The sequence below is a fragment of the Zhongshania antarctica genome (assembly GCF_014202945.1).
Lineage (GTDB): Bacteria > Pseudomonadota > Gammaproteobacteria > Pseudomonadales > Spongiibacteraceae > Spongiibacter > Spongiibacter antarcticus.
Map to the genome: position 1 here is coordinate 519042 of NZ_JACHHW010000001.1, position 57671 is coordinate 576712.

45 protein-coding genes (2 of these 45 cut by a window edge) are annotated in these 57671 nt (G+C 50.6%); 18 read left to right on the forward strand and 27 right to left on the reverse strand.

What is annotated here, in order from left to right:
* The 3 genes in view from HNQ57_RS02355 to HNQ57_RS02365 are tightly spaced (at most 51 nt apart) and all read right to left on the reverse strand, a layout consistent with a single transcriptional unit that may run on beyond the window.
* A protein-coding gene (locus HNQ57_RS02355) for an NAD-dependent epimerase/dehydratase family protein (protein ID WP_184461004.1) crosses the window boundary here: on the reverse strand, nucleotides 1-558 show its 5' portion. The gene continues 342 nt to the left of window position 1, outside the view; 558 of the gene's 900 nt are visible here — the first part of the coding sequence; the start codon lies at nucleotides 556-558; its stop codon lies off the left edge, out of view.
* Between the two features lie 51 nt (nucleotides 559-609).
* On the reverse strand, nucleotides 610-2004 hold the full coding sequence (locus tag HNQ57_RS02360) for a hypothetical protein (RefSeq protein WP_184461005.1): 1395 nt from the start codon (nucleotides 2002-2004) through the stop codon (nucleotides 610-612).
* A gap of 43 nt (nucleotides 2005-2047) precedes the next feature.
* Nucleotides 2048-3184, reverse strand: coding sequence for a sulfotransferase family protein (locus HNQ57_RS02365; RefSeq protein WP_184461006.1), 1137 nt, complete (start codon nucleotides 3182-3184; stop codon nucleotides 2048-2050).
* Nucleotides 3185-3440: 256 nt separating this feature from the next.
* On the opposite strand from HNQ57_RS02365, the gene HNQ57_RS02370 reads away from it, so the two are divergent.
* On the forward strand, nucleotides 3441-4100 hold the full coding sequence (locus tag HNQ57_RS02370; RefSeq protein WP_184461007.1) for a TetR/AcrR family transcriptional regulator: 660 nt from the start codon (nucleotides 3441-3443) through the stop codon (nucleotides 4098-4100).
* 64 nt (nucleotides 4101-4164) lie between these two features.
* Here the strand turns inward: HNQ57_RS02370 and HNQ57_RS02375 are convergent, their stop codons facing one another.
* From HNQ57_RS02375 to HNQ57_RS02415, 9 genes are all read right to left on the reverse strand, one after another.
* Nucleotides 4165-6636, reverse strand: coding sequence for a TonB-dependent receptor (locus tag HNQ57_RS02375; protein WP_184461008.1), 2472 nt, complete (start codon nucleotides 6634-6636; stop codon nucleotides 4165-4167).
* 203 nt (nucleotides 6637-6839) lie between these two features.
* Complete coding sequence (locus HNQ57_RS02380) at nucleotides 6840-7895, reverse strand: alkene reductase (RefSeq protein WP_184461009.1); 1056 nt, start codon at nucleotides 7893-7895, stop codon at nucleotides 6840-6842.
* The gene (locus HNQ57_RS02385) at nucleotides 7895-8515 is read right to left on the reverse strand and encodes a nuclear transport factor 2 family protein (RefSeq protein ID WP_184461010.1); all 621 of its coding nucleotides are present in this window, start codon (nucleotides 8513-8515) and stop codon (nucleotides 7895-7897) included. The genes HNQ57_RS02380 and HNQ57_RS02385 overlap by 1 nt, the downstream gene beginning before the upstream one ends.
* Nucleotides 8516-8517: 2 nt before the next feature.
* The gene (locus HNQ57_RS02390; RefSeq protein ID WP_184461011.1) at nucleotides 8518-9297 is read right to left on the reverse strand and encodes an SDR family NAD(P)-dependent oxidoreductase; all 780 of its coding nucleotides are present in this window, start codon (nucleotides 9295-9297) and stop codon (nucleotides 8518-8520) included.
* A gap of 19 nt (nucleotides 9298-9316) precedes the next feature.
* Nucleotides 9317-11080, reverse strand: a complete 1764-nt coding sequence (locus HNQ57_RS02395) for an amidohydrolase (protein WP_184461012.1) — start codon at nucleotides 11078-11080, stop codon at nucleotides 9317-9319.
* A gap of 1 nt (nucleotide 11081) precedes the next feature.
* Nucleotides 11082-13220, reverse strand: a complete 2139-nt coding sequence (locus tag HNQ57_RS02400; protein WP_184461013.1) for an FAD-dependent oxidoreductase — start codon at nucleotides 13218-13220, stop codon at nucleotides 11082-11084.
* Entirely contained in the window at nucleotides 13213-14253 is a 1041-nt protein-coding gene (locus tag HNQ57_RS02405) for a Rieske 2Fe-2S domain-containing protein (protein WP_184461014.1), read from the reverse strand. Before HNQ57_RS02405 ends, HNQ57_RS02400 begins: the two co-directional genes overlap by 8 nt.
* Nucleotides 14253-15008 carry an SDR family NAD(P)-dependent oxidoreductase gene (locus tag HNQ57_RS02410; RefSeq protein ID WP_184461015.1) on the reverse strand — a complete coding sequence of 252 codons (756 nt, stop codon included), beginning with the start codon at nucleotides 15006-15008 and terminating at the stop codon, nucleotides 14253-14255. The genes HNQ57_RS02405 and HNQ57_RS02410 overlap by 1 nt, the downstream gene beginning before the upstream one ends.
* Before the next feature lie 5 nt (nucleotides 15009-15013).
* Entirely contained in the window at nucleotides 15014-15532 is a 519-nt protein-coding gene (locus HNQ57_RS02415) for a hypothetical protein (RefSeq protein WP_184461016.1), read from the reverse strand.
* Between the two features lie 138 nt (nucleotides 15533-15670).
* Between HNQ57_RS02415 and HNQ57_RS02420 the strand changes: the two genes are divergently transcribed.
* The 4 genes from HNQ57_RS02420 (at nucleotide 15671) to HNQ57_RS18135 (ending at nucleotide 19787) form a co-directional block, all read left to right on the forward strand.
* Nucleotides 15671-16780 carry an AraC family transcriptional regulator gene (locus HNQ57_RS02420; protein ID WP_184461017.1) on the forward strand — a complete coding sequence of 370 codons (1110 nt, stop codon included), beginning with the start codon at nucleotides 15671-15673 and terminating at the stop codon, nucleotides 16778-16780.
* A 528-nt stretch (nucleotides 16781-17308) separates the two neighbouring features.
* A complete protein-coding gene (locus tag HNQ57_RS02425) occupies nucleotides 17309-17641 on the forward strand; it encodes a GreA/GreB family elongation factor (RefSeq protein ID WP_221301538.1) in 333 nt (110 codons plus the stop codon).
* Nucleotides 17642-17750: 109 nt separating this feature from the next.
* Nucleotides 17751-19100, forward strand: coding sequence for an NADP-specific glutamate dehydrogenase (gdhA, locus tag HNQ57_RS02430; RefSeq protein WP_184461019.1), 1350 nt, complete (start codon nucleotides 17751-17753; stop codon nucleotides 19098-19100).
* Nucleotides 19101-19388: 288 nt separating this feature from the next.
* Nucleotides 19389-19787, forward strand: coding sequence for a GreA/GreB family elongation factor (locus HNQ57_RS18135; protein WP_184461020.1), 399 nt, complete (start codon nucleotides 19389-19391; stop codon nucleotides 19785-19787).
* 305 nt (nucleotides 19788-20092) lie between these two features.
* Here the strand turns inward: HNQ57_RS18135 and HNQ57_RS02440 are convergent, their stop codons facing one another.
* The 3 genes from HNQ57_RS02440 to HNQ57_RS02450 form a co-directional block, all read right to left on the reverse strand.
* Nucleotides 20093-22606: a TonB-dependent receptor gene (locus HNQ57_RS02440; protein WP_184461021.1), complete on the reverse strand. Its 2514-nt coding sequence runs from the start codon at nucleotides 22604-22606 to the stop codon at nucleotides 20093-20095.
* A 187-nt stretch (nucleotides 22607-22793) separates the two neighbouring features.
* On the reverse strand, nucleotides 22794-23882 hold the full coding sequence (locus HNQ57_RS02445) for a Rieske 2Fe-2S domain-containing protein (RefSeq protein ID WP_184461022.1): 1089 nt from the start codon (nucleotides 23880-23882) through the stop codon (nucleotides 22794-22796).
* Between the two features lie 9 nt (nucleotides 23883-23891).
* On the reverse strand, nucleotides 23892-24653 hold the full coding sequence (locus tag HNQ57_RS02450; protein WP_184461023.1) for an SDR family oxidoreductase: 762 nt from the start codon (nucleotides 24651-24653) through the stop codon (nucleotides 23892-23894).
* Between the two features lie 358 nt (nucleotides 24654-25011).
* Between HNQ57_RS02450 and HNQ57_RS02455 the strand changes: the two genes are divergently transcribed.
* The gene (locus HNQ57_RS02455; RefSeq protein WP_184461024.1) at nucleotides 25012-25881 is read left to right on the forward strand and encodes a TIGR03619 family F420-dependent LLM class oxidoreductase; all 870 of its coding nucleotides are present in this window, start codon (nucleotides 25012-25014) and stop codon (nucleotides 25879-25881) included.
* 69 nt (nucleotides 25882-25950) lie between these two features.
* Nucleotides 25951-26706, forward strand: coding sequence for an SDR family NAD(P)-dependent oxidoreductase (locus HNQ57_RS02460; protein WP_184461025.1), 756 nt, complete (start codon nucleotides 25951-25953; stop codon nucleotides 26704-26706).
* 94 nt (nucleotides 26707-26800) lie between these two features.
* Here HNQ57_RS02460 and HNQ57_RS02465 read toward each other — a convergent pair whose 3' ends face one another.
* Nucleotides 26801-27052, reverse strand: coding sequence for a hypothetical protein (locus tag HNQ57_RS02465; RefSeq protein ID WP_184461026.1), 252 nt, complete (start codon nucleotides 27050-27052; stop codon nucleotides 26801-26803).
* A complete protein-coding gene (locus tag HNQ57_RS02470; RefSeq protein WP_184461027.1) occupies nucleotides 27045-27446 on the reverse strand; it encodes a GreA/GreB family elongation factor in 402 nt (133 codons plus the stop codon). Before HNQ57_RS02470 ends, HNQ57_RS02465 begins: the two co-directional genes overlap by 8 nt.
* 444 nt (nucleotides 27447-27890) lie before the next feature.
* Here HNQ57_RS02470 and HNQ57_RS02475 point away from each other — a divergent pair, with 444 nt between their 5' ends.
* A complete protein-coding gene (locus HNQ57_RS02475; RefSeq protein WP_184461028.1) occupies nucleotides 27891-28652 on the forward strand; it encodes an SDR family NAD(P)-dependent oxidoreductase in 762 nt (253 codons plus the stop codon).
* Nucleotides 28653-28687: 35 nt separating this feature from the next.
* Here the strand turns inward: HNQ57_RS02475 and HNQ57_RS02480 are convergent, their stop codons facing one another.
* The gene (locus tag HNQ57_RS02480; RefSeq protein ID WP_143829363.1) at nucleotides 28688-29341 is read right to left on the reverse strand and encodes a TetR/AcrR family transcriptional regulator; all 654 of its coding nucleotides are present in this window, start codon (nucleotides 29339-29341) and stop codon (nucleotides 28688-28690) included.
* 159 nt (nucleotides 29342-29500) lie between these two features.
* Between HNQ57_RS02480 and HNQ57_RS02485 the strand changes: the two genes are divergently transcribed.
* Genes HNQ57_RS02485 through HNQ57_RS02500 form a run of 4 tightly spaced genes read left to right on the forward strand, consistent with a single transcriptional unit; the run spans nucleotide 29501 to nucleotide 35090 of the window.
* Nucleotides 29501-30706: an NADH:flavin oxidoreductase gene (locus tag HNQ57_RS02485; RefSeq protein ID WP_184461029.1), complete on the forward strand. Its 1206-nt coding sequence runs from the start codon at nucleotides 29501-29503 to the stop codon at nucleotides 30704-30706.
* Nucleotides 30703-31650, forward strand: a complete 948-nt coding sequence (locus HNQ57_RS02490; RefSeq protein ID WP_184461030.1) for an NAD-dependent epimerase/dehydratase family protein — start codon at nucleotides 30703-30705, stop codon at nucleotides 31648-31650. Before HNQ57_RS02485 ends, HNQ57_RS02490 begins: the two co-directional genes overlap by 4 nt.
* A 28-nt stretch (nucleotides 31651-31678) precedes the next feature.
* Nucleotides 31679-34261: a TonB-dependent receptor gene (locus HNQ57_RS02495; protein ID WP_184461031.1), complete on the forward strand. Its 2583-nt coding sequence runs from the start codon at nucleotides 31679-31681 to the stop codon at nucleotides 34259-34261.
* A 1-nt stretch (nucleotide 34262) separates the two neighbouring features.
* The gene (locus HNQ57_RS02500; RefSeq protein WP_184461032.1) at nucleotides 34263-35090 is read left to right on the forward strand and encodes an SDR family NAD(P)-dependent oxidoreductase; all 828 of its coding nucleotides are present in this window, start codon (nucleotides 34263-34265) and stop codon (nucleotides 35088-35090) included.
* Nucleotides 35091-35210: 120 nt separating this feature from the next.
* Here HNQ57_RS02500 and HNQ57_RS02505 read toward each other — a convergent pair whose 3' ends face one another.
* The 9 genes from HNQ57_RS02505 to HNQ57_RS02545 all read right to left on the reverse strand — a co-directional run bounded on the left by HNQ57_RS02505 (nucleotide 35211) and on the right by HNQ57_RS02545 (nucleotide 44362).
* A complete protein-coding gene (locus tag HNQ57_RS02505) occupies nucleotides 35211-36020 on the reverse strand; it encodes a lipase family alpha/beta hydrolase (protein ID WP_184461033.1) in 810 nt (269 codons plus the stop codon).
* Nucleotides 36007-37524, reverse strand: coding sequence for a wax ester/triacylglycerol synthase family O-acyltransferase (locus HNQ57_RS02510; protein ID WP_184461034.1), 1518 nt, complete (start codon nucleotides 37522-37524; stop codon nucleotides 36007-36009). The genes HNQ57_RS02505 and HNQ57_RS02510 overlap by 14 nt, the downstream gene beginning before the upstream one ends.
* 237 nt (nucleotides 37525-37761) lie before the next feature.
* Nucleotides 37762-38469, reverse strand: coding sequence for a crotonase/enoyl-CoA hydratase family protein (locus HNQ57_RS02515; RefSeq protein WP_184461035.1), 708 nt, complete (start codon nucleotides 38467-38469; stop codon nucleotides 37762-37764).
* Nucleotides 38470-38573: 104 nt separating this feature from the next.
* Complete coding sequence (locus tag HNQ57_RS02520; RefSeq protein WP_184461036.1) at nucleotides 38574-39353, reverse strand: SDR family NAD(P)-dependent oxidoreductase; 780 nt, start codon at nucleotides 39351-39353, stop codon at nucleotides 38574-38576.
* A 64-nt stretch (nucleotides 39354-39417) separates the two neighbouring features.
* On the reverse strand, nucleotides 39418-40185 hold the full coding sequence (locus tag HNQ57_RS02525) for an SDR family oxidoreductase (RefSeq protein ID WP_184461037.1): 768 nt from the start codon (nucleotides 40183-40185) through the stop codon (nucleotides 39418-39420).
* A gap of 45 nt (nucleotides 40186-40230) precedes the next feature.
* Nucleotides 40231-41265, reverse strand: coding sequence for a phosphotransferase family protein (locus HNQ57_RS02530; protein ID WP_184461038.1), 1035 nt, complete (start codon nucleotides 41263-41265; stop codon nucleotides 40231-40233).
* Nucleotides 41266-41325: 60 nt separating this feature from the next.
* On the reverse strand, nucleotides 41326-42540 hold the full coding sequence (locus HNQ57_RS02535; RefSeq protein ID WP_184461039.1) for an acyl-CoA dehydrogenase family protein: 1215 nt from the start codon (nucleotides 42538-42540) through the stop codon (nucleotides 41326-41328).
* Between the two features lie 71 nt (nucleotides 42541-42611).
* Nucleotides 42612-43289: a histidine phosphatase family protein gene (locus HNQ57_RS02540; RefSeq protein WP_184461040.1), complete on the reverse strand. Its 678-nt coding sequence runs from the start codon at nucleotides 43287-43289 to the stop codon at nucleotides 42612-42614.
* 137 nt (nucleotides 43290-43426) lie between these two features.
* Nucleotides 43427-44362 carry a LysR family transcriptional regulator gene (locus tag HNQ57_RS02545; RefSeq protein ID WP_184461041.1) on the reverse strand — a complete coding sequence of 312 codons (936 nt, stop codon included), beginning with the start codon at nucleotides 44360-44362 and terminating at the stop codon, nucleotides 43427-43429.
* A 184-nt stretch (nucleotides 44363-44546) separates the two neighbouring features.
* Between HNQ57_RS02545 and HNQ57_RS02550 the strand changes: the two genes are divergently transcribed.
* The 6 genes from HNQ57_RS02550 to HNQ57_RS02575 form a co-directional block, all read left to right on the forward strand.
* Nucleotides 44547-46193: a CocE/NonD family hydrolase gene (locus tag HNQ57_RS02550; RefSeq protein ID WP_184461042.1), complete on the forward strand. Its 1647-nt coding sequence runs from the start codon at nucleotides 44547-44549 to the stop codon at nucleotides 46191-46193.
* Nucleotides 46190-47125, forward strand: coding sequence for a hypothetical protein (locus HNQ57_RS02555; RefSeq protein ID WP_184461043.1), 936 nt, complete (start codon nucleotides 46190-46192; stop codon nucleotides 47123-47125). Before HNQ57_RS02550 ends, HNQ57_RS02555 begins: the two co-directional genes overlap by 4 nt.
* A 111-nt stretch (nucleotides 47126-47236) precedes the next feature.
* Nucleotides 47237-48133: an alpha/beta fold hydrolase gene (locus HNQ57_RS02560; RefSeq protein ID WP_184461044.1), complete on the forward strand. Its 897-nt coding sequence runs from the start codon at nucleotides 47237-47239 to the stop codon at nucleotides 48131-48133.
* Between the two features lie 272 nt (nucleotides 48134-48405).
* Nucleotides 48406-51402: a transglycosylase domain-containing protein gene (locus HNQ57_RS02565; RefSeq protein ID WP_184461045.1), complete on the forward strand. Its 2997-nt coding sequence runs from the start codon at nucleotides 48406-48408 to the stop codon at nucleotides 51400-51402.
* Between the two features lie 388 nt (nucleotides 51403-51790).
* The gene (locus HNQ57_RS02570) at nucleotides 51791-56593 is read left to right on the forward strand and encodes an NAD-glutamate dehydrogenase (protein ID WP_184461046.1); all 4803 of its coding nucleotides are present in this window, start codon (nucleotides 51791-51793) and stop codon (nucleotides 56591-56593) included.
* A 170-nt stretch (nucleotides 56594-56763) separates the two neighbouring features.
* Nucleotides 56764-57671, forward strand: the start of a protein-coding gene (locus tag HNQ57_RS02575) for a mechanosensitive ion channel domain-containing protein (protein ID WP_226968250.1). 1336 nt of this gene lie beyond the right edge of the window; 908 of the gene's 2244 nt are visible here — the first part of the coding sequence; it begins with the start codon at nucleotides 56764-56766; the stop codon falls past the right edge of the window.

Below are 57671 nucleotides of genomic sequence, written 5' to 3' on the forward strand. Positions count from 1 at the left end.
GCCCGGAATATTGCCCCTCGCGTACTGTTCCAAGGCGCTGATATAAGGCACATCCATACTGGGGATATTACCGAGGACAAACGGCGCATTTAAGCTACAAATCGAGAACTGTTCATTACTCAGCGCGCGGACGGCCACATCAGTATTATCGCGCGAGGTGACATAGGGGCAAACGCCGATCTGCTGTGGCGCAACTTGCGGGTAAAAAGTCCCCACCATCACTGCCCTGCTAAACCCTGCGTCCCGAGCCGCGACAAAGAAACGGGGTACTGCCTCATCATTTACCTTCGTGTAAAAGTCCTGGGGGGAAACAGAGCTGTCTTGGGGAATATTACGAATATCCGCCGCGGCTGAGAATACCAGCCAATCGAAGCCGTTCAGGCGGCCATCAGAAAAATCGTCATTGATGTAGTCGCCTTGGAGAAACGGCATATCAGCCAGCCCCGGCACTGTCGTCGGCTTGCGGGACATCAGCGTTACCGCATGACCGTTTTCTTGCAAGTAAAGTGCAATCTCGCCGCCGATTAAGCCCGTACCGCCTACCACTAATACCTTCATGATTTATTCCTGTGTTAAAACTAAATTATTCGGTTTCTCGATCATCCGACTTTAAAACGCGCGAAAGCGCCGCTGAACATGCCGTTGGCGCAATGTCACTTGCTGTTGTCGCTGCGCCTGACTAACAACAGGCGTCGATTCCGGTAAGTACTCACGAACTTTGTCAAAAGCCACTTTTTGCACGGTAAGGCTAGGCCACTGCTCAGGCTTAGGCATCTCGCTATAAGCCCAGCGCGGCGCAAGAAAACCTTCGTGGTGGCCGCTGGTATCCAACCAGTTTGGCACCCCAGGGTCGCTGTGCGCTACCACCAAACGGATGACGCCGTCCGCATCTGCTGTCATTTGATGGCCGTTTAAACTGCTGATACGGTTGGCGTAATCTATAGATTCACCCCACAGATTACTCAACTGAAAGCCGATATAGTTGGGCGGCAACTGAATTCGATTCTCAATAATTAGCGCCTCCCCCTCTTCCAATTCAAAAACCCCGCCCGCGTAGAGATTGGTGCTCATACCGCCGCCTGTCGCGCCGGACGCGACATTGATGTTATTGAATGCATTGCGTTTAAACGCCACTCCCGGAATCGAACCGGGGCGCTCGCCATAAGTGCCCATTGGAATAGCCCAGAAGGCATTCCAAAAATGCACCTGATTGCGCACCAATTGCCCAAGCTCGCGCAGCTGTGCTGCGGCGCTTTCTGCCGAATACGCTGGCGGCGCCGCGACCACTGCTAAAGGCGTAATTTCAAAATGAATAGCCTCCTCATATTCCCAGTCGTTAAATAGCTGACGTCCGCTTACGTAGTTGGCGTAACGCTCTGGGCCAAGTTCAGGCTTTGTGGGATGGGGCCTGTCGACGATTTTCAAGGTGGAAATAAAATTGCCGACATAATCAGCCGGTTTCTCCGGCGCCAGTAAAATATCAAAACTGCCGTCGGCATTGACCGCTATGCACGAGGAGTCAAGACGCCCGGTCTGGGCCTTCATTCCCGGCCGCAATTCACTCAGCTCACCGGAATCCCCCGCTAGGCCACCGGCAGTGGCTTCAAAAATAAGATAGTGAGGTGCCTTGCGCACGCCCGCCGCGGACTCACCGCCACGCCAATGCTGCGAGTCGCCCATTTCGCCGTGAATCCGATAGCTTGCGCGGCCGTCGATAGGCGTGAAAAAATAAATGCCATCGGCGTTATCGATAGTGCCGCGATTAATCGCACTCAAGGCATTGCGAAATTGCGGGCGCTGGGGATCGCTGTGAAATGCGCGCTCTACCGCACTGTGCATATAGCCCATTAGGTAGCGGTAACCCTCGGCCAAATTGCGATCACTTGTCGGCGGCGGCATGAGATCGGGATTGTCGATGGCCTCACGGGCTTGCTGTAAAGACCCAATCATCTCATCCCAAGCCGTGCGCAAGGCTTGCTGCGCTGTCTTTGCATCCATGGTCATTTAATATTCTCCTGTTCAGTTTTCAGAACAACAAAAAAACGCGTCATTGCGTGGCCTGCGGCCACGCGAAGTCATCAAAAAACACCGCTAGCTCTTTCTCGATACGCTCTGGCGACAATTCATAGTCGTCTATGCTGTAGGCAAACCGGGTACTGTGACTGCGTTCTTTATCTTCTTGCGCAAGTAAATAACGATCAAATTCTGGCGATACCGTCATATTGAATGCCTCGTAGACCTGCAACACCGTAGCTCGTGGTTGCCTTGTAAGCTGACGATAATCGACCACAATTTGCGGGGTATTAGGGTGGCGCGCCAATACCTGACGCGGATGCTGAAAGGTCTCGAAAGACACTTCAGTCAAGGCTCGCAACGACGCGTCATAATCCTCCCGCCGCCAGCCCTTGGCTCTCCAGCTGACTTCTACCAATTTCAGTACACTCGGTATGCACTCACGAGGATCGCGCACCACTACCGCGATACGGGCATCAGGAAAGGTCTCAATCAAGGATTCAACCCAGCCACTCATTACAGGGTTTTTACTGAGATGAATACCACTACCGCCATTGAGCAATAATTGGCGTTTAACGCACTCACGATAGTGACGCAACCAACGACGACGCTTTTTCACCGGCATTTCGTCAACATGGAAAAGATCAATCACGTCCATCATCGGCACATCCAAGGCCCACTGCTGGGTAAGAAATGCGCCGCGCATAACGAATTGGTCCTCCTCTGAGTTCCACAAACTCATATCGTGAATGTGACGATATTTGCCAAAGGTTTTTTCATCCCAGGCCATTAGCCGCTTTTTAATCGGACCACCAAACACATGTTGATCGACCCAGCCGAGACCGCGAATGACCTTTTTCTGGAGCAGTGAGGGAAAGAAGGTCTCCCAGTAAAGAAAGTAACTGAAGGTTTCGCCATCCGCGGCTAATAGACGATGAATCAAGGTGGAGCCACTGCGCGCATGCCCCACCACAAATACCGGCTGGCGAATCTTTTGGCGCCACAAGCCCGGAAAAAAAAGGTAATCCAATACAAAACAAAGACTGTGAATAAGGGTTATCAGCGGCACTAAAAAGACAAGCCGGAATAACATGCGTCGGCGCCCACGCCAAACCTTCAGCGACCACACATGGCGTAGCACCCGCCAGTAATATTCAATATCAAAGTACATAATAAAGGGTCCGTTAAATTGAGCAGTCAGCTGACTCTACGTCCCTGCAAGGACTGCAACAACTCGCGTTTATGCCCATTCACTTCAATCACAAACCCCTGATATACGGGAGCTTCAAGCTCTTTCAACGTGCAAATAAGAAACTACTCACGTTTACGCTTTCTGTTAAACCGGCAACAGCTACCCCGAATGCAGGGCGCAAAGTAGCCCCGATTTGCTACAGTTGGGGGGTTCATATACACAATGGGTTTCGACAATGAAGAAATTACCACCAGAACCCCGTCGTCGGCCGAGTCAGAGCCGCTCAAAAGTATTGGTAGACGCCATTATCCAAGCCTGCAAACAGGTATTGGCCGACGAGGGCGAAGAGCGCCTCACAACCAACCGCATCGCCGAAGTTGCCGGAGTGACCATTGGCTCCCTTTACCAATACTTCCCAAATAAAGAGGCCATACTCGCGAATCTGCTCAGCGAAGAATTTGCTGCGGCAAGTGACCAAGTCTGCCGAGAAGTGACGCCCCGGGTTGCCGCACAGATTGGGATTTCCCTGCGCGCCACCATCCACGAGCTCATTCACGTCACCGCAGAATTACATCTGCGCTACCTACGACTACACGGCAGCTTTTATCGGGAGTATCACGATTTTTTTGATTTTCACGGCAAGGTCAACAAACACATGACCGAGGTTTTCCACCAACCGTCATGGCAAGATTGGTTGCCTGATCTATTAAAAAAATACAAAAGCGAAATTATCGTTAGCGATCTCGATCAGGCCGCGTTTATAAGCGCGAATATCATTGAAGGCTTAATAAGCACAGCGCTAAAGGACAGGCCCGAGTGGCTTGAGAATGAGGTTTATCTCGACAATATTGAAACTGCCGTGATGAATTTTTTACAGGGCTGTAGCGGGGAATAGTGTATACGGGGAACTATAAACGCTGAGCAATCGGATTGCCCAGCGTCATTTATCAATTAAAATTTTAACGTTGCCAAGTATAGATAAAATCCAAGCCAACACTACGCGGCTCGCCAAACATGACCGAACGGCCCGCTTCCGGCAAATTATGAATATTATTGATGCTGTACTCTTCGTCGAGCAAATTCTTGCTCCACAGCGAAATATCAACATCGCCATCAAACAGTGTCAGGTCGTATAAACCAAGGCGCGCGTTCAGCACAGCAAACGCGGCTTGACGGTCTATTTGGAAGGTCGAGGTATCCCTTCTTACGCCGCCATTGCGCTCATCGGTAAAGGAATAGGTCGCATTAAAGGCCAAGCGCTGTCCGGCATTACCCTGCCAAATACTCCAGTCCATCGCGGCGGTGTAAGCATGACGAGGCGTGGAGTCAAACACAAAGCCATCGTCTATTTCACCAGACAGTGGGTTTGCGCTAGGCTCAATACTGGCAGCAAGATAAGCGTAATTTAAAATTAGCACCAAATTTTCATGAGCCAACCATGTTGTATCAAACTCAAAGCCCTGCAGGGTAGATTCATCGGAATTAGCAACGGTGGTATCGCTCACCGCATTCGGGATACCGAAATTAAGCTGCTGACCTTCAAAAATTTGCACAAACACATCAGCATTAATCTGTACTCTGTTCTCGAACAAACGCGATTTAATGCCCAATTCATAGGCCGTTACTTTTTCTGGATCAAACCCCTTCGTAAAACGCTCTGCGCCTCCGGCATTAACGGGTTCCCGCGTATTAAAGCCACCGCTTTTATAGGCTTCGTTACGCTTGGCGTAAAGGTTAATTTCATCAGTAAGGTCAAAAGCGGCAACAAGGCTATAGGACTGGTCGTCAAAATCGCGGTCGCCGTAGGCATCGTAAAAAACTTCCGGAAGCTGTGTAGCAATATCCATATCATCCCGGTCAGTATTGTCACCGTCACCTGGTGTTACTAAAAAGCTAATCTGCCGCCGCTGCTGACGCGCTTTACGGTTGTCTTGAGAATGCCTAAAACCCAAGGTAAAACTTAAGCGATCGTCTAGTATCTGCGGCCGCCAAGCTAACTGCATAAAGGCGGCCATGGCGGTGTTTTCTATATAGGCATTCTGCTGGGTCATGACTTCAATGCGGTTGCCCGTATTGTTGCCGTCTTGATTACTGCCCAGCGGCGCAGAAAGCAAATGACCGACTTCGTCTGACCCCTGGTGCGCAGTTTCTTCAAAATAATATAAGCCCGCGATATAAGAAAAGCGATCGTCCAGCAGCCCGCCAGAGAACTGAAGTTCATGGGACGATTGTTCTTGGGTAATATCAGGCTGAAAGCCATCATAGAAAACGCTTCGGCCTATGCAAACAGGGGTACATGGCGCCGTACCACCAGCAACGGCCGCGACAGGAAAGCCAAACACCGCATTATTATCGAGGCGATAACCGTCCGTCCGCGCTCCGATACCTAAACTGGTTGGCGTACTGTCAAATAATGCGCGCTGCGCGTAGATATACTTAATCGCTAATTGTTCACTGTAATTCCAATTTATGCTCAGCTGATGACCGTCAATAATATTATCCGCCTCGACAAGGTCTATCGGAGAATGCATTTTATCCGGACGTCGACCAGACACATTAAAATCGTAAAATTGACGAGCGCCCGAGTTAATCAGGTTGGTAATGGCGATGCCAGAATTTGCGCCGGGGTTTGGAATTTCTTCAGATGGCAGCACGGCAGAATAAGCCATATTGGTATTAGCCACATCAGCCTTGTCATAGGCGTAATCAACGCGAACTGTATCGCTCACATCCCAGCCGAAATCCACACGATAGCCGGTAGTCTGGGAGTCACCAAAATCGCCGCCCAAGCCGGTATTTTCAATATAGCCGTCAACAGATTTTTCGAGATAGGACAGCTTTAAGGCTGAGCCCTGCCAAAGAGGTAGGTTTAACATACTCTTACTGGTAAACAGATTACGGTCACCGTAGGTAAGGCTTTGCTTTAATAACAGGGCATCGGGATCAGGGCGCCGAGTAACGAGATTTACCGCGCCACCAGTCGAATTGCGGCCGTAGAGTGTGCCTTGTGGGCCTCGTAATACCTCAATTCGGCTTAAATCCGCTATCTCGGTTGCTAGCGATGACGAGCGCGCAATATAGGCGCCGTCGATATACACCCCCACGGGTGGGTCTTGGGTTATCTGGGCGTCAATCAGGCCGATACCACGAATATAAATTCGCAGCGTCGTGGTGTTAATTGGAAATGGCTGGATATTTAGCGAAGGAACATTATTTGCCAGATCGCCAATATTGCCGATACCTTCACGCGCCAGCGCCTCTTCGTTAAAGGCATCCATTGCAATAGGGGTATCTTGCAAAGATTCCGCTTTTTTCTGGGCCGTGACGATCACCTCTTCGAGCATCATGTTCTTTTGCTGGGCAAAGCTAGATATCGACGTTAAGGCAAACACCGAACCAAGCGCTAGCGCGTAATGAGCAAGTGGCTTCATAGTTTCACTCCCATGAAATTAGTTTTTATTTGTCTGATGAAGAAGAATCTTAGTGAGATGGTAAAGAAGTTACCTACCACCAAACACAGCAAAAACAGTCAAGCTAATGCTCATATTAATCCGAATGTGTCACCCAGCTGCGAGTTTATAATTATTGCAGCCAAGTGCACTCAGCCATCACCAATTTCTATAAGCCATTGTTATCATGGACTTACTGGGTAATCGCTATAACCTTCTGGGCCCGGCGAATACAGTAAACGCGGGTTCATTTCAGCCAGTGGCAAGTCATTTGCAAAGCGATGTGGTAAATCTGGATTGGCAATAAATGCCCGCCCAAACGACACCGCCGCAATCTGCGGATCTGCCAACGCCGCTTCTGCCTCATCGCGGCTATAGCTGTCATTCACAATGAGCGGACCATTAAAATGCGCTTTCGCTAAGGCGATATTATCTTGAATTTTAGGCATGCGAATGACGTGCAAATACGCCAAGCCCATTTGGTCGACCGCATCGAGCAAGGCCGCGAATGTCGCGCAGTGATCGTCATCTTGCAGATCATTAAAGGGATTGCCAGGGCAAATTCGCATACCAACACGGTCAGCGCCGTCTACCGCTGTCATTGCCGCTAATAACTCAATAACGAAGCGTAGGCGGTTCTCCAACGAGCCGCCGTACTGGTCATCGCGGTGATTAGTACCGGTACTCAGGAACTGTGCGGGAAGATAGCCACTGGTGCAGTGCAATTCAACACCATCAAAGCCGGCAGCATATGCCATTTCTGTCGCGCTCACGTAGTCGGCAATCGTTTGTTTAATATCGCCTAGACTCATCGCCACTGGCGTCACAAAGTCTTGCATGCCCGCTTCAGTATAAATTTGTCCCTGGGCAGCGATCGCCGAGGGCCCTACCGTTCTTACCCCTACCCCTTTGTTATCGCTGTGGGCCACTCGACCACAGTGCATTAACTGCAGCACAATTTTGCCACCGCGCGCGCGCACAGCATCACAGACCTCTGCCCATGCATCTTGCTGAGCCAGAGTGTACATACCCGGCGTGCGGCAATAGCCTTTGCCTTCCGCACTTGGGTGGCAGCCCTCGGTAATAATAAGGCCGGCGCCGGCGCGTTGCGCGTAATAGTCCTTCATTATCTGATTAGGCATACCATCCTGCGCTTCTGCGCGGGAGCGGGTCATGGGCGCCATGACCACGCGATTCGCTAAACTCATGCGGCCTAAGTTTACGGAACTCAGTAATTGCATTATCTCACCCTAATTTTTGGTGCGGGACTGCCGCGGCGCATACGCGTTAAAAACTCATCGACCGGTGCCGGCGGGGCAACTTCAGGCAGTTCTGCCGGGCTGTTTTGCCAGAACTCTTTCCAGCTGGGGAACAGCTCGTGAAATGCGCCGTAGTAGGGTTCTCTGCCCGGCCAGCGCATTTTCATATCGCCGATTGGCGGCTTATTCAAATCAGTCGCATACCAGTAACAGGGCAAGCGACGCCGAAAATACCAACGACCGTCAATGCGCTGGTAATCATCCCAGTACAACATTTGCATAATGACCCACTCGCCGCCGCACTCGTGTTCATTTTTAGAGTACAACACGCCAATGGCGTTATCTGGGTCTTTAAATTCGATAATGTGATTACCAGTGTGATGCGAGGTACCGGTAAACTGGTGGCGCAGAGTATCGTCTACCCAAGCTTTTAGATGACTGCGACCACTGTGTTCTCTACTCACCCTAATGTCTTCGGCAAATAAATTCACGTGGGCGTCGAGATCACGCATATCCAAAGACAGGGAATACTTGGCTACCAACTGGCGAATTTCGTCCAAGGATTCGAGTCGATCAATACGCTGCTCTAGAGAAGTTGTCATCGTTAATCTCCCCACGCCGCCGCGCCAGTATTGAGTTCAGCCATGCGGCCACCGTCTACCGGAAGAACAGCACCAGTGATATAGGACGCGTCATCGCTGGCCAAGAACAGAATCGCATTCGCGCACTCGCGAGGATCGCCAATACGCTGCAGGGGAATCGTTTTGCCCGTGGCTTTTTGGCTGTCTTCATCGGGGTTTACCGATTCCAGCGACGGCGTTAAAAACGCCCCCGGCACCACCGCATTACAGCGAATTTGGGGTGCCCATTCGATGGAAGCATTGCGGGTCAGCGAGATCATTGCCGCTTTGGCAGCACTGTAACCGGCGGTTCCCATTGAGCCTGCCAGACCGCACACCGAGGACACATTCACCACCGCGCCGCCATTGGCACGCAATTGCTTAAAGGATTCGCGCATCAAAAACATTGCGCCATCGAGGGACACTTGAAAGTTTTGATGCCAGGCCTTGGTTTTGTGATTAGCCAACATGCCCGGCACCATCAGCACTGCATTGTTGACGATAATATCGATTTTACCGAAATGAGCGACCGTATCTTCAACTAGCTTTTTAACCGCCAACTCGTCACTGACATCCACCGACAGTGGCAGGCATTCGCCGCCAGCATCTTGGATGGTTTTGGCAACAGCTTGCAGCGGCTCAAGACGACGACTGCAGATCACCACCTTCGCGCCCTCTTCGGCAAAGCGAATTGCCGTGGCCGCACCAATGCCCTGACCGCCCCCGGTAATAATGGCAACTTTGCCCTGTAGTCTCTTCGTCATAACGGCTCCTAATACTTTATTAGCGTGATTCATTTGAAATCACGTCACATTCATTGCGGCCGCGCTGAAAATAGCAGCGACCCGCAATCCAAACTTGATCGACCTCGAAGTTCAGTAAATTATCTTCGCTAGCCAACGGGCTGCGATCCAGCAGCACCAAATCAGCAAACTTACCCACCTCTAATGAACCGATGTCCTGCTCTTTAAAACTTTGCCAAGCGGCATCGATGGTCACCGCGCGCAGCGCTTGCAAAGTATTAATACGCTGTTCGGCACCGAGTACCTCGCCGCTGCGGGTTTGCCGAGTGACACTGGTCCACAGCAATCTGGCCATGTCCATGGGTACGACCGGAGAATCGAGATGCACCGTAAAGCGCAGATCGGCAGCCTGCGCCTCGGCAAGTGGGCTAATACGCCCTCCACGTTCAGGGCCGAGGAATTGATCGCGATGGCGATCACCCCAAAAATACGTATGAGCACTAAAAAAGCTGGGGCTAAGACCGGCCTTTTTCATTCGAATAAGTTGATCGGAGCGAGCCATTTGGCCGTGGACTAAAATCGGTCTGGCATCGGCGCGAGGACAAGCTTGCTGGGCATATTCAATGGCCGTTAACACCATGTCGATAGCGGCATCGCCGTTACCGTGGAGCGCTAACTGGTAATTTTTGCAGTGCAGGGTTTTGACCTGCGCATTCAACTCCTCTTGCTTATAGCGAGAAAAGCCGCGATAGCCAGCATCACTACTGCCAGTTTGCTGTTGATAATAGGGCTCGGATAGATACGCGGTGTAGCCCTGAATACTGCCGTCGACAATGATCTTTATTGCCGAGGCAGAAAATGTATCTGACTGGAAATCGTCGAGGCTCAGCGCGCCACTCTTTAGCTCTGCCTCCATTTTGTCTGCCAAGGGCCAGACCATTACCCGCTGGGGCATACGCTGCAGTTTAGACAGCCAATACAGGCCATTGAGCAAGCGCGAATCGACCCCGCCGCTCTGCACTGTGGTGACCCCAGCAGCAAGGTATTGGTCCCGGGCGGCGTCCACCATGGCAAGAAAATCAAGGCCTGAGAAATCCATGGCTTCGGCAGCCACCAGATCGGTCGCATGCTCAAGTAGCAGCCCGCTAGGCTGGGCAGTGTTGCCTTCGCGGACAATAACCCCACCTTCAGGGTCGGCGGTCTCGGCGCTAATTCCGGCACGGCGCAAGCCTGCGCTATTCACCACCGCCAAATGCCCAGAGCTGTGCATGAGGTAAATAGGTCGCGTCGTAGACACCGCATCGAGGTCGTGACGATTCGGGTGGCGCTTTTCTAGTAAGAGCGAATCATCGTAGCCAAAGCCAAACAGCCAATCCTCGTCCTTGCCGGTTTTTGCTGCCTCAGCTAAGTGCTGTTGAATATCACTAATACTGCGGACAGCGCCCAAGGGCGGGCTACTTAAATCTGTGCCCACTGCGCTAAGGCCCGTACCGGGAAAATGCCCGTGGGCATCAATAAACCCGGGCAGTAGCGTTTTGCCCTTAAGATCGTATACAACAGTACCAGCCTGACGCAGGGCCAAAATTTCATCATCGTTGCCCAGTGCTTCAATACGCTCACCGCGCACTGCCATCGCCGAGACCACGCGATTACTATCATCCATCGTTAAAATCTGACCGTGAATGAACAACTGGAGCGGCGGCAAAGGGGGCGTTGCGCCTCGCAAATAGTAATAGCCAACACACAACACCACCGCCGCTAACAACAAGGTGAAGACAAGTAAGCCCACGATAATTTTTTTCATATCAGAGCCTAACCGCGAGTTCACGGGCGGTGCGCATAGCGCCATCGATGTAGCTAATGTCGGCACTGTCACCAATATTATGTGCTTCGATATTAATTGCCGATAGCTGACTCAATATCGACGTGTCTGGCTCTGCACCTAGCGCAATAATCACATTATCGACATCAAGCTCACCATGGTTTTCACCCTGCGTATAGCAGACCGAACCGGCGGTTATCTCGCTCACACTTGCCCCCCGGCGCAGATCCACACCGTGAGATTTCAAGTCGTGGAGCACACGCCAGCGGCGCACAACACTCAGTTCGCTACCCAAGTCGCGGCCCGCCTCGAGCACCGTCACCTGACGGCCACGTTCAGCGAGTAACTCAGCGACTTCTAAGCCCACTAGGCCGCCGCCGATAATGCATACTTTTTTGCCCAAGGGCATATACACATGACTAAGCTTTCTGAGCACGTCGATATTGCGGCTCAGCCCCAGCATATGAGATAGACGCAGCATCACGCGGTGATACCAGGTTAATTTACCCTGCGCGCGGCCCGCGAATAACATATCTCGGAGCTGTTCGCCGTCCAGTACATGGGGCAAATCTTTACCGGCAATAAGCGGCGCACTGCGCTTCGCGCCGGTAGCCAATACCACGGCATCGACGCCCGCCGCTTTTATACTCTCAATGCTTGCCATTTTATTTAGCGATACCGCAATCGGCAGTTCAGCAATGGCATTCTTAAGGTATGTCAGTAAATGGCTATTGGGCTCATAGGCCAACGCAGCAACCCGCAGGGTACCGCCGAGCACTGAGTCCCCCTCCCAAAGTTGTACTTGATGGCCACGCAAGGCGAGAACACGGGCCGCCTCCATTCCTCCCGGACCGCCGCCAACAACCAGAATTCGCCGCGGGGTGTCCGCTGGAATAATCTGCCCTAAGGTATTTTCATGACCAACAGCGGGGTTCACGGCGCAGCGCAATGGCTGATTTATAAAGATTTGGCTAACGCAGATATAGCAGTAAATACAGGGGCGGACATCGCTCTGGCGACCATCCCGCAACTTGTTGGGCAACTCTGGATCCGCTAATAATTTCCGCCCCATGGCCAAGAAGTCAAAGTCGCCTGCGGCGATATGGCGCTCGGCAACGTCGGGCTCAATACGACCAACCGCAATGACGGGAATACCTATCGCCGCTTTAACCGCTTTGGCAAAACCAATATAGCCGCCGGGCTCGTGCACCAATGGCCCCTCGGTAAAGCCGATAGCGCTGTTGTTTGAGTAGGCACTGACATTGATGGCATGACAACCCGCAGCCTCAAGCATTTTGGAAACGGCAACTGCATCGGCGATGGTTATACCACCTTCCGTACGATATTCATGGGCGTCTATGCGCACCATAATCGGAAACTCATCGCCTACGGCAGCCTTAATTGCAGCAACCACTTCGAGTAATAAACGGGCGCGATTTTCCAAGCTGCCGCCGTAATTATCATCTCGACGGTTGGCGTAAGGCGAAAGATATGACGACAGTAAGTAGCCATGCCCAGCGTGAATCTCTACGCCATCAAAGCCCGCATCAGCAACCAAACGCGCCGCAGAGGCAAAGCAGCCAACCACCCAGTCGATATCCTGCTGATCCATTTCCTTATAGCGCGGGCCTTTGCCATCTGGCCCGGCGGAGCGCACGAAATTCGCCATTTCCGCCATGGTGAGGCCTTCACCCATATCATTGGCCGCGGGTTTGGGGCGCGAGGGAACAAGTATCTCCCTTCCTTCAGCGACATCGAAGGCAGACACCTTGCCGCTGTGATTTAGCTGCGCGGCGATGCGGCAATCATGTTTCTGCACACGCTGAGCCAGTTCGCTAAGACCTGGCAAAAACTCATCTTTAGATAAGCCCAGCATTTTCGGCATCGACATACCAAAAGGCCATGCGACCGAACTGGTTTCCAGCACAATCATGCCGACGCCACCCGCCGCGCGCGCCTCGTAGTAGGCCATAGCGCGCTCGCAAATACTGCCGTCGTCGAGAATAAACTCGGTGCCCATTGCCGCCAATACGGTGCGATTACGCAGCTCCATCTGGCCAATAGCGGCCCCAGACATCAACTTAGGGTGATGGCACTCACGAAGCTCCTTTGCCTTAATCATCGCGGCTACCCGCAATGAGGAACTGACCATACCAGCGGCGAAACTTCGCAAACGGGCCGTCGCCATCGCACAGTAATGGCTTTTCTAAATACACTTTATGCGCCCAAATGATTTTGTCTTCTTCCATTTGCTGACAAATATCATCGACGATAGCCTGGGCGACACGCCCCATGGTTTTACCGCCGCCGTCGCGCTGGATAAAAGCGTAATGGGCGCGAGAATGATGGGCATCAATGGGTGTTATATTGGCCATGAGCACGGTGTCGCAAATACCACTAAAACGCACAACGGACAAACCAGGCCCAGTGCTACTATTTTCTATACGTCCTTGAATGGTGCCCTTGGGCGTCACCATCTCAGACTCAAATAAACCGTGGCGTAGAAAGCCATCAAACTCGCTGCAGGTGGGCTCTGGAATTTCTGGCGTGCCGTGCACAAAGCAAAAATGCGCAGCGTCCACGGCATTTTCGCCAATTTCTTGCATATGGGTATCGATATCCCACTGCTGAATTTTGAGCTCGCCCCAGTCACCATTATCCGACGCCGCCTCCGGAATCGCCGGTGGCTCAAAAAGTGGCTCGATATTCTCAGGGTGGTACCACACGTAGATACACTGATTCAGCTCGCGAACATGCCAGCTGGGAATCAGCTTTTCGCAGCGCGCCACCCGCGGCGGCAAATTTTTAGCATAGGGGATGCCCGTGCATTCGCCCTCGCCGTTAAACTGCCAGCCGTGGAAGGGACACACAATACTCTCGCCAACTACGCGAGAGCCGCCGCCAGCGTTGTCGCGTATGCCATAGCCTAGGTGTGCCCCCATATGTGCGCAGTGGGCATCCAGCACTTTGGCAAGGCCGGACTCGGTTCTGAAAATCACTAATTCCCGATCGAAATAGAATAGCGGCAGAGACGTGCCAACGGTTAATTCATGGGAATACAAAACCTGAAACCAACCAAAGGGCATCGGCAAATTAACTCGCTGTGCTTGGCGAGTATGAGACCTTGCTATGGTGTCGTTTGTCTTATTCATCATTATCCCCGCACCGCGCCGCCGCCATCTACCGACAGTAATTGACCGGTGATAAACGACGCTCGCTCAGACAGTAAAAAGGCAACCGCATGAGCGATTTCCGATGGTTCACCCAGACGCTGCATGGGCGCAACTTTGCGTAGCTGCTCTTCCATTTTTGGCTGTTCTTGAAAGTATTTTTCTAAACCCGGCGTGCGAATGACGCCCGGTGACACCGCATTGATTCGAATGCCTTTGCTGGCATACTCGGTAGACGCGCTCTTGGTCAGAATATTAACCCCGCCCTTGGCTGTCGCGTAAGCGGTATTAAAGGCCTGCCCACGCAGCGAGGCATTTGACGAGATATTCACAATGCTGCCGCCGCCGGAGGCCAGCATTGCCTCGATCTCGTACTTCATACATAACCAGGTATTCGTAAGACACAACTCCAGCGTTTGATCAAAAACCTCACGAGTGAATTGATGTATTGGGCCACTACCACGGCTCACCGCCGCATTATTGCAGGCAATATCCAAGCGGCCATAGCGCTCAACCACAGCCGCAACCATCGCGCTAACCTGCTCCTCATTACTGACATCACAGGCGATAAAAAAAGCCTCTATACCGCTTCTATTTAGCTCAGAAACGCAGGCTTCGCCAGCTTCCCGATTAAAATCGACTACCGCAACACTTGCCCCCTCTGCGCCCAACTGTTGGCAAATTGCACGACCAATACCTGCGGCGCCACCGGTAACTAATGCAACTTTATCTTTTAACATCTGATTCACAACTCCTCTGCGCTTATTACCGACTGCTTGCGCAACGGGTAAAGCGCCATGTAAACAATGGGCATAACAACCAAGCCCGCTAACAAACCAGTAAACAATGATTTACTCAGCACATATTGAATACGGCTAAGCCCGTCGACATCCAGAGCAAGAAACATCATAAACAGTACGGGTAGGGAAATTACGCCGGCGTAAATCGCCAGCATCAGGGCTTTTAGCGCGTTACGACGAATCGCAATATGAGAAAATAGTTTTAAAAAGATGAGTGGCGGCTCGGCGCCAACACGCACTTTTTTCAAAGCGTGTTTCTGCTGTAAGGGCAGTACGATTAAGCTAAGCACAAATACCAGTATTACCGCCGTTGCGATAAAATCTGCCAACACACCATTACCACCCAAAATAGGCAGACGATCCCGGCCCGCGCTCAGGTACCACGCAAACCCGCCATTGATGACAGCATTGCTCAAGCCACTGACGAAGGATTCCCTTAACAAATAGCTGCGCATTGACTGCATCGACCCTACTCCTTATGCGTAATTGACATTGTTATTGCTGTAACGTCATATTAGGCCAAACTGTAATTCGCTAAAGCACATAATCTTTCATAAGCGTCAACATTTAGCGTCACGCATAGTAGTTCTAAGAGAGAAAGTATGACGGACATCAATAGATTACATGACATACCGGTGAAGAAATTCCAACGATTATTGGATTACCTTGAGCATGTCGGCATTGATTCTAAGAATATCGCCAAACAAGCAGGCCTTGATGCCAAAAAGCTATTATCAGCATCGGAGAATCGCACGTTGCCGGGCTACAAGTACTCCGCACTTTACGAATATGCGGCGGAAGCCATGCAGGAAATGGATGTTGCTGTTCCCTGGGGAGCGGGAATAGGAAGCGATGTATTTCGTTTTATGTGCTACAGCATTATTAATTGCCAAAATTTAGAGGAGGCGTTGAACCGCGCCGCTCGCTACCAAAAAATGCTCTACCCCATCACCGGTTACAAGATTACTATTAACACCACCTCAGACATCACCGAGCTGCGCTACGAATTTAATAGCGACTTCGCGAATAAGCAATTTACCCCAAAATCTTGGGACCGCAATGAACATTCCGACGCCGTCGCGAAAGCCTCTGGTCTTCGGGTATGGTTTGCTTTTATCGGCTGGCTAACCGCAAGAGAACTGCAACTAACGGGCCTGACTATATCGGCCCCACCCGTGTCCGATGCTTACACCACGAGCATGGGTACGCTGCTAGGAATTACCCCGGAATTTAATGCTGAACACACGGCACTATTTTTCAATAGCAGTACTTTACGCGCCAGAACAGTACATACGCCGACATCACTTGAGGCATTTCTACAACACGCGGTTTATTCTCTTATCACCCAAGACTCACGGCCTGCTAGTACGAGTGCAGCAATACGCTCCTTACTTGCTAATAGCGGCACAGGAAGCTTACCGAGCTTTGAGGCAATGGCCGAGGACCTACACATGTCGCCCTCCAGCTTGCGGCGTAGACTACATAGCGAAGACACAAGCTATCAAGAGCTAAAAGACCAATACCGTTGCGATATTGCAATGCGCCAACTGCGCAACCCAATGCTCAAAATACATGAAATCGGCGAGCAATTAGGCTTTTTAGAATCTAGCTCGTTTATTCGCTCCTTCCGAAATTGGGCAGGCCTAACACCAAAGCAGTTTCGCGATCAGTTAGATGACATTGATCAAGCTAAGCCCACAATCAGCGACTGAGGGTAATATAGAGAGCCACAAAAAGGGTAGATCCGCAAATGATTCCCAGCACGCCCTTTTACCAAAACAAACACGATTTAAGTGTTAATTTATCTTAATAAAATTGACTTTCTTTGCCTCCATACCGAAGTATGAAATACAGCAAGCCCGGCCTCATACTGAATATACTTTGCGAAAAGGGCATTCTCGCCCTTATAAATTTATCCACGTTTTAAAAATCAGACCGCCCCATATTGGCTTGACAAAAAATAAATCGATGGGATACTTGCTTACTATGAGCAAAAAAATTCACCCAAGTTCTCCTCTCTTTCAGGCTATTCTGCCTGTGGTCTTTTGTGCCCGACATGTTATTGGCGCTTGAGCTAAAAAAGCCTTAAGCGCCTAAATTTTTTACCAGACAATATTCCAGCCACCGCAAGCTAATTAGCTCGTGGAGGTTTTTTGCTGCGGGTGAGATATATGATTTTAGATAATACCGACGACATCCTCGTAAAAAGAAGTGACTACAAGAGAATTGTGCAGTTGATAATGAGCTCTTCTCTTGACGTGCGCGACAGCTTGGAAAATGAAATGGCACGGGCCCTCGTGTACAACGATGATGAATACCCTAAAGATGCAGTGTGCATAGGCTCTGTGGTTGAATTTACGGATCTAACGACCAAAGAAGAAGGCCGAATTACCATTGTTCTGCCTAGCGAAGCGGATGTTAAAGAGATGAAGGTGTCGGTACTTTCGCCCCTAGGCGCAGCCTTAATTGGGCTTAAAAAAGGTAAAACCATACATTGGCTTATGCCCGGCGCTATTTTCACCGAAATAAAAGTAAACAACGTTCTGCACCCGGAAGCGGAACTCGACCAATAAAACCAAAATGGCTGCTAAAACGCGTCTATATGGGGCTAGGTCCTAATAATGCAGCGGCCGATATACACTTTCTTTTAACGCATCCATTTTATATGCAAGGCATTGATCTATGAAACCACCGCTAGATGAAAAGCTGCAGGGCATCCTCCAAGAAGTGCTGTACCGAAATCCAGGAGAAGCCGAGTTTCATCAGGCCGTGCGTGAAGTCTTAGAAACCTTAGGTCCAGTGCTGGCGAAATATCCGGAGTTTGCGGATAAAAAAATTATTCAACGAATTTGTGAGCCTGAGCGTCAAATTATATTTCGCGTACCCTGGCGCGACGACAAAGGCGAGATCCATATAAATCGCGCATTCCGCGTAGAATTTAATAGTGCGCTAGGGCCATTTAAAGGCGGCATGCGTTTTCACCCATCGGTGTATCTCGGCATTATTAAGTTTCTCGGCTTCGAACAAATTTTCAAAAACGCCTTGACGGGCCTACCGATAGGCGGCGGGAAAGGTGGTAGCGACTTTAATCCCAAAGGCCGATCGGACAGCGAAATAGAAAGCTTTTGTCAAAGCCTAATGCTTGAACTATATCGTCATATAGGAGAGTACACCGATGTTCCCGCTGGCGATATTGGCGTCGGCAGTCGCGAAATAGGCTACCTATTTGGGCAGTACAAGCGGATCACCAATCGCTATGAATCGGGGGTAATAACAGGCAAAGGTCTTGGCTGGGGAGGAAGTCGAGCACGAAAGGAGGCCACCGGCTATGGGGTGGTGCTATTTGCTCAAGAAATGCTTAAATTCCAGCGGCAATCCCTAGATGGCATGAAAGTTGTCGTGTCGGGATCTGGCAATGTTGCCATTTACGCTATGGAGAAGGCCCAGGAGCTAGGCGCGATTGTCGTAGCCTGCTCAGATTCAAGTGGCTATATTTATGATGAAAACGGAATTGATATCGGAACAGTAAAGCGTATAAAGGAGTTTGAACGTCGACGAATCGCTACTTATTTAGAATCCCACTCATCTGCACGCTATGTTGAGGGCTCCTCAATTTGGTCGGTGCCATGTGACGTGGCTTTGCCTTGTGCAACCCAGAACGAACTAACTGCGAGAGATGCAAAGACCTTAGTTGAGAACAACTGCAAGATAGTCGCTGAAGGCGCAAACATGCCAACAACACCAGAGGGCATTCAACTGTTTCAGTCTGCAGGGGTTTACTTCGCACCTGGCAAGGCCGCGAACGCTGGTGGGGTAGCTACTTCAGCACTTGAGATGCAGCAAAACGCCAGTCGCGATTCTTGGTCGTCCGAATACACCCAAAAACGTCTTCAAGACATTATGGTCGACATACACGCATCGTGTTATGAAACGGCAGCCGAATTTGGTGCCGAAGGTAATTATGTTACCGGCGCAAATATTGCCGGTTTTATTAAAGTAGCCGGCGCGATGACGGCGATGGGTGTCATATAAATAAATTAGATTTTTCGCTACGCATAGCAAGGCTAAACAAGCCATTAAATTATATTAATAACCTTGCTATAAATACAGCAAGAGGTAAACTCTTTAGTTAATATTCAAATAGGACCTTGGTTTTATTATGAAAAAGTTCTCCCTTCCCGATGCGATTCCACCCCAGGCCTTCCTCATTTAACCGGATGTGACACTCAGTCATATCCGGGGAAAATACTTCTAAACCACTATATTTAGAGTACTTTTGGCAGCAACCAAAAGTAGATGTATTGCTATGGGTGATTTTTTGTGAATACTGAATTTTTTGTAGATGTCCGTCAATTTATCTCCTCACTTAAAGATGAATTCGAAAGTATTGTCGCGTTCCGCCCTATTACGCTAAGACCGGTTGAGCTAGCGGGCTTACTGGAAAAATTGCAGGGTATTTATGACCTACCAACAAGAAAAATTAGCGATTGCACGGTATTGCTTGGTTCTAAAGTTGGTTTGATGAGCATGCAAGATTTCACTGAGCTATCCATCTTGGTAACACTTCCGCAACACAGCGATCCTGCGCTGGGAAAAATTAGCGTGCTGTCGCCATTGGGTTCGGCTCTACTCGGTTTAAAAAGGGGCGAAACTGTAAGTTTGTTTTTCGGAAATACAGAGAGCCTATTCTGCGTAATTTCAGTTGACCAAAACCCATAAAGGGGAAGAAGGAGGGCTAGAACCTTGAAGTCTCAAATTTGCCACTATATGCGTGATTAACTCACATCTAAAACTCACTAAAAAGTGGCTTAGTGAAGCTTATTTTATGAACCAATAATAGAAAGGTGATTAAATGAAAAAAGATAAGTTAAAGGTTTCCGACAAAAAACGCCTCTTAAAAGCTTGAAGGAAAAGCGTAGAGAAAAAAAGGAGAAACGAAGTAAAGGCGGAATAGCTATTTCTTAGTGTTCATTAAACGATTAAGGAAATTTTGCCAGCAGCATTATGCTGCTGGCAATTCTAAATTAATAGCGGTAGCGCACGTCCATACCGAAGGTACGCGGAGCGCCATACTGTTCACTAATCAAACCTAAGCCCTGAAAGTTAAGGCCATAAGAAGGATAGTCATCATCGGTGAGATTATTCACCCACAACGACACCATCAAATCGCCGGTAGCAACAGGAATCTTACTTAGGCTGAGGCGCGCGTTAACAACTGTTCGTGCGTCCATTGAGCTATTCGTGTACAAAAATGGTGTATTAGCAACCACCGAGGGCGACAGCGCAACCTGCTCCCAGGTGTCCTGCCAACTGGCATCAGCAAACACATTAAAATCACCAATCGCGGTACTCGCGAAAGTATAGTCCACACTGGCGTTTACCTTATTGCTTGGTGAGTTACCGCGTTTAGCTTCCTTTGTGCCATCGATACACTGGTTATTAGCGCAGGTATCTGGGTACTTTTCAAAATCACCGTTGATGTAGGTATGCGCCAAACTCACTATCATATCTTCAATAGGCGCTACTGATACCTCTAACTCGCTGCCCCAACGATCTGCCTTACCGGCATTAATGGTCGAGGATGTTACACCACCGCCGGAGCTTTCTAACACACTCGTTTGAAGGTCGTCGTACTGGTAAGTGTAGAGGCCAGCATTCACACGCAAGCGATTATTCCACCAGTCTGACTTAACTCCTATTTCCAACTGTTCAATAATTTCTTCATCAAAACTATCATTAAAGACTTCGCCATTAAAGCCACCCGAGCGGTAACCGGTCGCATAGCGAATGAAGCTGTTAATATCGTCACTGATATCGTAAGCCACTGTTACGTTGTAGCTGAAATTGTAAAAATTCTCATCGCGCGATAGGGCTTGCGCAGGCTTATTGCCAAATGGCGTAGCCACCGCACCTAAGTCATAGGCGAGTGCCTTTTCCTCCTCGGTGTAGCGCATCCCTAAGGTCAAGGCTAAACGATCTTCTAATTGAGCAAAGCGGTAAGTACCTTGCCCATAGATGGCCAAGGCCTCGGTTTCCAGTGTATATCGCAGCGCGTCGCGCCCCGCGAGTGGCATTGCGAAGGCAGCACGGCGATCGTAGTTTGCCTCATCTTCAAACCAATACAAGCCTAGGGCGTAATCAAACTGTTGCGTTGCACCGACAACTTGGAACTCTTGCGAGAGCTGCTCATATTCAGAGAGCGTATCTTGTATGCTGTGACCAGCGCCAAGCTGATCTACCGCAGTCCAGAGCGCATCTACACCCGGGAATGAAGCACCGCTGCTGCCACCGTAATACTGGAGTAAAACGGCGTGTAAGCCGTCGTTATACACACCAATACCATTGGCATCTAAGCTACTATCAATATCATCGAGATCGCCAGCAACATAGGTTTCAGTCTCGCGTTGCGCAGTGATTGATTTAAGCGTGACGTCACCCAAGGCGCCACGGTCACCTAGCTGCCACTCAGCCGTTAGCGCGTGCCCGTCGACCTCACTTTGCGTCGTCGGCGTGACCTCAACCCCACCACCACTTGGCCGACCTTCACCGCCAGCCAATATCCGCTCGTAGGCGTCAATCGTTTTCTGAATAGAAGGCAACCAACGGGCGCTGATACGCGGATCAGCCCCCGGCGCCGATGCCAAACCTGTGGCAGATGGTAAAACAGTGTTGCGCAAGAAGTTCAGTCGATCACCGCCAAGCGTCGGCCCTTCGGTAAATCCCACGGTTTTTTGCAGGGTATTCACCTCATCCAGCTCGCTGTGGTCATACACATAATCAAGGGTAAGCGCCTCGCTTGGCTGCCAACGTAATGCGGCACGCCAGGCTTGACGGTCGATGGTGTCAAAGTCTTCGCCACCAGAATAATTCTTATAAAAGCCATCGCGCTCTTTGCTTAAAAAGCTAACGGCCGCATTCAACTTACCTGCACCTTCACCCACTTGGCCAATCGAATCAAAATCAATATTGGTTTTCAGGGTTTGCTGACCGTAATTGCCAATACCCGCCGTTACGTCTACCGCGAATTCGCCCAGCGGCTTTCTAGAAATAATATTCATTGCACCGGCGGTCGCATTACGGCCGTATAAGGTGCCCTGGGGGCCGCGAAGGACCTCAATTCGTTCAATCTGCGCGAGATCCAGAGCGGAGCCAAGCATCTTGCCCACATAAACGCCGTCCAGATACATGCCCACCGCAGGATCAAGCGATATATTCGCAGGGGAGCCACCGGATATACCGCGAATACTAAGACTGGTAATACCCCGCGAGCCAGGTGCTGAATAGCCACCCATGCCAGGCAATGAGGCAAACATATCGTCGGTATTACTAATACCGCGCTTTTCTATGTTGTCACTGGTCATTGCCGTCATTGCAATCGGGGTATCTTGTAAAGATTCAACCCGGCGCTCGGCCGTGACCAGGACCTCCTCTAAAACTTGGGCTGAAGCAAAAGACACAAATAGCGGGGCACTCATCAACGACACCGCCAAGGGCAACGCCGCTAATTTAAAATCACCAGTGGACGAAAATTTCTTCATGCCAGTACTCCAATTTCATTAATATTATATTGTTATCAGATCACGAATCAGGACATTTTTAAAATGCCGTTCTACTGCTTAGTGATACCGTAATCACAGTACTCTGAAGGCACAAATTAGGTAGAACATAATCGTTCACAATAATGCGCATAAGTGGTCAGGTCAGTGCCTGCCAAGTAAGTACACACTACGTATCAGCCAGCACCTGTCTGTGCAGCAGTGACTCTGGAGGCGGCTCGGCCAAACCGACGACGCCATGCACACCATTAACCATTGTGTGCACTGCGATAACAGCCTCGCGAGGCACATAAAATTGGGTATACCACTTGCGCCCAAGAGAAAATGGGCCATCGGTTTTAAGCTGTAAAACCCTAAATGCCGGCTTTTTGTGTTTCCAAATACCAAAATCCGCAGCCAAAGACGCCAGCGCGCCAGCCTGCAGTTCCCGGGCCTGGTCGACATCCGCACTGGTCGGATTCTCCTTACCACTATTGACCATTAAGCCATGCCATAACTTCACGCGGCCATCGTCCACCGGCGTGTTAGCGATCATCTCAACACTCTCTATATCGCCAAAAATCTGGTGCGAAAGCAGGATTCCAGGTCCCTCGTACCATGTCGTCGTGCGCAGCATCGCTTGGTACTCCTGATGCAAACCACCCTGACGCTGAATATAGATATGATCCATAAATTCGTTTTCGAAATATTCACATGGCGCGCCATGGGTCGGCCCTAAATGACGGGCATCGGCCATATTGTCGATGATTTCCTGGGGGTGAACGTCCAGCTCCCCGAGGTGATCCAGCTGCCATTTAATCCAGCTCTTATTCTGCCAATGCGGCAGATTTGGCACGGGAAAATCCGGCCCTTTGCCCTCGGGGTCATGCCACATCCATATACAGCCTAAGCGCTCCTCTACCAAGTAACTTTCCAGTTTGGCAGAACGGGGTTTAGGCCCGTCAAAATAAGGAATATCGTCGCAGCTACCATCCGCAGCAAACCGCCAGCCGTGATAGGGGCAACGAATAGAGTCACCTTCTATTTGCGCTCCTTCACGGGCAATAATCGCGCTGTCGGCGGCGAGGTGACACTGCATATGCGGGCAGTGTGCATCGAGTAAAACCGGCTTGCCGCTCTCCCCTCGGTATAACGCAAAATCCTTGGCAAAATATTTCAGCGCAAGCGGCTTCGCCTGTAATTCACTCGCCTCGGCAATAACAAACCAGCCGCGAGGAAATTGGTGGGACCCAAGCCCATATTCTGTTCCCGTCGCCATTACAGATCCCTATATTGAATGTGGACGATACATGGCGTCATGGCCGCCATCGACATAAAGTAGCGAGCCACTGACAAAACTCGCCTCTGAACACAATAAGAAGCCGATGACATTTGCGATTTCACTCACATTGCCGGCACGCCCCAAAGGAATCGTCGCTAAAAAGTCGAGGATTGCGGCTCTATATTTGGGGTCTTTTTCCGTCGCCTCGGTCATTGCTGTTCGGGTATAACCAGGCGCCACCGCATTCAGTCTCACGCCAGAACGGGCATAATCAGGCGCATTTTTTCGCATCCAAATCGCAACTGCTTGCTTCGATCCACTGTAAGCCGCATGACCAGAGATACTGGCCAAGCTCGATTGCAATTGGTCTTGATCACCAGAAAGCAAGGCCGCGACATAGTTAGGATCCGTCTCTTGCGGTGCCGAATTTGACGACACCAACACCGCCGCGCCACACCGCATAACTAATGCATCTTTCAAACCCTGCAGCAATTCAACCGATCCGAAAAAATTGACCTGCGGGATCATGCCCACATCTGGACTTGCGCTCCCGATACCCGCACAGCAAACCAGACCATCCAAACCGTCGTTGCAAACCGCTAAGCAGGCCTGTAAAGCCGCTCTGCGCCCCTCAGCCGTGGCCAAGTCCGCTACAATATCTGCATTATGGCGATCAAGTTTAATCACCGTTTCGCCATCATCTTCAAGTCGTGAACAGACTGCGGCACCAATACCTGAGGCGGCGCCGGTAACAATAAATTTTCCCATAGCTGTTCTCCCTGTTTAAACACGAATAAAGTGCGCAGCAGGCTGCGAGCCCATTAAATAGTGGCTCCAAAGCCAATATTACAGACCTTAATTACCGATCCATAAACACCTAGTACGCATACATATCCGGCATGGTATCGCCAGTTCACTGTAGTTCAGCCGACAAAAACATCTAATTTCATGCACATTTCAATCACTTCCCCCGCGTGCAAGAGTTCCCAGTAAAAATGGGTAACGGTGCATTTCGTTATCAATTTTGAACGTATTTGTTCTAAGCAAGCTGACGCGGGGTCTTTACTATAAGGGCCTGACTTTAGAGCAAGACAGCCAGCGCGCTGCAGACAACGAGAAATAAAAAATGAAATTTAGCTATAACCCAAGTATGTGCCCACCCGAGCAATATCTAGCCCTAGCGTTAGCGGCAGAAGAGCTGGGCTTCAATAGCATGGCCTTTCCCGACAGTCTCTGCTACCCGGAACACTCATCGGCAAACTACCCCTACAACGGCGACGGTTCGCGGGATTTCTTAAAAGATATGCCCTTTGTTGAACCCTTGGTGACGATTCCATTTTTGGCGGGACAAACAAAACGGCTACGCTTTAACACCTCAGTGTACAAGCTCGCGGTTCGCCAGCCGCTGGTTGTCGCCAAGCAGCTGGCAACACTGGCCGCCCTGTGCGGAGACCGCTTTGATTTTGGCGTTGGCATTAGCCCCTGGCCAGAAGACTTTGAAGGCTGCCATGTGCCTTGGGAAGCGCGTGGAGAGCGTCTTAATGACCAGATTAAAATCATAAGAGGCTTACTAACGGGTGAATTTTTCAGTTACACCGGCAAGCAACTCTCAATAGCAAGCATGCAACTTTGCCCAAGCCCCAAAACACCCATCCCCATTCTTATTGGCGGGCATTCAGACGCGGCATTGAAACGCGCTGCGCGCCTTGGCGACGGTTGGATTGGCGCGGGCGCGAGCACTGAAGAGTACGGGGTCTTGATTAGTAAATTAAATGAATTTCGAAAACAATATCAACGCGACCACCTTCCCTTCGTTATCCACGTTAGTTCCGCCGACGCCTACTCCACCTCTGGCCAGGACGCTCTCGCCAATCTAGGCGTTAACGAATGCCACATCGCCTTCCGCAACGCCTACGATGGCACACCAGACACACTCAGTACGGAGCAAAAAATTGATCAAATGCATAAGTTCGCGACCAAAGTCATAAAGTCTTAGTCACAATATTTACACGCGAAGGCAAATTATTTGATCATAACCTTAGACCTATTTTTAAAGGATATTACAATGAGAAGACTTGAAGGAAAAGTTGCCATCGTTACTGGCGCGGGTCAGGGTGTAGGGCAAGGTATTGCATTTGCACTAGCCGCTGAAGGCGCGAAAGTTGTGGTAACGGGTCGAACCCTAAAAAAGCTGGAATCGAGCTGCGCAGAGATCACCAAGCGTGGTGGCGAAGCCTTAGCAGTTGAGTGCGACATCAAAGATCGGACCGCTTTGGCGTCGCTGGTATCCGCTAGTGTTAAACACTACGGCGGTATTCAGATATTGGTAAACAATGCCCAAGAAGTCCCCTTAGGCAGCCTGCACGAAATAGAGGACGAGGCATTGAGCGCCGGTTTTGAATCCGGGCCAATCGCCACCTTCCGCTTAATGAAGCTGTGTTACCCGCACTTGAAGGGCGATGGCTGTATCATCAATCTCGCCAGTAGTGCCGGAAAGCGCTGGGACATGTCGGGTTATGGCGGCTATGCAGCGACCAAGGAAGCAATTCGTTCGCTGTCGCGAGCGGCCGCCTGCGAGTGGGGCAAAGACGGTATCCGCACGAATGTTATTCTTCCGCACGCCTTATCGCCGGGCCTTGAATGGTGGATAAATGATCGGCCCGAAGAGGCCGCCGCGTATTTAGCGAGCATTCCAATGCAGCGCCTAGGCGATTGCGAAGACGATATCGGCAAATTCGTGGTGAGCTTGTGTTCAGAAGATAGCCGCTATGTAAATGGGCAGAGCATCGCACTGGACGGCGGCCAAGCATTTTTAGGGTAAATAACAATAGGAAAAATGTGTAGAAGCCCGGAATCGAAACCGCCCTCGCCTGCACTTCTACGCCCCTATTCATCTTTTTTAGAACAAATATTTTTTATCGGAATATACCATCACTAAATTTTAGCGGTGCCGTACCACTCGGATCGGGAAGCGCTCGACTAAACCTATCGACAAGGGTCACCAACACATACTCTTCAAAGTGTTCACTAGGGTCGAAGCAGCCGCGATATGTCTCTGTAAATGTGTTCAATACGTCGTCAAGACATACATCGCGTTGACCCGCATCAATACTCGCCAAGCTGTCGATCAACTCCACAGCATTATTCCAGAATGCCAGATTATGCATTGGACAATGCCTTTGGCGCCGCGCGCAATACCTTTTCTATTTTCAGACTCACCGAACAGTTGTTCAGTAGCGGCCAATCAATGATCGCTCCCACCCGCGCACCGATAAGTGCTATCCCCACCGGTGACAGGATAGATATGCGCATTTCCGTGATACTGGACTCCCACGGCATAACGATCGTCACGACACGCTTCGCCCCCGTTTTAACATCCTTGAAATATGTTTTACTGTAAAGCGAAACGACATCAGCGGGCATGAGTGCATCGGGACACACATCGGCTTTCAGTAGTTCAACATCAAGAGCAACGGTTGCCTCTGATCGACTGACTTGAATCAGCCGAGACAATTTTTCGTAGTCAGATTCAGATATAATTAATTCATTTTCAATAGGCATAACAAACCCTCTCCTAGCAAAAAGAAGTGCGTACAAAAATAGAGCTCGAGTATTGACAACACTCGGAGCTAGTTGCTTGTTTCGCAGATTATTTTCGGGCGGTTAAGACAGTACTGCGCTTAACCGCCAATAGAGAGGAAGGCACTAACGGGATAGAGTTCCCGTGCGCCAAAGGAGATTTGCTGAGTAGAGAAAGATCGTTTGTCCATAGGGTGAGATTACTACGTTTAACAGCTTTAGCAAGTAATATTGGTGCAGGTATTTTTTTACCCCCCCTAAATCTTGCCATATTAGTCATCGGCTTAAATTTACATATAAAAAATACAGTGACAACTACGCAGTTAGGATTATATCTAAATACCGAAGCTCGCGTATCTTAGCCGCTAATTATCAAAATCGCTTTATGCCAAAACCCTCAGAACACATCCAGCCAGGAGATTAATCATGCACGTTTTCGCTAAACGGTTTGATCACAAAGTCGCCTTAATCACCGGCGCTGCGTCAGGCATCGGTCGAGCAACCGCACTGCGACTTTCCGCCGAAGGTGCGGTATTGATGCTGGCAGATATTGATGAGGCCGGCTTACAGCAAACTATTGAACTACTTACAAACTCGGAAAGCGCCGCTTTTATCAAGTTGGATGTGAGCAGCTCTGAACAGTGCCGCGCCGCTGTTGCTGCAACCGTAGAGAGGTGGGGCAAGCTTGATGTTCTGTGCAATATCGCGGGGATTGCCGTTGCTAAACACCTGGCGGAGGTAACCGAAGAAGACTGGCTACGCATGATGGGCATCAATTTAAACAGCGTGTTTTTCCTCAGCCAAGCGGCGATGCCACATTTAATTGCGACAAAGGGCAATATCGTTAATATGGCCTCATCCGCTGCCTTGGTTGGCCAAATTTATAACGCCGCGTATTGCGCCAGCAAAGGCGCTGTAGTGATGCTGAGTAAATCACTGGCAGTTGAGTTTGCCGACAGAGGCGTTCGTGTTAACGCGATTTGCCCCGGAGCAGTGAAAACGGCACTAACCGAGAAATTTACCATGCCGGATAACGCGAATATGGATATGTTTATGCGTTTAATGCCCTTGGTGGACATGGCCGAGGCCGACGAAATTGCGGGATCAGTGGCTTATTTGGCATCAGCCGAAGCTCGGTATATAACCGGCACAACATTGGCGATTGATGGCGGGCAGACCGCAAACTGACACTGTTACTGCAGCGGACCAGTGATAAACGGTGTTTATTGCGACTCCACACCGCCGAATAGCGTCAATACCCGCAACATCAGCGGCCGACTATCATAATCCGGGTTTGCGACAAGCATTAGTGCCGCCTCAGAAAAGCAGCCAATTAACATTCGCTGCAGTAGCACGACGTCATTTTCGGACAAGGGCTTGGTTAAACTGCCGCTCTCGTATAAGAGCGACAATTGGTCTTGGAATATTCTGGATACGGCCTGAACAACGCTGGTATCTTCCCAGCGCTCACGACCTAGAATAATCGGCGCATCACGCAATACAATTCGGACAAAATTCGGGCGCTGAGTCATTTCGATCAGCATATCCCAAATTTCGATGAGATCTATTTTTTCAGAACTAAAGGAAAATCCCTCGATCTGCTGGGTGAACTCAAGCTCCATCGCCTCAGTAACCGCCAGAAAAAGTGCCTGTTTATTGCCAAAATAATGATAGATCGGCGTAATGGTAAGCCCTAGATCCTCAGCTATATCTTTGAGAGACGTATCAGCGAAGCCTTTTTCACCAAAAATTCGACAAGCACTTTCCAGCACCATGGCTTGAGTAGCTTCGCGGCGTTCTGCTTGGGTCTGTCGCTTTGGCTTAGCGGCCGCCGCACTGGCACCGAGCTTTTTTGGACTTGCGGCGTTTTTTCCCAAGATAACTTCCACTTCAAATGAACCAGCGCAAAGTATACAGATTGGCTTTTGCACATTCCATATAATTGACTTATATAATATGACTATATAACATGCGATTTTAGTATTGTGCGAGGCCGCCGACGCCACGCCACCAGTAATAATAAGACCAGAGGCTCTATGTCAGACAGCAGCAACACCGCGCTTAGTAATGCGAGCCTGAACGGGCTTAAGCTGAAGAACCGGCTTATTAAGGCCGGTACCTTTGAAAACCGAAGCCCTAACGGTATTCCTAGCCAAAGCCTGATCGATTTCCACACGCAATTCGCGCGTGGCGGTATCGCCATGACAACCATCGGCTATTGCGCGGTCGAAAACGCCGGGCGCCTGAATGCCGACATGCTCACCATGCATGAGGATTTCCGCAGTGAAATAACTCGGCTCGTACAAGAGGTTAAAAAACACGACTGCAAAGTGGCTGGGCAAATGGGCCATTGCGGCGCGTTCTCCAAAAATCACACGCTGAAAGGCCGCCCTAAAGGGCCCAGTGGTGGCGTAAATCTACTGGGTTTTGCCGAGGGTATGTGGTTTTGCGACACCATGACACTGAGTGACATTGACCACATGGTAGAGGCCTATAGAGAGGCTGCAAAATTCATGAAGTCGGTAGGTTTTGACGCTTTAGAAATTCACTTCGGCCATGGCTACGGCCTCTGCCAGTTTCTTAGTCCGCTCACTAATCGTCGTAAAGACAATTATGGCGGCAGTTTAGAAAACCGTCTGCGACTCCCCCTGCGGGTGCTCACGGCGGTTAGGGCCGCGGTCGGCGACGACTTCCCTATTCTCGCGAAGATAACCATGTCAGAGGGGCGCCGAGGTGGTCTTCACTACGACGACTCGCTAGCAATCTGCAAAGCACTTGATGCCGCTGGTATTGACGCCATCATCCCCAGCAACGGCACCAGCACAATGAACCCAATGCTGATGTTTCGCGGTGACAGCATTCTACCCACGCTATTACGCTATGAACGCAATCGAATCATGCGATTCTTACTGCGGCTCATGGGTAAGAAAATGTTCCCAAGCCTGCCCTTCTACAACATGTATCTACTAGAGCACGCCAAACGCATTCGCAATGTGGTGAAGTGCAAGCTTGTCTATATTGGCGGCGCCACGAGCGGCGAAAACTTTAGCGAAATACTGAACGCCGGTTTCGATTTTATCCAATTAGGTCGCACGCTTCTAGCCGACCCCGACCTGCCGCAAAAACTCGCAGCCGAGCCAAGTTTTAAAAGTCGCTGCACCCACTGCAATCTGTGCGTAGGCACAATTGAAAGCCCCCAAGGCATCCACTGCCCTCAATTTACAGATGCCTCAGTACTATGAATCTTCTTATTACCGGCGCCTTTGGTAATCTCGGCCAGATGTGTATTGAAGAGGCCCTAAAGCAGGGCCATCAACTGCGCTGTTTCGATCTGGACAACGCTAAGAACCAAAAATTAAAACGCCGTTACCACAAGCGCTGTGAAGTCATCTTAGGTGATATTTGCGACACGACGCTGCACCCAAAGTTGTTGGAGGGTGTCGACGCCGTCATCCACAACGCCTCACTACTTCCGCCACTATCGGAAAACCAGCCCGAACTGGCTGAAGCGATTAACGTCGTTGCGACCCAAAATCTGATAAAAAGCATGGAGGCCAGCTCGACATCACCACGTCTAATTTTCCCCTCCTCAGTGACCGTATTCGGGAAATCGCTGCCAGGGGAAGCCATCAAAGGTATTTCAGACCGCGTTACAGCAAGCGACAACTACACTCGTCACAAGCTAATAATCGAACAAACATTAGAAGGCTCGCCTCTGTCATGGTTGATTTTGCGAGTAGGCGTTTCTGTAGACGCACGCACGCTGAAAGCTGACCGCGCCACGCTACATGAATTACTTAACATTAATCCCGAATCGCCAATGGAATTCGTACACCCCAAGGACGCCGCGCTGGCAATGTGCAACGCCGCGCAATCAGCGGAAGCTAACCGAAAAGTGCTATTAATTGGTGGTGGTAAGCACTGCCAAATCAATCACTACCGTTTTATAAAAACGGCATTCAGCGCGCTCTCTTTGACCCTGCCCTACAACGACAAGGGCACCGGCATTTACTACACCCACTGGATGGACTCCACGGAAGCGCAGCGCCTTCTGCAGTTTCAACGCCATTCATTTGAAGATTATGAGCAGGAAATGGCGTGCCGCATGCGCCCCGTGCGCATTGGCCTTACGCCATTACGCCCACTATTAAATCGTCTACTGCCCTACGCATTGGCAAAAATATAATTACTCGCAACAATAGGACTGCTGCAATATGAACAACAATAAATTACTGGCACTCTCGTTAGCACTTTCAGCTAGCGCTATTCCCAGCTATGCGCAGGATGACAGTGGCCGTGAAGAAGCAACGTCAAGGCGCCAAATCGAAGAAGTGATCGTCACGGCCCGCAAGCGTTCTGAAAACATTCAAGAGACGCCTGTCGCGGTTACGGCCTTCAGCGGCGATGCACTTCGCGAGCAAGGCATTATGAGCACCCAAGAGCTCAGTAAATCGGTACCGAGCCTGCAAATTAACGACAGCACCTCACCGCAAATATTCATCCGCGGCATTGGCCAACGCGCCCACATGGCCCGTTTCGACCCATCCGTGAGTGTGTATATCGACGGTATTTTTATTCCCCGCCCAGACGGCCAGCTACTGGATACGATCGATATTGAAAGCGTTCAAGTCTTGCGCGGTCCTCAAGGCACGCTGTTTGGCAAAAATAATACTGGCGGTGCATTGGTCTTTAATTTGACCAAGCCCGGCGACACCGTCGGTGGTTTTGTCGAAGGGCTAATGGGTAATTACAATGAACAAAGTGTTCGCGCTGCGGTTGATGTACCGATTTCGGACACCCTGCTAAGCCGAGTCTCTGTAAGCAGCCGCCGCCGAGACGGCTTCCTACAAAACCTAGGCTCAGACAGCAACCAAAGTATCGACCGACTTTCTGCGATTGGCCAAATTCGCTGGGAAGCCGCCGACAATTTGACCGTTGACGGTCTCGCCTTTTACGGTAAAGTTCGCGAGAAATACCCCTCTTACCACTGCGAGCTCATTAACGACGATGCGCTATTTGTAAATGGTCTTGGCGTACTCTGGGCTGGCGATACCGACCCAAGTAACCCCACCGCCTACCGCGACAACTGCGCCGCTAATAATCGTAAAAACCTGCCGGACCTCACCACCAATCAAGGTGACAGTTTCCGCGCCGTCAAAGCGCAGGACATTCTGCTCTTGGGCACGACATTAGAATGGCAGATCAGCGAAAACAACACCCTGAAAACCATTATTGGCTATCGAGATGCCACTAAGTTTGGCCCCCAAAGCGCCGCGGATGAAGGTGGCCCGCAGCCCTTCCTGCGCGCACTCGTACTTGACGATAGTATTCAGGAATCGCTGACCCTAGAATTCCAGCTTAATGGCAGCGCCTTCGACGGCAGCGTTGACTATACCGCCGGTTTTTTCTGGCAAGACGAGTACAAGTCTGAGCGCTTTCTTACCAGTAACCCGCTAGTCGGCGCGGAGTCATCAACCTTGATCGCATTGGCCGGCGGCCAGTCGGGATTAAATCTGCCCAACCTTGGCACCCTAATACCGGGCGGAACAGTACCGTTAATTGCGGGTATACTTCCGTTAGCCACCCTGCAAGATTTCGACATTAACGGCCAAACCTACGCCGCCTTCACCCAAGCGACCTGGCATATCACCGATAATATTGAATGGACGTTGGGTGGGCGCTACACCGAAGAAATTCGTGAATCTGACCTAGTGACGCGTTCAGCCGATCTCGGCGCGATGCTAAGCATCTTGAACAGTATCGACCCGCGCTTCATACCCGTTGTTCCAGACATGGGTGTTGCTGCTTATGCCGGCACCTGGAGCGAGGATCCGATTCAAATCGCAAATGATGCACTTAATAGCTATTTCCCAGGGGAGATAAAGACGCCCCTCGGCGCCCCACAATACGACAGCAGAGACAGCACCTTCCGACAATTTACACCCATGACCTCCGCGGCGTGGATAATGCCTGAACAGTGGTTCGACGACGGTTTGCTAAGTTCAGCAATGGTCTATGGTACCTGGAGCTTTGGCTTTAAATCCGGTTTCCATGAGCCCAGCGGGATAGACGGTTTAACAGAAGTAGCACCAGAGGAATTGGAAAACCGCGAAATTGGCATAAAAATCGATGCCCTAGAACGCTCACTGCGTATGAACATTGCGCTGTACTCTATGAGCTTCACCAATATGCAGTTGATCACCGTCAACGTCGACTCCGCGAACTCCTTGGTTGTTACCTCACAGAATGCCGGTGAGTCAACCATCGATGGCGGCGAACTCGAGGTGTTATGGCTGCCTAGTGAAAATATGATGCTCAGCTTTACCTATAGTAATAATAATTATAAATACGATGAGTTTATGGATAACGACTTGGCGGCCCTTGCACTGCGCGGGGAATTTGTTCCCGTCGACCGCTCTAAAGAAGACTTTGCAGTATCCCCCGAAACCTCGGCATCATTTGGCGCGCAATACACCATCGTTACTGACTATGGCTTATTTACGCCGCGCATCGATGTTAGCTATAAAAGTGAAGTCTATATGGGGCTAGACGCCGGCTCTTGGCAAGTTGCCCAAACCAATCCAGAGTTAATTTATGCAGAAGCTTATAGTCTGGTAGACGCGCGTTTGAGCTGGAATGACCCAATGAGCGATCTGCGCGTATCAGCCTACGTTAAAAACCTAGCTGACAAACGTTACGACATTGGCGCGGTCGGTACTGCTGAATCCCTCGGTACCTTTACCCGCGCTTTAGGCGACCCACGCACCTTTGGTATAGAGCTGCGCAAGGAATTTTAAAATGCCTAATGTTCACGGTAAATATAATGATCAAGTTGCGCTCATCACCGGTGCCTGCGGAGGCCTAGGGTCAGCCTTGGCCTCCGCCCTCGCCACGTCCGGTTGTCATTTGGCACTCGTCGACATCAACGATGAAAAACTCGAATCCCTGACTCAGGAACTAAAGACCTACCCAATTAATGTCAGCATTCATAATTGTGACATAGGCGATTTAGAGGCCGTTCAAAGCTTAGCGACCGAGGTGTCGGCCCACCATGGCAAGCTGAATCTGCTGATTAACAATGCTGGTATTACTCTGCAAAAAAGCGCGGCAAACCACAGCCACGCAGACTGGCAGCGAGTATTCAATGTTAACTGGTGGGGCACGGTAAATTGCTGCAGCGCATTTATGCCGCTACTGAAACAATCCGACAAAGCCCAGATCGTCAATTTATCGAGCATGGCAGCCTACTATGGACTGCCAAGTCAGGCCTCATACAGTTCAAGTAAAGCAGCCGTACTGGCTTACAGTGAATCGCTGCGTGCCGAACTAGCAGTAGACGGCATTGGCGTAACTACAGTCCACCCAGGCGCTATAAAGACTGAGATGATGACGGCGACCCTGCAGGAATCTGACAATATGGATCAAGCTCGGAAGCACTACGCATTGGCTACGCGCTGGGGGGTAGAAGCCGACGTGGTCGCCGATAAGATCTTACGAGCCGCCACCAAAAAGCGAAAGCAACTCAGGGTCGGGCTAGACGCACATATTTTGTACTATGTTGCGCGCACAATGCCAAATATCTTAGGCTCCGTACTGTCAAAAACATTCAAAAAATCAGTATCATAAAGTAAATTCAACACGCTCAAGGAAGAGCGCCCAAAAATGATCCACTTTTAGACATTAGAAAAAACGTCACAAGATAAGTATTTAAAAAATATCATACTCATCATTTTTTAATTAGCCGAGTTAACTCCGCGCTGGATTTACGACTTCCGTTTTATATTGACATAGCGGATACCAGCTCCGCAAAAAACCACTAGGTTTAAATTTCTGCCATTTTTGTTCTTTTTGAGCAAGACGATCTGCCAATAACCACCAAACTGCAGCGTTAAAAGTGAGCCCAGAGTGACTGCCATAGACAGCGACATTCTCGCACTCGGCATGACCATCACGTTGCATGGCATTGCGCCAATGGACGATACCATCACTGCGGGAATACACCGCAGTTGTTGGTACCGGCGGTGCTAGCTGCACCGCCGCACGCTGCACAGGGTCGGCTGCGCCGTTCAGCATCTTAAATAATTTCGCCACGATTTTTCCAGAATCTAAACTTTCCGAAATCGGACTGCCTAGACTGAGTACTAGTCGTACTTTATCCGGATGTTTTTGCGCCAGCAGCCTTGCATACAAGCCGCCCAGACTATGGCCAATTAAACTCACCTTGCGCCCCGTCTCACAGTACTTGGCCAATAAGCGCGCCTCAAGCGCAACTAGCACACCATCCTGCGGCCCTAAATTTCTGCCCAAAGTCCAGCCACTCGCATCGTAACCGATGCTCGTTAAATACTTACATAACGCTTGGTTATAGCGATCACTACCAAGAAACCCTGGAATCAGTATTACGGCATGCTGATCTCCCTTCGGCGCCCGCCTTAGGATTGGGCTGGCCGCGCCTAGCGCGACCAAATCCGCTGCAACCCTCGGAAGTTCAAGTAAGGCTAGAACAGGGTGAGCCGAAGGTCGCTTCTCCTCCGACAACGCCTCACTGCCCCTCATTATGCGCGTCCTTTTCCACCTTTTGTGCAGCGGCGCTTTTCGTTTTTCTTGGTGCTTTAGACTTCGTTAATTTTGGGCTCTGTTTTGTCTCTTGTTTTGCTGCATCTAGCAAAGCAGTCAACGAGTCGCGCAAACATTGCGCGTACATTTCAGGATCAGGCAGCATCTCTCGGCAAGCCGTAAACGCGATTGTAAACTCATCACAATAACTGGATATAGCATGAAACAAGCCCACGCTGTCGATTGCCGGACCAGTTGGGAAGCCAACCAACATCTTTGCGCCACAAAAATAAAGTGGTATTCGCGGCCCGGGCACATTGGTAACGACGCAGTTGTAGAATGGGCTTATTCGGTTTGCCAGACTCAAAGAACTTGATAAGCGAGCAGCCGATGCTGTTAAGGTAGACGGCGTAAATTGCAGATAATCCGTCATGGTCTTGGCGCCAATTGCGTTGGTCAATTCTTTGGCATTGCGCGTACTTTCATTTACGGCAAATAAGCGCTCTTTAGGATCGGCAATATCCGTACGCAACTGCACCGTCATCTGGGAGACTTCATTACCGGCGGCACCCAGCTTATCCGCCGTGCGAATATTAATCGGCGCTAATGCCGCAAGAGAAGATTCTGGCAACTCGTCTTTCGCGAGCAAATACTGGCGCAACGCGCCACCGACAATGGTCAACGCTACATCATTGACCGTCGTCGGTGGAAACGCAGTTTTGATACTCCGAATATCCTCAAAACTGACGCGCAACGCGTCAACGACCCGATGGGGCGACACATTGGTATTAAACCGCGTTCGAGGAATATCATTAACGCGTTTGAGTTTGCCGCTAATTACTCCTTTGGCCGCATTATATAAACTAGGGGCGGCATCTTTTGTGATCCCGACAAAGCGAAATGGCAGCCTTAGCGTGTTCTTTTGCGCTTGCCACAACATTTCGGTTTTCTTCGGTGGCTGCTCAACAAGCGGCTCAGTTTCTGTATCTAGCTTGGTGACAAAATCAGGCGACAGGTCATGTAATACACTGTTAATTTCAACTCCCGAGGCACCGTCTATCGCGGCATGATGCATTTTTGTATAAAGGGCAAAACACCCCTTCGGAAACCCCTCAACATCATCTAAGCCTTCAATGACGTAAGCCTCCCAAAGCGGCCTACGGCGGTCTAAAGGCCGAGCGTGAATACGGGAAATTAAGATGCAGAGCTGACGCCAGTCTCCCGGCTTAGGTAGCGCAATATGGCGAACATGGAACTCTGGATCAAAATCACCGTCGGCTACCCAGTAAGGATGATCAAGACGAAAAGGGACTGTCTTTAAACGGCTGGTCATCGCCGGCACCCGGCGTGCCCGCCGATGCATATGCTCCACTATCTGCTTAAAGCGAACCTTGCCACCAGGTGCAGTGCTAGGGTCGTAAATAGTAAATGCACCGATATGCATTGGTGAATTTGCCGTTTCCAGATAAAGAAAAGAGGCATCAAGGCCTGTTAATTGTCGCACACCTTACTCCTAGACGAGGGTAAATTAATTTGGCTCCGAAACCACCAGTGTTTCAGGCCGCGCTCCATACAGCCTAAGTAGCAAGTCTAGACCAGACTAGACTTGCTTGCCCGCAGACGCCCATACTTTAAGTATTCTTATTATTGTTCACAGCGTATCTTTATATCTAACGCCGCACTGCGTAGAAATTACTTGTCGGCACTCAATTTCCTTCCAGTGAATTAGCCGACAATGTACTCATTGCCCGAGCAGAAGCGCTTTCCCGTCTAGGTAATCTTGCTCAATAGCCCAGTCGAGCTCTTTTAGCAAAGCCGCGCGGGACTTCAGCTTAGTCCCCTTATGGGCCGGCATATTTAAGGCTGACAGACGTTTGGCCTGCGCCTGCGCCTCTGTCATCAAGGCATCTGCAGGCACTATCTTATCGAGCAAGCCGGCAGTAACCGCTGTTGCGGGGTCGTATATTTCAGCGCTGATGACCGAACGATCAAAAAATGTCTTATTCAAGCGTGCCCGCGACAGTATTATGCCAACGTGATGCATGGTCATGCCAATTTGAACCTCATTCAGGCCAAGATTAAATGGGCCGTCAATGCCAATACGATAATCACAAGCCATAAGTGTGAAACAGCCCTGCGCGATGGCATGCCCCGTACACACGCCAATAACAGGGTAGGGGAAAGACAGCATTCGCCGACACAGCGACGATCCTGCCTTTATCATTTCAACCGCTTCCACTGGGTCACGCTGAATGGTTGACAAATCAAAACCCGCTGAGAAAATACCGTCTTTACCGACCAGCATAACCACTGCTTTGTCAGCTTCAGCCTGATCTAAAGCAGCTCCTATTGCCTGAATATGCGGCAGTGACATAGCATTTACTTTGCCATTTTGCATGGTGATGGTAGCGATACCATCCAATAAGGAATAATTTAATAAGTCAGCCATAACGTCACTCTCAAATATGGGTAGTTCAATGCCAATGCAAACATCGAAAATCATAGTATCACTGATGTTTTACTCACCATAATTCACCTACTTTATGGCCACATTTAGAGCGACAACGCCCCACCATTAATAGCGATGCACTGCCCAGTCATATAGGTATTAGCCGGCGACAACAGGAGAATCATGGCATTGGCGACTTCGTCAGGTTGGCCGAGACGTTTCATCACGCAACCACGGCTCAGCACGCTTTCTGCTGCCGCTACGCCCTTCTGAACCGCAATTGATGACTCTGCCACCATTGGCGTGAGGGTAAAAAATGGGCAAGCCGCATTAACACGGATATTGACGGCGCCAAGCTCCGCCGCCGCCGATTTTGTAAGGCCAACTACAGCGTGTTTTGCCGCGCCATAAGCAGCGATACCTGGCGCTGCACCGATGCCTGCCATTGAAGATAGATTAAGAATATTACCGCTGCCCTGACGCTTCATTTGCGCTATTTGGTGTTTCATACCGTATTGCACACCATTGACGTTAACTTCCCACTGGCGCGTCCATACACTTTGTTCAATTTCTTCAAAAGGCGTAAAATCGTGACTGATCCCGGCATTGTTAACAGCAATATCTAAGCGCCCAAAGGTATCTACTGCGGTCGCCACCAAACGTTGGCAATCTTCTTCAAGCGCGACATTACACATTTGCGCCACCGCCTCGCGGCCTTCCGAGCGCAATTTTGCAGCGAGACTTTCAATAGCCGCTTCGTTGACATCGCCCAGTACCAGTTTTGCACCACGCTGCGCCAATCCCTCTGCGATTAGCTTACCAAAGCCGCTCGCCGCGCCAGTAATGAGTACCGTCTGATTAGTAAAATCGAGTAATGAATCCATAGTCGTAATGCCTTTTATGTCTAATTTATTTCGTAAAAAATTTATAGTTAATATGGATACCGGCTTAAATCGTTAAACCGCCATCCACCACGATACATTCCCCATTGGTATAGCTACTAGCGTCGCTGGCCAAATAAATAACGGTACCCGCCATTTCATTTGGCTCGGCATGACGCCCCATGGGGATTTTCGAAATCGCTTCGTTGTATATGTCTTCGTGGGTGAATAAGGCACCGGCAAACTTGGTGTTGGTCAGCCCCGGCAAAATCGCATTACAACGAATGCCGAGATTTCCGCACTCTTTGGCAAAGGTCTTGGTCATATTAACCACCGCGGCCTTGGTGATTGAATAAATACCTTGAGCCGGCCCTGGCTGCAATGCACTGACTGACGCGGTATTAATAATCACTCCGCCGCCCCGCGCCTTCATCAACTTGCCAGCCTCGACTGACATAAAGAAAAAGCCGCGAATATTTACATCTACAGTTTTCTCAAATGCCGCCAAATCAGTGTCCAAAACATGGCCAAAGTAAGGATTGGCCGCCGCATTGTTCACTAGAATATCGAGTTTGCCATCGTGTGCATCTTTGAGATATGCATAGACTTTCGTAATATCCTCTAACTTACCAACATTGCAGGCGAATGCTTCAGCCTTGCCACCCGCGGCAATAATTTTTTGCGCGACTTCTTCGCAGTCCGCTAATTTACGGCTAGACACAATCACGTAGGCACCCGCCTCTGCTAAGGCCATCGCAATCGCTTCGCCAATACCGCGACTCGCACCACTTACCAGTGCTGTTTTTCCCGTTAAACTAAATAACTCTTTATACATGATAGATCCCGTATCTAGGCGGTAATTTCAATGCGAGTACAATAACTAGGCGCCGTCTTTTATGATTTGCATACCACTGACCGCCAAGGGCTGCACAAAGGCGCCCGCAGTTTGGGCCTGTTTACTGGACGCATTACCCTGCGAGGCACGCTTAGCAACACCTTGGGCGATCGCCGCCAAACGGAAGAAGCTAAACGCGAGATAAAACTCCCAGTTTGCAATTGGACCAATACCGCGAATCTCGCAGTAGCGGGTCACCAATTCTTTTTCGCTTGGAATACCAAGTGCTGCTGTGTCGATGCCCGCGAGTCCCTTCATGGCGAGACCTTCACTCGGCATACGCAATTGCATGCAGTGATAGGCAAGATCCGCCAGCGGATGCCCAAGGGTAGACAACTCCCAATCAAGCACGGCGATAATTTCTTCACGCTCGGGATGAAACATCAGATTATCTAAGCGGAAGTCACCATGGGCGATACTCAGCGAGCCATCATTGGCAGGCACGTGTGCGCTGAGCCAAACGATCAACTCTTCCATCGCATCTATGGCGCCCATTTCACTAGCGCGGTATTGCGTTACCCAGCGATCAATCTGGCGCTGATAATAATTTCCAGGACGGCCGTAATCCTCTAGACCGACGTTAGCAGGATTCACCGAATGCAGAGTAGCCAATACCTCTACAACCTGAAAATGAATGCGCGCACGCGCGGCGTTATCTGCTATCTCCGGCAGCGCCGAATCCCAGAATACCCGTCCCGGCAGATACTCCATTAAGTAAAACATTGAACCGAGAATCTGGGTGTCTTCGCAGAGATGAAATACCTTGGCAACCGGCACCGCACTGTCATTCAAGGCGTTTAACACTCGGTACTCGCGATCTACCGCATGAGCCGACTTCAACAATTTGCCCGGAGGCTGGCGACGTAATACATACTGCCCAGATGCCGCACTAATTTTAAAGGTGGGATTAGATTGCCCACCCGGAAACTTTTCCGCCGTCGCTGGGCCTTTAAATCCCAGTACATGTTGCTCCAAATACGGCACTAATACATCTATATCGATACTGTCTACTTGTTGCATAACTCGCTCACCGTTATTCAATCTGGCGTATAATGTGTGCTGCAAAGCACGCTATGGCTCTTAGCTATCCAAGCGCCGACGCGCCATGTCACGGCCAAGCTGCATCATGTGAACCTGATCGGGACCATCGGCTAAGCGCAGTGTGCGCATCATGGCGTACATATTTGCCAAAAAGGTATCTTGGCTAACGCCTGCGGCGCCGTGAATCTGAATCGCTCGGTCGATCACATCCAAGGCCATATTGGGTGCAACAATTTTGATCATGGCGATAATATCTTTGGCGCCTTTTGCACCTTCTTCATCGATTTTTTGCGCCGCTTTCAGAGTCATCAAGCGCGCTTGCTCTATCTGACACGCAGATTTAGCGATGTCTTCCCGCACAGATTGCTTTTTAATCAAGGGCTCACCAAAGGCGACACGCTGGTTGGCGCGGTCAATCATTAACTCCAACGCGCGCTCGGCAGCGCCAATTGAACGCATGCAGTGATGGATACGGCCAGGCCCTAAGCGCCCCTGAGCAATCTCAAAGCCGCGACCTTCGCCAAGCACGATATTGCTTATCGGTACACGCACATTATCAAAAACGATTTCAGCGTGACCTTCTGGCGCATCGTCGTAGCCAAACACCTTCATTGGCCGCTCAACGGTCACACCGGGCGTCGATTTCGGCACCAACACCTGAGACTGCTGCAGATGACGATTGCTATTAGTCGGATCTGTTTTACCCATCACAATCAGAATTTCGCACTGCTTGCGACAGGCGCCGGAGATATAGAACTTACGACCGTTGATGACATACTCGTCGCCATCGCGCTCGATGCGCGTTTCAATATTAGTGGCGTCGGACGAGGCAACCGCAGGCTCGGTCATGGCAAAGGCGGAGCGCACTTCACCTGCGAGCAGTGGTTCTAGCCACTCTTTCTTCTGAGCCGCATTGCCGTACTTGGCGAGTACTTCCATATTGCCGGTATCTGGCGCAGCGCAGTTGAACACTTCCGGCGCCCACAGTACCCGGCCCATTTCCTCAGCTAGCGGCGCGTATTCTAGGTTGGTCAAACCGGGACTGTATTCGCCATAGGCCTTAGGCAAAAACAAATTCCACAAGCCTTGCTCGCGGGCCAAGGCCTTTAGCTCCTCCATCAGCGGCGGCGTACTCCAGCGCTCTAGCTCAACCTGTTCGTGCATCAAGGCTTCATTGGGGTATACATGTTCGTTCATGAACGCACGCAATTGCTCCAATAAACCGATTACTTTAGGGCTGTATGTAAAATCCATGGTATCCACCTTTCTTGTGATGTGCCTGTCGGTCTCTGCGACCGAACAGTGTTTTTAAACTGGCCCGAGCATCAAAAATAACTGATTAACTCGCGGCGCTCGGGCGTATCTAAATGCGGCACCGCATTAAAGCTGCTCAAGCTAAACCCGCCACTATTAAAGTAGCAGTGACTGAGGCTCGCGTTACGTGTTTGTAAATTTAGTTTTACCATCATGCTCGCTGGCGACATCAAGATAAGTCGCAGCGCCATGGCAATTGCACCGCCGGAACTGATCACCAGTACCTTTTCGCGTGATGACTGACTTTGTAAAGTGTCTAATTGCCGAGTAAGACGCCCCTCGAACTCAGCCCAGCTTTCAGGCAGCTCGCCCTGAAGCTTACCCGCCGCCCAGTGCTCTAGGGCCTGTTTTAGCAAGCCGTATCGAGCCGATCGAGGGACATCATCTGCTAATCGAAAAGTGGGATACTCAGTAAGGAATTGGCTGATCAGGCGATCGAAGTCGAACTCATCCCAATCAGCGGTGGTTTCTAGCGCGAAGGACGGCTTACCAAAGCCTGCGAGCACGCCTTCGGCGGTTTCGCGATGACGGACCATTTGGCCAGTAATTATCCGGTCGAAGACCAAGCCGCGTTCAGCAAAGTACTCGCCAAGCCAACGTGCTTGTTGATGACCAAGGCTAGACAGCTGGTCATAGTTATCGCTCTCGATCGATGCTTGACCGTGACGGACAAGAAATAACTCTGCCATGAGGGAATTCTGCCGGTTAATAGTATTTATCTATCTTATGACAGTGCCACCACCACGAAAAATTCTAATTATTCATGGCCTACCATGAATCTGGCGCATGGCCGAGCAGCCAACACACCTAAGCGCCGATAGTTTGCCTAATCAGGCCCGTTCTGCTCGCTAATATTACGCTGGAAGACCTCGGTAATGAAGTCTCTAAACCATAGGCTGGCCGGGTCGCTGTCTACATTCTGATGCCAGTATAGAAAGAGGCTCAATGACGGTACTTCAATAGGGAATGGCAAGACCACTAATTTGGCATCGCGCACGGCCTCATGCGCGTAGGCATAGCCAGCCGACACAACGAGATCAGAAGTAGCAACCACCGAAAGTGCCGCGTTTATATTTTGGCAACGAACTCGGATATTTCGCTCATGGCCAAGCCGATTTAACTCGATATCCTCAATACCCCGGCCCGCACGACGCCCACTTACCTGAATATGCTCCAAACTAAGAAATCTTTGCAAGTCTAAGCTCGCACTCTGGGCCAAAACAGGGTGGCCCTTTCGGGCAACCACAACTAAGTCATCGTCCTGCAGCTTGCTATGACGCACACTGCCCGACAACGGTTGTAAAACGTCAATCGCGACATCAAAAACACCGGATTTAAGGTCTGCTTCAAGGTTGCCACGGTCTAAACGCACGGTCGAAATGCGGATCTGTGGGGCGATTTCTAAAAGGCTAGTAACAATAACGGGCAGCACCACCGACTCTACCGGCTCACGCACGCCAATGGTAAAACTACGTTCAGAAAGGGCCGGATCAAAGGAGGAAAAATCGTTCAAGGTTTGCTTTAGATTGCTGAGCAGCGGCTGTACTCGTTGGTATAAATTGCGCGCAATAGGCGTAGGTTGCATGACCTGGCCACTGCGAACAAATAAAGGATCGTCAAACGCTTCACGAAGGCGCGACAGAGAGTGACTCACCGCCGACTGACTTAGATGCAATTTTTTACCTGCAGGTGTGATACCACCCTCGCTAAAGATTGTACTAAACACCACCAGCAAGTTAAGGTCTATGCGCTCGATATCCATTTTTTCCTACCTATAAGCTCAATACCGCGACAGTATACGACAGCCAATATCGACCTGCCTTTATCTGGTGTTTACCCGCTAGAACGCTCCGCAGACAAAATAAACTAGGTAACGCAGCTCAACTTGAGTGTTTAAAGAGCGGCCTATACTATTCGGTATGCAAAAAAATACAGTAATCAAAAAGATGGTACCGCGAAACTCCCTCACCATACTGCTCGTTGCGGCTCTGACGGCATGCGGCGGCTCCAGTAGCTCTAGTATCCGCAATGCCAATCCGCCTGAAAACAAGGCGGTGATGATTGCGGCTTCGGCGCGCGACGTTGTGATTGAATCGCCGGTCGCCGACAATGCGAGCGGCGCTTCCACCACGGCAATTGCGGCGACAGTATTTATTCCGGAGCATGCTGCCGGCACAACTTACCCACTGATTCTCCATAGCCACGGCTGGGGAGGCGATCGCGTCACCGAAGCCGACACCCAAGCGCCCTTCGACAGTTCTAATTTTTATTCTGTGGCCATTGACGCGGAAGTGCAGCGCTTCTGGCAGGAGGGCTATGCCGTAATCAGTTTTGACGAGCGTGGCTTCCACGATTCGGCCGGTGCCATTCGCGTCATGGATCCCGAGTATGAAATTCGCGATGCCATTGCTATTCTCGACTGGGCCGAGAGTAATCTCGCGCTGACTAGAGCATTGGACGGCAACCCTTTAGTGGGGGCCATTGGCGGCAGCTATGGCGGTGGCTACCAGTTAGCGCTTGCCGCATTTGATGATCGCCTAGACGCAATCACGCCTAGCGTCACCTGGTATGACCTGCCCGACTCCCTTGCACCCAATGGCGTAATTAAAAAGTTATGGGATTTCGGGCTGTGTTTCTCTGCCATTGCCGCAGGTGACCGAACTTTTTCCGACGAGCTCAACCAAGCGTGCCAACAAGCTGGCTTCGATCCCTCCGTGCGATTTTCCGAGGAATTAGACCCCGCCGTACTCCAGTTTCTCGGCGCCCATGGTATGGGCGCGTATGAGGCGCGACACAATGATCCCGCAGATACCTTTTGGGTACGCCCAGTCGACACATTGCTAACACAAGGGCAGCGCGATTTACTTTTCCCACTAAACAACGCGATGGAAAACTACCGTTTTCTCAGCGCATTGGGCGGTGATGTGCGCCTGATCACCCATCAACACGGCCACTATATCGGCCCGCCACTAGACGTACAGGCCCCCTTGGGCGCAACACGCTGCGGAAGCATAGATACCCTAGAAGCAAAACACGTGTGGTTCGCCGAAAAACTCAAAGGCGAGACTGGCGCGGCAGCGCACATCCCGACAATCTGTATCGGACTGGATGACGACAACGGTGCAGCGCTTGGTCATATACCTGTTGCGACGGAAACCTACCGTGTAACCCTAGCCACCACCGCTATCACCGCAGGGCAAAATAACTACGGTGGCGACGCACCGACATTTATACCGCTGGCCACAGCGATCAGCGAAACCAATTTAATACTTGCGGGCATTCCAGTTGCGAATGTCACGGTGACGCCTAGCGTACCGACGACGAATGTAGTCGCCTTTGTTGGCATCGGCGTGCTGTCAGCCGGTGACAGCAATCCACGTCTCATCGACGATCAAGTAGCACCCTTGCGCAACGGCGACCATGCCGACAAGCAACTCATTGGCGTCGGCGAGGTATTAAAAGCTGGCGACCAAGTCGGGGTACTTTTATACGGCGACTACGACGCCTTCAACAATACGAGTCATATCGCTTGGCTAACTAACCTATATTCGATCAGCGGCACGATCGACCTACCCATAATGGTTGCACCATGAATTATTTTTTACCCGTTATTATCGCCATCAGCGCTGTAGCTTTGTCTGCCTGTAAAAGTAGCGGCGGCCCCTATGCGGCAGGTAATGCCGCAGATCAGGACATTTGCCTCGACTGCGGCACACCACGCCAGTTGGTGGACCTACCCCAGCTGGAAAATAGCCTGTTCTCCTCAAATGGTCGGCTGTTCGTCAGCGGCCAGTCGAACCTGTACGAGATTCATCGCGATGGCCAAGATTATCGCGCCGACACTCTTCTACCCGACGGTAGTGGCTGCAGCGGCCTAACCGAGGATAAAGGCACGCTCTATGCGCTCTGTTCTGGCAGCGGTGGGCCGACCGATTTTTCCGGTCTGTACACCATGTCACTGGATGACCCACTCGCCACCCCCGAATTTAGCTATGCCCTAACAGGCATGACACTCCCCAACGGTATCGTGGCAACAGCCAGCGGCTTGTACGTGACCGACGGCCCCGTCGCAGTAGACCCCAAGATCGTCCACTTGGTAATTGACCCGACGGATCCAACCCGCGTCCTGTCGCAAAGCACCTGGCTGGCCACATTGCCAGACTTTCCCAATGGCATAGTCCATACCGGCACAAGCCTTTACGTCACGCACTATCGTCCCGGTTTTGGCGGACAAGTTACACAGGTGGTAATTAATGCCGATGGCACGCCGGGGGCACCTGAAAATATCGCACCACGCGGCATCATGGATGACCTGACCGTCGTCGGCGATACTCTAATCGTCACCGACTGGCAAAACGGTAGCCTGTTCCAAATCGACTTAGAGGGCAACTTGCTTCAGGAAACCGCAGCCAATATCTTTGCACAGCCATCAAGCGTGATCATTGCCGGGCCACCACTGTTTGATCAGGTGTCGATACTGGTTACGGAGCGCTACACCGGCGACGGGCTTTGGATATTGGACTAGAAATCCATTTTTGGACTGACATTTCCAATTTCACCAATACTCAACCCAGCTCGTAACGAACACAACGCTCATGTGTTAAAACAATTCATTGCTTCCGTGGATCAACAAAACATGACCGAAAAACTCGCTCAAACCGCCCGCTTACATCTCGCCTACGAGGAGTTTGGCAACACAGATGCCCCAGTCGTAATGTTAATTATGGGACTAGGAATGCAAATGCACGCTTGGCCAGATGAATTTTGCGCCGCCATCGCCGCAAAGGGGTTTCGAGTAATACGCTTTGATAATCGCGATATTGGCTTGTCGCAAAAATTTGATGGCGCTCGTGCCCCTCGCCCATGGAAATTATTTCTCCGGAGTCGTCTCGGTTTGCGGCTCAAGGTCCCGTATCAGTTACACGATATGGCTGAAGACATAATTAGCCTAATGGACTATTTACACATAGCGTCAGCCCATATTGTCGGCGCTTCTATGGGCGGCATGATTGCCCAGCTCGTAGCCGCCTCATTCCCTGACCGCACCAAAAGCCTGACATCGATTATGTCTTCAAGCGGTGCGCAGTCGCTTCCACAACCCCCCGCCAAGGTGCTATTACAGCTCACTCGCAAATCGGCAACCGGCGAGCAGGCGTACCTAATGAACGCAAAACGTACCTGGCGGATGATCAGCAGTCCCGCCTACCCTGTGGATGATGCTGCCTTAGAGGAGCGCCTGTTGTCCGCATACCGCCGAAGTTATTACCCTCAGGGATTAGGACGGCAAATGGCGGCAATTATCGCGAGCGGAGATCGCTCAGCCATACTCAAGACGATACGAGTACCGACATTAGTGATACATGGCGAAGACGATGCATTGGTGCCAGTGCAAGCTGGAATTGATACCGCTCAGAAGATTCTTGGTGCGCGATTAGAACTTATCCCCGGCATGGGTCACGACCTACCAAGCGCCTTATTTCCGCGCTTTGTGAATGAAATTACCGGGCATGCCGCCGCTACCACAGCAATTTAGCATGCCCCCTGCGCGCGGGTTTATAACGCGGAGTCGGTAATCTAATGATTTTTGCGGCAGTTCGATATGGATGAAAATAAGAGCGAAATACCACACAATACCTCGCTGGGGGCTAGACCAATATCACCATTAAAAATAAACCTGTAAAAGCCCTATCGAAGAGCATGGTGCTGCATTATGCTCCGCACCCGATTCCCCCTATAAATCCCGCTGATTTAACTGGGCTATCGTACTAAGTACAAATTAACCTGACCTAAGCTGGCTTTAATATTGTGACTACCCGAACGCGTATAACTAAGTCTTTTTTCTACCTCGTCCTAGCCACCTTGGTGGTCATGATTTGCGTTGGTATCTTTGAATATCAAACATCCTATTTCCAATCGCGCTATTTTGCCAAGCTGGCCGCCAGCCTCAACGTTGACTTAAAAGAAGGACCCGCCGAGGCGACTTGGCACCCAAGCCACGGCCCTTACAACATCCAAAATGGCTATACCCGCCTACCTGAGTTTAGCGAGAGACTGCAGGCAAAAGGCTATCATATTAGCCTGCAGGCAAATTTCTCAGACCGCCTAATGCAATACAGCAGCTGGGGAGGTAATCCGCCCTACCGCGAAAAAGCCCAAACCGGGTTACGCATTATCGGCAATAGCAACACGCTGTTTTCCTCGCGGGAACCAGAGCATGTTTACGCCGCGTTTAACGATATCCCCCCCCTGCTGTTAAAGCCGCTGCTCTTCATTGAAAACCGCGAGTTACTGGTAGATCAGCACCCAACCAAAAACCCAGTTGTAGAATGGGATCGGCTCGCGCAAGCCGCACTTGCGCGCGTACTCCACCCCGGCGAGGGCGGCCCAGGGGGCAGCACTCTTGCGACGCAGATGGAAAAATACCGTTACTCACCTAATGGCATGACCGCTGACCACAATGACAAACTGAAGCAAATTGTCTCCGCCAGTGTACGCCACTACCACTCTGGGCTGAGCGGCCGCGACGCGCGCAAGGCAATCGCCCTGAGCTACCTAAATTCAACCCCGCTTTCCGGCCGCGCCGGTCATGGTGAAATTCACGGGGTTGGTGATGGCCTCAAACAGTGGTACGGGATTGACTTCGCCTACGCGAATTATGCACTCACCGCTTCAAGTGACTCGGTTAGCATTGAGGAGAAGGCGCGGGTGTTTAAAGCCGCCTTAAGCTTGTTGTTATCACAGCGGCGCCCGTCCTTTTACCTGCTTGAGGGCCGCGAAGAGCTGGAAGCCCTAACCACAAGTTATCTGCGTATTTTGACCAGCAATGGCGTTATCAGCGAGAAATTGCGCGACGCCGCCCTAGCGCAGAAACTGCATTTCGTGGAGCGCGAGCGCAACCAAGCCTCGCCATCCTTTATTTCACGCAAAGCAGTCAATAATGTCCGCAACGAGCTGATGACTCTGCTGGGCGTGCGCAGCTTGTATACCCTCGATCGCCTTGATCTCACCGTACAATCAACTATTGCCGGCGACACCCAAGTAAAGATCGCCGAATTACTAAAGCAAGCCACCGATCTTGATTACGCCAAACAGTCAGGCTTACTCGGTGAAAAGCTCCTGCGTGAAGGGCAACTTAGCGCGCTCAATTACAGCGTGCTGTTATACGAACGCACACCCACGGGCAATGTGCTGCGAGTACAGACCGACAACCTCGACTTACCTTTCGACATGAATGCCGGCTCAAAACTCGATCTCGGCTCAACGGCGAAATTACGCACGCTAATCTCCTACTTAGACATCATTGAAAAGGTTTACGTGAAATACCGGGCGCTACCGCCCAAAGACCTCGCCTTTGCCCGCAAAGTCGCTGAAGACCCACTGCGCCAGTGGACCCTAGACCGACTGATCGCCGACGCGAATATTCCTTTGCAACAGCTACTCGACGCCGCGATGCAGCGAAGCTATTCCGCCAGCCCAGCCGAGTCCTTTTTCACTGGCGGTGGACTGCACACCTTCAGCAACTTCGATAAACAGGACAATTCCCGAGTACTGACCGTCGCAGAAGCCTTAAATCGCTCAGTTAACCTGGTGTTTATCCGCATGATGCGCGATGTCACTCGCTACTACTCCATGGAGATCCCCGGCTCTCGGGAACTGTTGCTCGATCGCACAGACCCTCGGCGCAAGGATTATTTGGGGCGCTTTGCTGACCTCGAAGGTAAGATTTACCTCAATCAATTTTACAGCAAATACCGTAAGTTAAATCATCAGGAAATAATCGAGCGCCTAGCAAGTCGCACCAAGCCCTTCCCAGGCCGGTTAACGATGGCGTTCCGCTCAGTTCGTCCAGATGCCGACGAAGCGGCATTGACGGCATTCCTGCGCTCACGTCTCACAGCAGAAGCCATCGCTGAAGTCGACGTCGCCAAACTGTATCGGCAGTTCGATCCCGAACGCTTTAATAGTAATGACCGAGCTTATTTGGCGCATATGCACCCGTTGGAATTGTGGTTGGTTAAATATCTACTCGAAAGTACCGATATCAATTACGAGCAAATCGTTCAGGAAAGCGCGCCACTTCGCCAAGACGCCTATACTTGGCTAACCAAATCGCGCAAACAACGCGCCCAAGATAGAAGTATTCGCATACTTTTAGAGCGCGATGCCTTTGTCGCCATCCATCAGCAGTGGCAGCGTGTGGGCTTTCCGTTCAGTAGCCTTGTTCCCTCCTATGCGACGGCCATTGGTGCGTCGGCAGACCGCCCCACCGCACTGGCCGAATTGATGGGCATTATTATCAATGACGGCATGAGAATCCCTTTTCGGCAGATCGATAGCTTGCATTTCGCCCAGGGCACCCCGTATGAAACCAAGTTTGAATTCACCCCAGCTGTCGGCACAAGAGTATTGTCACCCGAAGTCAGCGCCACTGTGCGCAACGCCCTCGCAGGTGTAGTCGAGAACGGGACGGCAAGACGCCTGAAAGGCATTTTTGTCGACGCCAGCGGCGCCCCGATTCAAGTGGGTGGTAAAACCGGTACCGGCGACCATCGCATTAAATCCTACGGCGCCGGCGGACGCCTCATCGGCAGTGAAGCGGTAAATCGAAATGCGATTTTCACCTTCTATATTGGCGACCGCTTCTTTGGTGTAATACTCGCCCACGTTGGCGGCAGCCAATCAACCGGCTTTGAATTCACCAGCGGCCTCGCCACGCAATTGTTGAAAATTATCCATCCAGTGCTACAGCCGGAACTGAATAAAGCCAGTCCGCCGGCAAATGCAAATATTGATATACAATAAATCTCTAGACCCCAGGCTTGCCAATACATTATCGGCAAGCCTGGGGCGACAAGCTCAACAGCACGAGCGACAACAATCGCGCATGCTCATTACCGGCGTTGAAAATCTTACGCTAATTCGCAAATAAGCCCCTTAATTGCATCCGCACACCTCGCCCACTCCCGCTAAAGGAAACGCAGCCAACTGCGCTTATTAGCCGTATCTAATGCCCCTGTTTCCGATTCAGAAAAATAAGGCGCTGATCAACGATCTCGGACCTTGCTCCCTGCCAACAAGGTTGAAATCGCGAGTATCTTGACTAAGCTGAACTAAAGTCCGTATCACTATTCAGAGGACTATGAACACGCTATTTAGTCATAATGCGATTATTACTAGGCAAGCCTGACATATGAAATCGAAACTCGGCAAACTAACACGCCTCATTCAGCAGCAGTTTGGCAATACCACTGACTCTGCCGCACTAAGTGCACTGGCAGCTCGCTACTGGGACGTTGCAGCAAGCGAGACGATTACCAAGCGCAGCGCCGCCGAACTCCTCGACATCGTTCAGTCGCACCTGTCCCTCGCCGAATCAAGACGCGCCGACAATCCCAAAATACAAATTAGCCCGCCAAACGACAGTGGTGTGCTGGTATTTGAAATGGTGGCCAAAGACCAGCCCTTTATCTTTGACACCTTGTCCAGCCTAATTTACGACGCCGGTTACACGGTACTCTTATCTAACCACCCCATTTTCTGGGTAAGCCGCGACAAGCGCGGTCAACTCCTGGATATCGTCGCGCTCGACCGAAAGCAGCAGCAACACACCGACTACCGCGCAGAATCCTTTGTGCGCTACGAGCTGGAAGGTGGTCCCAGTGCAATATCGCCGAACCGTTTAAAACAGCGTATCCGCAAAGCGTTAAGCACCATCGCGCTCATTGTTACGCACTGGCAGCCCATGCGTGAAAAAGCGAAATCACTGCAGCAATACTATTCCCAAAGCCCCGCACCGATGAAAGCAAGGGCGCGTCGGCAAGTTTGTAATTTCCTCAGCTGGCTTACCGACAACAACCTCACCTTTCTTGCCTATGTTGAAATGCAGGTTCGGCAACAGGACGGCAATAGCAGCTTGCACGCGGTTGAATCATCCCGGCTCGGTTTAAAATTAGAATCTACGCCGTGGGAACACATCGAATCGCCCCAGCAGCGTCAACAGATTTTGGAGCATTATTTACACAGCCCACGCGTGCTAACGATTACCAAGTCCAGCGAATTGGCGCCCATCCGACGCTTTGTGCCGATGGACTATATCGCCATTAAAGATTACAACGCCAAGGGCGAGCTTGTGGGTGAACACCGGTTTTACGGGTTGATGACCCGAGCCGCCTACAACAGCCGAGCGCTGGACATTCCCCTACTTGCTGACCGCATCCATGCCGCCATGAATTTTGCCCATTTTCCGCCTGGCAGTCACAACGGCAAAGTCATGCTACAGATATTGGAAACCTTCCCCAGAGACGAGCTATTTCAAAGCACTGCCAAAAAACTATTTGAAATCGCCATGGGCCTTATCGCCATAGAAGAACAAAATAGAGTGCGCGTATTCAGCCGCACCGACCCGTTTCACCGTTATTACTCTATTCTGGTGTACATTCCTCGCGAGCAGTACAGCCAGCAAGTGCGTGAGAAAATACAAATATTAATAGCAGCAAAGCTGAATGCCGATAGTAGCGACTTTTCCATTTATTTCACTGACAACCGAATGGCCCGCTTACATCTCATCGTCCAAGTTGGCACTGATGAAACTAAAAATTTAGACAACACGGCCCTAGAGGAATTGATCTTCGGCGTAACTGAAAGTTGGCAGGAGAAATTAAAATCGGTACTTTATAGCAGCTATCCGCGTAAAACGGCCCAGCAACTATTTCAGTGCTACATTGAGGCATTTACTGCTCCCTATATTGCAAAGACCAACATTAAGAAGGCCGCCGCGGATATAGAGCAGCTGGAGCAACTAAAAAATTCCGACAACAACTTAGCGGTAAAGATTTACCGCGACACGTCCCATTCCGACGAGCGTGTTGAATTACGCTGTTACTTCAAGGATCAGCCCTTAGCGCTTTCCGAAATACAGCCTCGGCTCAGCAACCTCGGTTTGCGCTTAATGCTGGAAGATTTGTACCCAGTGAGCGTAGACAACAATGAAACATATTGGGTGCAAGATTTTCGGGCCCAGACTGCCGTCGATGTAAATCACCTATTTTGGCACGACGCCAGCCATTTTGAGCAGGCCTTCATTGCCATTCACAAGGAATTATGCGACGACGATGATTTCAATCGCTTAATTATCAGCGCTGATATCAACTGGCGCGAAGTCTCGCTAATACGCGCCTACTGCCGCTACCTCAAACAACTTGGCAACTACTTCGAACAAAATTATCTCAGCAAATTATTAGTCGATAACGGCGCGATCAGCCGCTTGTTAATCGATTTATTTCACGCCCGCTTTAACCCAAACGCAACAGAACGCGACGCACTCCAAAGCAAGTTAAATGAGCAGTTAGATATAGCACTGGAGGCGGTGCAAAGTCTCGATACTGACCGTCTGTGCCGCAGTTTACGCACCCTAATTATGGCGACGCTGCGCAGCAACTATTATCAAACTGAGGACGAGCAGGCGGAAAATAGCGCCATATACGCATTTAAATTTTCGACACGGGATATATTAGAAGCGCCTGCACCACGGCCGCGGTATGAAATTTGGGTGCACTCACCCAACTTTGAAGCGGTGCACCTGCGCGGCGATAAGGTCGCACGCGGCGGCCTGCGATGGTCTGACCGACCCGAAGATTTCCGCACTGAGGTTCTTGGTTTGGTGAAGGCGCAAATGGTGAAAAATGCCGTTATCGTTCCCGTCGGCGCCAAGGGCGGATTTGTGTGTCGACGCTTACCTGAGAACGGATCTCGAGAAATTATTCAAGCTGAAGTTATCCGGTGTTATAAAGATTTTATCCGGGCAATGCTATCCCTAACCGATAATCTTCAGGGCGACCGTGTTATTCACCCGCGGTTATCAGTTTGCCACGACGACGACGACCCCTACCTAGTAGTTGCCGCTGACAAAGGTACGGCGGCGTTCTCGGATATTGCTAACGGTGTGTCCAACGACCGTGGCTTTTGGATTGGCGACGCCTTTGCCTCGGGTGGATCTAATGGTTACGACCACAAAAAGATGGGCATTACCGCCAAGGGCGGCTGGGAAGCGGTCAAACGCCATTTTCGCGAGCAGAACAAAGACATCCAACGCGAAGAATTCACCACCATTGGCATCGGTGATATGGCCGGTGACGTCTTCGGCAATGGCATGCTTCTGTCTAAGAAAACAGCCTTGCTAGCGGCCTTCAATCATCTGCATATTTTTCTCGATCCGACGCCCAATACCGAAGAAAGTTGGAAGGAGCGAAAACGTTTATTTAAGCTACCTCGTTCCAACTGGAGCGATTATAACAAAGCGCTGCTGTCAGCAGGTGGCGATATTTATTCCCGGGCACTGAAAAGCATCACCCCCAGCGCGCAAGCCTGCCAAGCACTGGCGCTAGAGCACCGCGCCTACACACCTGATGAACTGATTCATCATATTCTGCAAGCGCCAGTGGATTTACTCTGGAACGGCGGCATTGGCACCTATGTAAAAGCAGAAGGCGAAACTCATCAACAAGCCGGCGATCGCGCCAACGACAATCTGCGCGTAAACGGCGCGCAATTACGCTGCAAGGCCATCGGTGAAGGAGGTAACTTAGGCTTAACCCAAGCGGGGCGTATTGAATACGCGCTGAATGGTGGCCGCTGTAACTCTGACTTTATCGACAATTCCGCCGGTGTCGACTCGTCCGACAATGAAGTAAATATAAAAATACTGCTAAACGAACTCGTCGCCAAACAAACAATGCGCTTTGTTGACAGAAATAAGCTCCTAAAAAGCATGACCAAGGACGTAGAACGGCAAGTGCTGCGCAGTAACTACCTGCAAACACAATCTATCAGCATGGTCGCCTCACAGTCGCCTGAACGCTTGGGTGAACAGGCTGAACTGATCCGCATCTTGGAGCGGGACGCCGGGTTAGATCGAAAGCTCGAGTCACTACCCGATGAAAAGACCATTCAAAGTCGCAGGACGGCCGGACTCGGCCTCACCCGCCCCGAGCTAGCATGCCTATTATCTTATTCGAAAATACATATTAAAAAAATCTTACTGGATTCGACGATTCCCGAAGACCCCTATCTTGCCCAGGAGTTATATCGCTATTTCCCAAGCCAATTGGGCGAAGCCTATCCCAATGAAATTGGCGAGCACCGCTTGCGCAGGGAAATTATTTGCACGGTGATTACCAACAGCTTGGTAAACCGTATGGGGAATGCCTTTGCACACCGTCTAAATGACGAGCTCGGCAACAACTTCGAAGATATTGCGCGTGCGTATACCGTCGCCCGCGATCTATTTGATATACGCTCACTGTGGGCAGACATTGAAAAACTAGACAATAAAGTACCCGACGAATTACAAACGCGCATGATGCTTGAAATTCGCCGCCTGATAAAACACGTCACCCTGTGGCTAATCAACAACAAAGAGCAATTAAACAATATTCAAATTTTAATAAGCCGCTATGCCGAAGATATAAAGCTGCTCGCCGACGACATCCATCATTACTTATCTAAAGATGAGTTGCGTCGCATTGAACATCGGATTGCGGAGTACTGTAACAGCGGTATTCCTCGGCGAGTTGCACAGCGGGTAGTTATGCTAAAAGCCCTGTTTGCCAGCCCCGATATTACGTGGCTGAAGGAACGCACTGGCGCGCCTGCAAAAGTATTAAGCGAAATCTACTTCAGACTGGCTGAGTCACTGCAAATCACCTGGGTTCGCCGACATATCGACAAACTCACTGCAGAATCCCGCTGGCATGCCCTAGCACGCAATGCGCTACGCGATGATCTATATCAACGCCACCGCGAGCTCTGTGCAAAAGTAGCCGACGACATAGACATTAGTGCTCATATCGCTACCGAACTCGATAACTGGCTAAACAACAACAGTGTCCAAACCGCGTACTTAAGCAATTTGATTACCGAGGTCAAAAGTACCCAGCAAGCCAACTATTTAAGTCTCTCGGTTATATTGCGGCAACTGGGAAGACTATCCGCGTAAGCCGGATTTACAAAAAAATAAGGGAACTCTTACTTCGTTTTGCAGACAGAGTGTCAATATACCCTTAATTATATAAATTAACGGCCTATATGGAGGACGCCATCAGTTTTACACGCCGACAAACACAAACACCAAAGGTGCAGCGCCAGCGACTTAGATCGCGCCAAATATTGATCATTGTATTAACCGGATTAATACTTAGCGCAAGCCCCAGCCAGGCCAAAAATGAAGTAAACGCGGCCCCGAGCTCTTCCCAGGAAATCAACACCAATCTAGTCTTAGCAGATTTACTCGAAAATAGCGGAAGCAGGCAAGCCTTAATCGACAAATTGCGCGCGGCAGATGGTGGGCCGACCGCAAGCCCCTCCGATAGCAAACTGACGAGCACCGAAGCGCAGCCTAAAGGGGAGCAGAAAAAATCCTTTGCGCGTACAATTGCACTGACGACAAGCAATATTGGCAGCAGCATAAAGCAGCAATTTAGCGCGCTATTCACCGCTGTTGCTGCGCTGTTTAACAGTGAAATCGCAACCGCGGAGACCGCCGCAATAGTCGCAGTCGCTATCAATATAGCAGTATTGATTGGCGTGACCTTCGCGGTCTTTATACTGTTTCGGCTGTTTGCCCGTCGCCCTTTTAGCATTATTAACACCTGGGCCTGCAAAGGCGCGAAAAAATACGCCATGCTGCGCACCATCGGAGCAGTCACGGCGGCAGGATTAGTCGACACCGGGGTCGTTCTAAGTGCCTACCTCATCGGTAACACAACGGCGTCACTACTACATACACACAACGGCGCCGACGCTACCCGCCTTGCATTACTGCTAAATGCTTTTCTCCTCGTGGAAGGCGTTAAGCTCCTGCTACGTATGTTGTTCGCCAGCCGATTCCCTGCGCTACGCTTACTACCATTACACGAAACACAGGCAAAATACTGTAACCGCTTCTTTGCCAATTTAGTGGGCTTCACCGGCTACGGCATTATGGTGCTGGTGCCTATAGTGAACAAAAACCTGGCGCCGACATCGGGCGCTGCTCTGACGACGCTCGTTGTACTCTGTGCCGCCATTTACTTTAG

Excerpts from the sequence above, each read along its gene's own strand:
- HNQ57_RS02500 (WP_184461032.1), top strand. The coding sequence starts at position 34,263 with ATGCCTAATGTTCACGGTAAATATAATGATCAAGTTGCGCTCATCACC.
- HNQ57_RS02380 (WP_184461009.1), bottom strand. The coding sequence starts at position 7,895 with ATGCAATTACTGAGTTCCGTAAACTTAGGCCGCATGAGTTTAGCGAAT.
- HNQ57_RS02515 (WP_184461035.1), bottom strand. The coding sequence starts at position 38,469 with ATGGCTGACTTATTAAATTATTCCTTATTGGATGGTATCGCTACCATC.
- HNQ57_RS02450 (WP_184461023.1), bottom strand. The coding sequence starts at position 24,653 with ATGGGAAAATTTATTGTTACCGGCGCCGCCTCAGGTATTGGTGCCGCA.
- HNQ57_RS02375 (WP_184461008.1), bottom strand. The coding sequence starts at position 6,636 with ATGAAGCCACTTGCTCATTACGCGCTAGCGCTTGGTTCGGTGTTTGCC.
- gdhA (WP_184461019.1), top strand. The coding sequence starts at position 17,751 with ATGAAACCACCGCTAGATGAAAAGCTGCAGGGCATCCTCCAAGAAGTG.
- HNQ57_RS02530 (WP_184461038.1), bottom strand. The coding sequence starts at position 41,265 with ATGCAACAAGTAGACAGTATCGATATAGATGTATTAGTGCCGTATTTG.
- HNQ57_RS02550 (WP_184461042.1), top strand. The coding sequence starts at position 44,547 with ATGGTACCGCGAAACTCCCTCACCATACTGCTCGTTGCGGCTCTGACG.
- HNQ57_RS02460 (WP_184461025.1), top strand. The coding sequence starts at position 25,951 with ATGAGAAGACTTGAAGGAAAAGTTGCCATCGTTACTGGCGCGGGTCAG.
- HNQ57_RS02440 (WP_184461021.1), bottom strand. The coding sequence starts at position 22,606 with ATGAAGAAATTTTCGTCCACTGGTGATTTTAAATTAGCGGCGTTGCCC.
- HNQ57_RS02390 (WP_184461011.1), bottom strand. The coding sequence starts at position 9,297 with ATGACGAAGAGACTACAGGGCAAAGTTGCCATTATTACCGGGGGCGGT.
- HNQ57_RS02490 (WP_184461030.1), top strand. The coding sequence starts at position 30,703 with ATGAATCTTCTTATTACCGGCGCCTTTGGTAATCTCGGCCAGATGTGT.
- HNQ57_RS02445 (WP_184461022.1), bottom strand. The coding sequence starts at position 23,882 with ATGGCGACGGGAACAGAATATGGGCTTGGGTCCCACCAATTTCCTCGC.
- HNQ57_RS02415 (WP_184461016.1), bottom strand. The coding sequence starts at position 15,532 with ATGCAGTCAATGCGCAGCTATTTGTTAAGGGAATCCTTCGTCAGTGGC.
- HNQ57_RS02475 (WP_184461028.1), top strand. The coding sequence starts at position 27,891 with ATGCACGTTTTCGCTAAACGGTTTGATCACAAAGTCGCCTTAATCACC.
- HNQ57_RS02555 (WP_184461043.1), top strand. The coding sequence starts at position 46,190 with ATGAATTATTTTTTACCCGTTATTATCGCCATCAGCGCTGTAGCTTTG.
- HNQ57_RS02560 (WP_184461044.1), top strand. The coding sequence starts at position 47,237 with ATGACCGAAAAACTCGCTCAAACCGCCCGCTTACATCTCGCCTACGAG.
- HNQ57_RS02505 (WP_184461033.1), bottom strand. The coding sequence starts at position 36,020 with ATGAGGGGCAGTGAGGCGTTGTCGGAGGAGAAGCGACCTTCGGCTCAC.
- HNQ57_RS02455 (WP_184461024.1), top strand. The coding sequence starts at position 25,012 with ATGAAATTTAGCTATAACCCAAGTATGTGCCCACCCGAGCAATATCTA.
- HNQ57_RS02540 (WP_184461040.1), bottom strand. The coding sequence starts at position 43,289 with ATGGCAGAGTTATTTCTTGTCCGTCACGGTCAAGCATCGATCGAGAGC.
- HNQ57_RS02425 (WP_221301538.1), top strand. The coding sequence starts at position 17,309 with ATGAGCTCTTCTCTTGACGTGCGCGACAGCTTGGAAAATGAAATGGCA.
- HNQ57_RS02535 (WP_184461039.1), bottom strand. The coding sequence starts at position 42,540 with ATGGATTTTACATACAGCCCTAAAGTAATCGGTTTATTGGAGCAATTG.
- HNQ57_RS02370 (WP_184461007.1), top strand. The coding sequence starts at position 3,441 with ATGAAGAAATTACCACCAGAACCCCGTCGTCGGCCGAGTCAGAGCCGC.
- HNQ57_RS02360 (WP_184461005.1), bottom strand. The coding sequence starts at position 2,004 with ATGACCATGGATGCAAAGACAGCGCAGCAAGCCTTGCGCACGGCTTGG.
- HNQ57_RS02405 (WP_184461014.1), bottom strand. The coding sequence starts at position 14,253 with ATGATGAATAAGACAAACGACACCATAGCAAGGTCTCATACTCGCCAA.
- HNQ57_RS02410 (WP_184461015.1), bottom strand. The coding sequence starts at position 15,008 with ATGTTAAAAGATAAAGTTGCATTAGTTACCGGTGGCGCCGCAGGTATT.
- HNQ57_RS02525 (WP_184461037.1), bottom strand. The coding sequence starts at position 40,185 with ATGTATAAAGAGTTATTTAGTTTAACGGGAAAAACAGCACTGGTAAGT.
- HNQ57_RS02470 (WP_184461027.1), bottom strand. The coding sequence starts at position 27,446 with ATGCCTATTGAAAATGAATTAATTATATCTGAATCTGACTACGAAAAA.
- HNQ57_RS02400 (WP_184461013.1), bottom strand. The coding sequence starts at position 13,220 with ATGATTAAGGCAAAGGAGCTTCGTGAGTGCCATCACCCTAAGTTGATG.
- HNQ57_RS02395 (WP_184461012.1), bottom strand. The coding sequence starts at position 11,080 with ATGAAAAAAATTATCGTGGGCTTACTTGTCTTCACCTTGTTGTTAGCG.
- HNQ57_RS02420 (WP_184461017.1), top strand. The coding sequence starts at position 15,671 with ATGACGGACATCAATAGATTACATGACATACCGGTGAAGAAATTCCAA.
- HNQ57_RS02465 (WP_184461026.1), bottom strand. The coding sequence starts at position 27,052 with ATGCATAATCTGGCATTCTGGAATAATGCTGTGGAGTTGATCGACAGC.
- HNQ57_RS02570 (WP_184461046.1), top strand. The coding sequence starts at position 51,791 with ATGAAATCGAAACTCGGCAAACTAACACGCCTCATTCAGCAGCAGTTT.
- HNQ57_RS02545 (WP_184461041.1), bottom strand. The coding sequence starts at position 44,362 with ATGGATATCGAGCGCATAGACCTTAACTTGCTGGTGGTGTTTAGTACA.
- HNQ57_RS02365 (WP_184461006.1), bottom strand. The coding sequence starts at position 3,184 with ATGTACTTTGATATTGAATATTACTGGCGGGTGCTACGCCATGTGTGG.
- HNQ57_RS02385 (WP_184461010.1), bottom strand. The coding sequence starts at position 8,515 with ATGACAACTTCTCTAGAGCAGCGTATTGATCGACTCGAATCCTTGGAC.
- HNQ57_RS02495 (WP_184461031.1), top strand. The coding sequence starts at position 31,679 with ATGAACAACAATAAATTACTGGCACTCTCGTTAGCACTTTCAGCTAGC.
- HNQ57_RS02520 (WP_184461036.1), bottom strand. The coding sequence starts at position 39,353 with ATGGATTCATTACTCGATTTTACTAATCAGACGGTACTCATTACTGGC.
- HNQ57_RS02485 (WP_184461029.1), top strand. The coding sequence starts at position 29,501 with ATGTCAGACAGCAGCAACACCGCGCTTAGTAATGCGAGCCTGAACGGG.